The following is a 55,263-nucleotide window of genomic DNA, read 5'->3' as shown; positions in this document are numbered from 1 at the left end:
GAACTCTCATGTCCCAGATTCCGCTCATCGTGGCAGGGCTGGACGGCTCGCCGTCCAGCATGGCCGCCGCCGCGGACGCGGCCCGGGACTTCGCGGCCACCGAAGCCGACCAGCGGCAGGTGCCGCTGATCATCGCGCATGTCTACTGGCCCGGCCCGTGGGAGCGCTTCGCCGGCAACGATGTCGACGCGCAGGCCGCCGCCGAGCAGGAAGCACAGCAGATCCTCGCCGACACGGCCGCGACCGTGCGGGCCAGCCACCCGCATGTGGACGTGCAGTCCCGGCCGATCCGCAGCCTCAAACCCGAGCACAGCATGGTCGACGCGTCCCGTGACGTGGCATTGACCGTCGTCGGCTGCCGTGGACACGGTGGCTTCGCCGGGCTGCTGCTCGGCTCGGTCAGCGGCGCGCTCGTCCACCACGCCCACGGGCCGGTGGCGGTCATCCACGCCGGCAAGCACTGATCACCAGCTCGTCCCTGCACGCAGACGGCTCCGGGTGCCCGGCGCCAGCAAGGGGAAACGCATCATGACCACCACCATCTGGATCATCGTCGCGACGCTGGCAGTGCTGCTGCTGGGGCTGTCCCTCAAGGTCGTCAAGCAGTACGAGCTCGGCGTCGACAAGAACTCCACTGTCGTCTTCCCCGCCCCGCTGATGTCCACCATCGGCGAGCTGGGTTCGTTCCTGGCCCGAGAGAACGCGGCGGCCGGCGCAACCCCGTCGAACGTGACAGCCACGCCAGCTCATGACCAGCCGCTGCCTGCTCAGCCCTTACGCAACGGCAAGGCCACGCTCGCCGGCGCCACCCCATAGAGGATCGAGCGTCTGGTCGCCGTCTGTTGTCAGGACCGACGGCGGCCGGCCCGGTCAGCCGACCCATCGGGCGCTCGCCCGCCGGGACACCGCACCAAAGCCCAAGAAGGATCGTGAGTGCGATGGTCGACATCGCCCGGAACCACAACGCCGCCACCGCCGCCGGCCGCACGTTGCCACCGACGGCGCCCCTGGCCGTCGCGGTACCTGACATGACGGCCCGCCGGCCCGCCGCTGGCCGGCACTCCGAAGAAGCCGACGCCAGGCCCACCGGTCGGGAGTCATCAGCGGCATTACCCGCCGCCGAGAGCCGCTCCGCCGTCGCGGCCCGTTACCTGCTCGCGGGCATCCGGATCGCGCTGGGCTGGGTCTTCCTCTGGGCCTTCCTGGACAAGCTTTTCGGGTGGGGATTCGCCACCCCGTCGGCGCGGTCCTGGCTCAACGGCGGTAGCCCCACCGCGGGCTTCCTCGGCGGCTCCGAGGGCCCGTTCAGTGGCTTCTTCACTGCCATCGCCGGCAACGCCGTCACCAACGTGCTGTTCATGGGTGCGCTGCTAGCCGTCGGCACGGCGTTGCTCCTCGGCATCGGGATGCGGCTCGCCGCCATCGGCGGGGCGATCCTGGTCGTCATGATGTGGGCAGCGGTGCTGCCGCCGTCGAGCAACCCGTTCATGGACGACCACCTCATCTACGCGGCCATCCTGATCGTCCTGGCCCTGCTCGGCGCCGGGAACACCCTGGGCTTCGGCAAGGCGTGGTCGGCCACCCCGCTGGTCCGCAACGCCACCTGGCTGAAGTAGTCAGATCCGCTGCGGGTCACCGATGATGTCGCGGTGGCCCGCAGCGCCCGGCCTCCGGCGCCTGGCGGCAGCGCTACGGGCAGAAGCTCCGAGTGTGGCTCCGGACCGTGCCTCTGATCAGGCCCGGCGCGCCGCCTCGACGGCAGCAGGCAGATCCGGACCGGCCGTGCGTCGGCCGGGAGGTGGGCGAGTGCCGCACTCGCCGGGCTGGCCGTGCTGGGACTGATCGCGCTGTCCGTCGCCGTCCTCCGCCCGGCGCAGACCGACGCCATCGTCAGCGCGGATGGCGAGCCGATGCCCGGCAGCGTCGCGGAGCCGACTCGGGTGCCGGCCGGCGGCCACGACCTCGCCGTCATGATCCGCGGAAACAGCGTTGACCGTCCGGTGCTTCTCCACCTGGTGTGCGGTCCGGGTGGTAGCGACATCGGTGTGACGCGCAAGCACGGTCAGGACCCAGCTTCGGTGCCTCTCTACCGTCAAGGGAAGGGTTGTCAGCCATGAGGGTTCTTGTCGCCGCCGCAAGCAAGCATGGATCCACTGCGGAGATCGCGGCTCACATCGCGACCGCCCTACGGGGCGGATTGCCGTCCGGATCCGTCGTCGATGTCGCCGCCGCGGCAGAGGTCACGGACGCGGCTTCCTACGACGCGCTGGTGCTGGGGAGCGCTGTCTACATGGGACGTTGGTTGGAAGCGGCCCGCAGCGCGGCAGAGCGGATCACGTCGAATCCACCGCGTTCGGTGTGGTCGTTCTTTAGCGGCCCGATCGGTGATCCGCCCAAGCCCGCTGGGGCGCCGGCCGAGGTCGGTGGCATCGTCGCGTCCGTGCACGCAACGGAACGTCATGGCTGACGGCTTCGGGATCCGAACCACACCAACTCCGGTGGTGGTGATTGACCGGATATGTTCGAGCGCAAATAGGCACGCATCTTTCGGCCCTTCTCGCGCCTGGGAGCCGGCCTCGTCCCGCGGCCTTGACGGGTCTGCACGCCCGCATCCTCCCGACCTCGGCGAGGAGGTGCTCGGTCATCTGGAGGGGTACCGGGGCTCATGGCCGGTACGGGTGGGGAACAGCGCGGCGGGACAACTACAACTCGACATCTACGGCGAGGCGCTCAAATCGCTGGATCTCGCCGACCGGCACGAATCGCGGCTGGTTGATCGAGGATGCGATCGGCCCTGGCCTGCGACAGTGCGAGGCCGCAGGTCAGGGCCGTTGCGGTTGATACGCCGTCAGGCCGGCACGTGACCTGCCGTCCAGCACGCCGAGTGGCTGTGGCAGGCCACGTACGCCGCGAGCGCGTCGTGCAGCGCGGCCAGTCGGGTAGCCGAGAGCCCGGCGGCGATGTTGTCGAGCTGGTGGGGGTCGACGGTCCGGTCGTAGTACTCCCGTTCGCCGTTGGAGTATTCGACGTAGGTGTAGGTCGCGGTCCGCAGCGCCTCGTAGGTGACCGGGCTGCCCTTGCGCCGGTCCTGGGCGTCCGGGTCGTCGGCCGCCTGGTTGGGGCCGTGATGCTCGATCAGCGCCCCGGTACGCCAGTTGGGTGCCGCTTCGCCCTGGGCGAGGGGAAGCAGGTTGCGCCCGTCGACGTGCGTGCCGACGTCCGCCGCGCCGATGCGCTGGAAGGTCGGCGCCAGGTCGATGTTCTGCACGATCTCGGCACGCTGCGAGCCGGGAACGACGCCCGGTCCGGCGACGACCAACGGGACCCGCACGTCGGTGTCGAACGCTGTCTGTTTGCCGCCGGTCAACCGGTACTCACCCATGTGGAAGCCGTTGTCGGAGCTGAACACCACGTACGTGTTGTCGGCGATGCCGCTGGCGGTGAGCTGGGAGCGCAGGTTGCCGATCAGTCGATCGACCGCCTGCACGGACTGGGCGCGCTTGCGGAAGTTCGTGTCCAGGGTGTTCTTCTCCTGCGTGGTCAGCGGGGCGTTGCCGGCCAGCCAGGACGGCGGGTTGGTGGGCAGCCGGTCGTACGCCGGGGTGCGCGGGGCGGTGAGCCCGGGGAAGTCGTCCAGGTCCTGGTTGGCCGGGGTGAACGGGCTGTGCGGGGCGAAGGTCGAGACCTCCAGCAGGAAGGGCGTGTTGGCGGCCGCCGAACGCTGGATGAAGTCCTTGCCCTTGCGGGACAGCACGTTCGTCAGATAGTCGGCCGGCTGGCTTCCGTAGTGGACGACTGTGTGGTTCTCGTTGAGGTCGTAGTTGTACTCGGAGTAGCCGTTGCCCGCCACGTACCACTCCGACCACCCGGGCGGGACGTACGGCAGCGCGCCTCCCTGGGTGTCCGCCGGCAGATAGCCGTTGAGGTATTTGCCCAGGAATCCGGTCCGGTAGCCCTTGCCCTGCAACGCGGTGGCGAAGGTGCGGTTCTCGTTGCCCCGGCCCTTGAAGACCGCGAAACCTCCGTCGGCTCCACCATTGGTGAAGACTCCGGTGTCGTGGGGGAACTGGCCGGTGAGAATCGACGAGCGCGACGGGCAGCACAACGAGTCGGTCACCGTGTAGTTGGTGAAGGTGGCCCCCTCGCTCTGTAGTTGTCGCACCTGCGGCAGGTATTGCACCAGGTTCCAGGCGAGATCGTCGACGAGAACGAAGATGATGTTGGGTGTGGTGGCGGTGGGCGCCGGAGCGATCTCGGCGCCGCGTGCCGGTGTCCAGGCGGCGAGCAGGGTCAGCCCGGCCACGAGGGTGGCGGCGAGGAGGCGCCGGTAGGTGATAGCCATGCTGCCAAGCCTGGTTGAGATTTGTCAGCATCTATTCAACAGGTGGTGATGATCCGATCAACACGCCGGTAGCCGCACCGGCCCGGCACGTGCCCCGGTTGGACGTCGAGGCGAGTGTGCTCTGGCCGACGCCGATGAGCACCTCCCGAGGTGACAGGCAGCCCGACGGGCGGCGGTCCGGAAGACGACGGATACTCGCCTGATGACTGGACCAGATCTCGACCCCGAACAGTATCCGCCCATCGACCCGCGTGAACCGGTGCCCGACGACCCGGGCGTCCTACTGCCCGGCGCGCCGGACGAACTGCCCGAAGCCCCGGCCGAGCCGATGCCGGACGATGGTGGCAACGCCGGCGGCGTGCGCGAGCCGGCATAGTTCCGCCGACGATCGAGCGACCCCAGCCCGACCGCCGATGCCGGCGCCTGCCTTGGCACTCGGCGCGTCGCCGATCGAGGGTGAATATGTCAGTGTGCGGATTCGCCGGACCGTAGTCCGTTGACGAGGAGCGCGACCATGCGCCGGCCGTAGTCGGGTTCCTCGTTCGGCATGGGCGCACACAGTTTCGCAACGGCGTACAGCAGGTCCTGGGCGCTGGTCCGGGCCTGGACCTCGCCGCTGGCTGTCGCGGGTTCGAGCAAGGACTCGAGGGCAGGTCCCAGCTTCTGCATGAGATATCCGGGCAGGCCGTCGAACGCCGGATCGCCGGAGTGCAGGGCCGCGGCGAATCCGCGTTTGGTCGCGACGAACGCGGTGAACCGGTCGAGCCACGTCGCGAGGGCGACCCCCGGCTCGTGCGCGGCGGCCAGCGCTGGGGCCGCGTCGGCGCAGGCGTCGATCTCGCGCTCGATGACGGCCTTGATCAGGTCCGAGCGCTGCGGAAAGTGCCGGTAGAGCGTGCCGACGCCGACGCCGGCCAGATCGGTGATCTCTTTGGCGGGGGCATCGACGCCGGTGGTGCTGAAGACCGTCTTCGCCGCTTCGAGCAGGGACTCGATGTTGCGGCGCGCGTCGGTGCGCATCCGGCGCGGGGCGCGTTCGCGGCGATTGAAATCCGCTGTGTTGTCGGACACGGCTGTGCCTCCCCTGCTGTTCCGGAAAAGCTTTCCGTATAGTTCCGGAAAGAGTTTCCGGATAACCACGATACCGCAGGGAGGCGCTCATGCAGTACCGCACCCTGGGCCGGACGGGCATCAAGGTCAGCCCGTACGCCCTCGGCACGCTGATGTTCGCCACCGTGATCGGGAACTCCGATCCTGACGACTCGATCAAGGTCATTCACACGGCGCTGGACGCGGGGATCAACGGTGTCGACACCGCCGATGCCTACGGCGACTCGGAGGAGATCGTGGGCAGGGCCCTCAAGGGGCGCCGGGACAACGTCATCCTCGCGACCAAGGTGGGCCTTCCCAGACTGGACGCGCTGCCCCGGACGCCGGGCGAGGCCACCGACCCCAACCAGCGAGGCGCCTCCCGCCGCTGGATCATGACCGCGGTCGAGGGCTCGCTGCGCCGCCTACAGACCGACTACATCGACCTCTACCAGATCCAGCGCCCGGACCCCGACACCGACATCGAGGAGACGCTCTCCGCGCTCTCCGACCTGATCCGCAGTGGCAAGGTCCGGGCGATCGGGTCATCCACGACGCCCGCATCCGACATCATCGAGGCCCAGTGGGTCGCCGAGCGGCGCGGGCTGGAACGCTTCCACACCGAGCAGCCGCCCTACTCGATCCTCAACCGCGGCATCGAGAGCGAGGTGCTGCCGGCCGCGCAGCGCCACGGGATGGGCACGCTGGTGTGGGGCCCGCTCGGGCAGGGAATGCTCACCGGCCGGGTCCGCAAGGGCGAGCAGAACGACCTGCGCCGTGCCCGCTTCTCGGCGCAGCAGCGCGCGATCGCCGGCAGGACCGGGCCCTGAAGAAGGAACATCCAGGCCGCGTAGACCGGTACCGCACTGACCGCTGCCGCGTCGATCACGGTGTACCCGGCGATGGCGAGACCGGTGGCCCCGGCGACCGCCAGCGCGGGCCACGTCGCCCGGCCGCCGCCCAGGGCCAGGGCCAGCAACCCGCCATCGCGTTCCAGGTCGCGTGCAGCACCGCGGCGACCAGTGTGAGCACGACCGTCCCGGCCGGCAGCCCACCCGCCCCGAACGCAATGGATGACACCTCGCGTCCTCCCCGCGTCAGGCCCGACCCCGCCAGGCATCGAGCAACAGACAGTACCTACCGGCGGTCGCCGCTCCGGCTGGTCGTGCTCCGCGGCGGGGGAGAGGCGCAGCTGCTCGCTGTGCTAGGAATCCACGGCGTCACGGTGGCGGCGGGGGCCTGGTAAGCCCGGGGACCGCGACATCGACCGCAGTCCCAGGTAGAGGAACGGCAACAGCAGGAACAGGTCCGCCAGGTGCGCGACGGACGCCTCCCGGGTGATGCGGCTCAGCGGGAACACGACAGCGCCCAGGCTGACCATGATGCCGACCGGAAGTGGCGCCGCGCGCACCCTGGCCAGCACGAGGCCCAGGACGAACAGGCTGATGGGAAACAGCGGTCCGCACGTCCAGTACACGGCGAACGCGGCGAACGGGTGCTCGCCGAGTCGGTCGACCGCATCGGCGTGGGAGACGGCGAACAGTCCCTCATGGATGCTCTGTACGCCGTAGGCCACCCCGCCGATCGCGCCGAACACCGTCACCGGCAACGCGACCGCGACGTACCTCGGCGTGGTGGGTCGCAGCCGCTCGAACAACCCGATCAGCCCGATGAGCCAGCACGCGCTCGACAACACGATGATCGTGCCGGCGGTGACGCCTTGAGTGTCGTTCTGCCAGAAGAAGCCGGCGAGCAGATTCAACGCCGGGCCCAGGATGAGAAACATGACCGGAACGCTACGAGCGGCGTACCCGTGCCGGATCCGCCGTCGGTGGGCGTCGGCCTACCGCGGTCGCGGTAGGCCGGCGAGCCCGCTGCGGTACGCGAACACGACAAGCTGTGCCCGATCGCGAGCCCCGAGCTTCGTCATCGCCCGGTTGGTGTGGGTCTTCGCCGTGGCCGGGCTCATTCCCAGCCGGCCCGCCACCTCCACTGTCGACAGTCCGTCGGCGACGAGGCCGACCACCTCACGCTCCCGCGAGGTCAGGCTGTCCAGGCCCGGTACTTCTGGTCCGCTGGCGAAGGCGGCGATGAGCCGTCTGGTCACGGCGGGCGCCAGCAACGCGTCACCGGCGGCGACCACGCGTACCGCCCGGCGCAGCTCGTCCGGCTCCAGATCCTTGAGCAGGAACCCGCTCGCGCCGGCCTGGAGCGCCGCGAAGACGTACTCGTCCAACTCGAAGGTGGTCAGCACGACAACGCGTACACCGGGCAACCTGACGTCGGCGAGGATGCGCCGGGCGGCCGTCAAACCGTCGGTGCCCGGCATCCGGATGTCCATCAACACGACATCCGGCCGGTGTGCTCGGGTGAGAGCGATCGCCTCCTCCCCGTCAACTGCCTCCGCGACAACCTCGATGTCCGGCGCCCGCTCCAGCAGGACCCGGAAGCCCGCGCGTACGAGCGTCTGGTCGTCGGCCAGCAGGACTCGAACCGTCATACCGGCAGCCACCCCCGTACCTCGAAGCCTCCGCCGTCGGCCGGCCCCGCTCGAAGCCACCCGCCCAGCCCGCCGGCGCGCTCGGCCATGCCACGCAGCCCGTTGCCGGCTACCGGGACGCCGCCCCGCCCGTTGTCGCGCACCGTCACCGACAGTCCGTCGGGACGGTATCCGACACGCACCTCGACCTGGGCCGCGCCGGCGTGCCGCAACGCGTTCGTCACTGCCTCCTGGACGATGCGGTAGGCGGTGGCTTCCACGGCCCGCGGCAACGCTCGCGGCTCGCCGTCGCAGGTCACGACCGCACCTGTCGACTCGGCAAGCGCGGGCAGCCGATCGAGCGTGGGCGTCGGCGGCTCCGGCCCGGTCGCCGAGGTGCCGTCGCGCAGCACGCCCACCGCCGCGCGTAACTCCACCATCGCCTCGCGGCTGGCCCGGCGCACCTCGCGCAGCGCGGTGCGGGCCTGGGCGGGATCCTCGTCCAGCACGTCGGCCGCGACGCCCGCCTGCACCGACACCACGGCCAACGTGTGCGCCGTGACATCGTGGAGCTCCCGGGCGATGCGGATCCGCTCCTCGACGACCCGCTGCTCGGCGGCCCGGCTCTGGTCGGCCGCCAGCAACGCCAGTTGGGTCCGGCGCCCGCGCACCACCTCGCCGAGCAGCAACGCCGCCACGAACACAACCGTCGAGCTGTCCAGTGACGCGTCGAACGGCCTCGCGCCGGCCACCGCCATCCGCCCCTGGGCATCCAGGAGCACGAACAGGGCCGCGACGATGAGACCCACGCGCTGCCGCGACGCCGCACCGACGGAGTACAGCGCGACCCACGCGGGCACCGACGGCGCGCCACCCGGGTAGTGGTAGATGTGGTAGGCCAGGTAAAGCCCGCCCACGAGGACCAGCACACCGACCGGCCACCGCCGTCGAGCGGGCAGCACGAACACCATCACGGCGGCGGCAGCGTACGCCCACAGGTCCGGGACTCGGTCACCCAGCGCCACCGGCGTCGTCGCGAGCCGATACGCGGTCAGGACGCCCACGGCCGCCACGAGCATCGTCTCCACGACCCAACGCCGCATACCGCCAGACTGTACGGACTGCCGGACCCGTCGACGTACCACGAACGTCGTATCCGCCTCGGGTGAGCCGGTTACCCGTAGCGCTAGGCGGGACGTCCTGGTTGATCGACTCGGGTTTCACGAAGTCGGGGCGTCCCTGCGACCCGGATGCCCCGACTTTCAGAGAGGCGAGTCGATCAACCACGATCGGAGCCGGCAGGTGGCGGGCCCAGGTGGGTGAGATCGATCTTTGAGCGTGATGAGCCAGGATGTCTTCGCGGCCGCACGCCACGCCGCTTACCCGAAGGGGCCCCCGGTGACCGATCGCCAGACGCTGGACATGTGGTTCGACCCGCTCTGCCCGTGGGCGTGGATAACGTCGCGCTGGTTGCTCCAGGTTGAGCAGGTCCGGCCGGTACGGACCAGGTTCAACGTGATGAGCCTGGCCGTGCTGAACGACGGCAACGACAGCGTGCCGCAGGAGTATGCCGATCGCCCGGAGGCGTACTTCGCTCTGCGCCGAGAGGCGTGGGGCCCGGTGCGGATCTGTGTCGCTGCGGCCCGGGCCACCGGTCCCGAGGTGTTGCGCGACCTCTACACAGCACTGGGCACCCGGATCCATCCCGGTGGGCAGCAGCTCGGTGACGAGCTGTACCGGGCGGCCCTGGTCGATGTCGGTCTCGATCCGAACCTGGCCGCGGCGGCCGGCAGCGAAGAGTACGACGAGGAGTTGTTGGCGAGCCACCACGCCGGGCTCGAGCCGGCCGGATCCGACGTTGGCACGCCGATCATTCACGCACCCGGACCGGACGGTACGACAGTTGCCTTCTTCGGCCCGGTGGTGTCACCCGTCCCACAGGGCGAGGCCGCGGGCCGGTTGTGGGACGGCGTCCTGCTGGTCGCGGGCACCTCCGGGTTCTTCGAGCTGAAACGGTCCCGCGACACTCCGCCGTTCGTCGGTTGACACGCGATGGGAGCCATCGGCCGGTGGCTCCCATCGATCTTCCAGTCGGGTTCGAGCCGTTCACCGCACGCTGGGTTCACCGCCGCGGATCCCGCCGGGCGGTTGCCAAGATGAGCAGTGAGGACCCTGTCGATGCTCACCTCGAAGACTTGCGAACGTCCGGACGGTGCCCGGTGACGCGGCGTGTCGTCATCACCGGGCTCGGTGTGCGTGCGTCCGGTGGCAACGGTGTCAAGGAATTTTGGGATCTGCTCTGCTCGGGCCGTACGGCGACCCGGCGGATCTCGTTCTTCGATCCCTCGCCGTACCGGTCCCAGGTTGCCGCCGAGGTCGACTTCGACCCGGTCCTGGAGGGCCTGAGCCCTCGCGAGATCCGCCGGATGGACCGGGCGACCCAGTTCGCCGTGGTTTGTTCGCGAGAAGCCGTCGCGGACAGCGGGCTGGACGTCGACACTCTCGACCCGTACCGGGTCGGGGTCAGCCTGGGCAGCGCGGTCGCCGCGGCGACCAGCCTGGAACGCGAATACCTCGTGCTCTCGGACAGCGGCCGCAAGTGGGTCGTCGACCCCGAGCTGGTGTCGCCGCACATGTTCGACTACCTGGTGCCCAGCGTCATGCCGGCCGAGGTGGCCTGGACTGTGGCGGCCGAGGGCCCGGTCACGATGGTCTCCAACGGCTGCACCTCGGGCCTGGACTCGGTCGGACATGCCGGGCAGCTGATCCGGGAGGGCAGCGCCGATGTGATGCTGGCCGGTGCATCGGACACGCCGATCACCCCGATCGTCGTCGCCTGCTTCGACGCGATCAAGGCGACGACCACGCTCAACGACGACCCGGAGCACGCGTCCCGGCCGTTCGACGCGACCCGCAACGGGTTTGTGCTCGCCGAGGGCGCCGCCATGTTCGTCCTCGAGGAGTACGAGCACGCGCGCAACCGTGGCGCACACATCTACGCCGAGTTGGCCGGCTACGCCACACGCTGCAACGCCTACCACATGACCGGCCTGAAGACGGACGGCCGGGAGATGGCCGAGGCGATCCGGGTGGCGCTGGACGAGGCCCGGCTGGATCGCGGCGACGTCAGCTACGTCAATGCGCACGGATCCGGCACGAAGCAGAACGACAGGCACGAGACAGCCGCGTTCAAACGCAGCCTGGGACCGCACGCGTACAAGGTGCCAATCAGCTCGATCAAGTCGATGGTCGGGCACTCGCTCGGCGCGATCGGCTCGGTGGAGATTGCCGCCTCGCTGCTGGCCATCGAGCACGGCGTGGTCCCGCCGACGGCCAATCTGCACCACCGCGATCCCGAATGCGACCTGGACTACGTCCCTCTGACCGCCCGTGAGCAGGCAGTGCCGAGCGTGCTCACTGTGGGCAGCGGTTTCGGTGGCTTCCAGAGCGCGATGGTTCTGCGACGTCCGGAGGAGACCCGATGACCACCCCGGTGTACGTGACCGGCATGAGCGTAGCCGCGCCCAACGGGCTGGGTCTCGAGCGGTTCTGGGACGGCCTGCTGGCCGGGCGCAGCGGCATCGCCACGCTGACCGGCTTCGACGTCCAGCGCTTCCCGGCCACTCTGGCCGGCCAGATCGCCGATTTCGATGCGCGTGAGCACCTGCCCGGCCGATTGCTGCCGCAGACCGACGTGTCCACCCGGCTCGCTCTGGTGACCGCCGACTGGGCGCTCGCTGACGCCAAGGTCGACCCCACCGAGTTGACCGATTACGACATGGGCGTGGTCACCTCGAACGCCGCCGGCGGTTTCGAGTTCACCCACCGGGAGTTCCAGAAGCTCTGGTCGGTCGGTTCGCAGGCGGTCAGCGTCTACGAGTCGTTCGCCTGGTTCTACGCGGTGAACACCGGCCAGATCTCGATCCGCCACGGCATGCGGGGTCCGAGCAGTGCGCTCGTCGCCGAGCAGGCTGGTGGCCTGGACGCGGTCGGCCACGCTCGCCGAACCGTCCGGCGAGGCACCGCGCTGATGGTCACCGGCGGTGTGGACTCCGCTTTCGATCCGTGGGGCTGGGTCTCGCAGATCGCCAGTGGGAGGGTCAGCCGGGCCGTCGATCCCGCCCGGGCCTACCTTCCCTTCGACGTCTCGGCCAACGGTTACGTGCCCGGCGAGGGCGGCGCTGTGCTGGTCCTGGAGGACGCCGCCGCGGCCCGTGCCCGTGGGGTCCAGCGGGTGCACGGTGAGATCGCCGGCTATGCGTCCACCTTCGATCCGCCGGCCGACTCGGGCCGCCCGCCCGGCCTGCGCCGCGCCGCCGAGCTGGCCCTGGCCGACGCCGGGATCGAGGCCGGTGAGGTGGACGTGGTGTTCGCCGACGCGCTGGGTGTCGCCGCATCCGACGCCGCCGAGGCCGAGGCGATCCGTGGATTGTTCGGCCCGAACCAGGTGCCGGTCACCGCGCCGAAGTCGCTCTACGGCCGGCTCTACTCCGGCGGCGGCCCGACCGACCTGGTCACCGCCCTGCTGTCCATCCGCGACGGCGTCATCCCCGCCACTGCCGGGACCGCCGACGTACCCGCCGACTACGGCATCGATCTCGTGCGCGGCGCCCCGCGCTCCGCCTCGGTCCGTACCGCTCTGGTGCTGGCCCGCGGTCTGTGGGGCTTCAACGCCGCCGTCGTGGTCCGTGGGGTCAACGATTCGCTCGAGAAGGAGACCTACCGATGAGCAACTTCGCCGTCGACGACCTGCGCCGCATCCTGATCGCGTGCGCCGGCGAGAGTGAGGCCGACCTGAGCGGCGACATCTCCGACCGCCAGTTCGACGACCTCGGGTACGACTCGCTCGCTCTGATGGAGACCGCCGCACGGATCGAGCAGGACTACGGCGTCCGCATTCCCGACGAGCAGATCGTGGAGCTGGACACGCCGCGCGCCGTGGTCAACGTGGTGAACGCCGTCCTCGTCGAGGCGTCATGACGCACCGGCGCGTGCACTCGCGGGTGGTGGCGGCGCCCGCCGCCACCGTCTACGGCCTGGTGGCCGACGTGAGCCGCTGGCCTGTCATCTTCGAGCCCAGCATCCACGTCCACCACCTCGAACGCGGCGACGGTCACGAGCGTTTCCAGTTGTGGGCGACGGTCAACGGCGAGGTGAAGACCTGGACCTCGCGGCGCACCCTGGACCCGCGGGCACTGCGGATCACGTTCCGCCAGGAGCACAGCCAGCCACCGGTCACCTCGATGAGCGGTGAATGGATCTTCCGTCCGCAGCCGGACGGCGGCACCGAGATCGTGCTCGTGCACGAGTTTTCGGTCGCCGGCGGCGAGCGACAGGTGGCGTTGCTCGAGCAGGCACTGGACGCCAACAGCGAGCGTGAGCTGGCCGCCCTCGGCCGCATCGGCGAACTCGGACATCCCGTCGACGACCTGGTCTTCACCTTCTCGGACGAGGTGGAGCTGCCGGGCGCCGCCGCCGACGTGTACGACTTCGTCTACCGCAGCGACCGCTGGCCGGACGCGCTGCCGCACGTGCGGCGGGTGGTGCTGCGCGAGGAGGAGCCCGGCATCCAGGACATGGAGATGAAGACCGTCACCGGCGACGGCAGCACGCACACGACACGTTCGGTGCGGGTTTGCCTGCCGGGGGAGCGGATCGTCTACAAGCAACTGGTCCCGCCTGCGCTGCTGACCGGGCACAGCGGTTCGTGGCTGTTCAGCGAGCGGCCCGGCGGGTCGCTCGTCGTTGCGGAGCACACCGTCGCGATCAACCCGGCCGCGATCACCAGCGTGCTCGGTGCGGGGAAGACCGTGGCGGACGCGCGGAGCTTCCTGCGTGAGGCACTCGGCCGCAACAGCCGGGCCACCTTGACGTACGCCGGCGCCTACGCGAGCGAGCGGGCGGCGCTCTCGCCGGACGAGGGCGTTCCGCGATGAGCCTGATGGCCGGCGCGAGCCGTACCGACGGCCCTTCGGGCAGTCAGCAGTTGGTCGAGATCGCCGACGGCGTCTTCGCCTACCTGCAACTGCCCGGCGGGTGGTGCGTCAGCAACGCCGGTGCGGTCTCCGGGCCCGAGACGCTGATGGTCGTCGACACGCTCGCCACCGAGCAGCGGGCTCGCCGGCTGCACACGGCCCTCAGCGGCATCGGCGGGCCGCGCCGCCTGGTCGTCAACACCCACCACCACGGCGACCACAACTTCGGCAACCACGTCTTCGACACCGCGACAGTGGTCGCGCACGAGCAGGCCCGGGTGGAGATGGCCGAGACCGGCCTGGCGCTCACCGGGCTCTGGCCGGACGTGTCGTGGGGTGACGTACGTGTCACTCTGCCGACGCTGACCTTCCGCGATCGGGCCACCGTGCACCTCGGGGACCGGGTCGCCGAACTCGTTCACGTCGGCCCGGCGCACACCACCAACGACGTCCTGGTGTGGCTGCCTGACACGCGGGTGTTGTTCGCCGGGGACGTGCTGCTCAGCGGCGCGGCCCCGTTCAACCTGATGGGCTCGGTCAGCGGCGCGGTGACGGCGTTGCAGCGAATCCGGGAACTCGACCCGCGCGTCATCGTGTGCGGGCACGGGCCTCTCGCCGGGCCTGAGGTGATCGACGAGAACCTCGCCTATCTGCGCTGGATCCAACAACTCGCCGAGGAAGGCGCGGCGCTGGGGATGAGCCCGCTGGAAACCGCGCTGTCGGCGGACCGTTCCGCCTTCGACCACCTGCTGGACCCGGAACGGATCGTCGGCAACCTGCACCGCGCGTACGCGGAACTCACCGACGGACCGCTCGGACGGCCGCTCGACGTCGTCAGCGTCTTCGGCGAGATGGTCGCCTTCAACGACGGACGCCTGCCTGCCTGTTTCGCCTGACCCGCTTACTCGAAGGACATTCGATGACTTCACCGCGTACCTGGCCGTTGCGCCGGGTCCTCGCCGTAGCGGTCGCCGCCGCCGCGGTCCTCACTCTTGCCTATCAGCCGCTGCGCAGCGAGGGGAAGCCGGCGGCCCAAACGGCGGCCGGCCAGACCGCTCACTCCCCGCACCTCGCCGCGGCCGGACACACCACGTCCTCCCAACACTCGGCTGCGTCGGATGACACCGCGCCGCAGCGCGCCGACGCCACGGGCAAGGCCGTCGACGTCTGCCTGGTGCTGGGCAGGCCGGAGATCGAACAGGACCTGCGGTTGCCGGCGAGCGTGGCGGAGCGCCTCTATCAGGGCACCCGCTCCTACCCGGGCCCGTGCGCCGACTACGGCCCGGCCCAGCGGGTCGGCACGGGTGGCAGCGTGCGGATCGCCACCCAGAGCCTCGGCAAGCGCCCGATCAGCATGTCGTTCGTCTTCGACAAGGGCATGCTCACCGGCTTGCCGGCCGAACTGTCCGACGGCAAGCACTGCTACGACGTCAACGGCGACGGCGCCATCACCCGCGACGCGGAGTGCATTCATGAGCACGAGTACATGCTTGAGCTGCCGCAACGCTTCCGGCAGCGCGTCGGCGGCCCGTTCAAGTGGGCCATGCTCAACTGGGACCCGCGCGGCCACGCACCCGATCCGATCTACGGCGTGCCCCACTTCGACCTGCACTTCTACCTGCAGAAGGAAGCCGAGGCGATGGCGATCGGCACCGGGCCGTGCGGCGGGATGAACCTGGTCGACTGCGACGACTACGCGCGGGGCCGCGAACCGGTGCCGCCGGCCTACCTGCCGGCCGGCTACGTGGACATCGACGCCGTGGTGCCCGGCATGGGCAACCACCTCGGCGATCCGGCCTCTCCCGAGTTCAACGGCGCACCGTTCACCCACACCTTCCTGTACGGCGCCTTCGACGGCGACATCACGTTCTACGAGCCCATGATCAACAAGGCCTGGTTCGACGAATTGGGCGCCGGGCGGGCCGCCAACTCCTGCACTCCCATCAAGCTGCCGGCCAAGTGGGAGGTGGCGGGTTGGTACCCGACGCAGTACTGCGTCGCCTACCGGCCGAACCGGCAGGACTTCACAGTCTCGATGACCGGTTTCGTTCAGCGGTCCGCGTCCTGAGTGTGAGGGCGACCCCACCCGACAGGAGGAACTGATGCTTTCCACCGACTCCGCGGTCGACGGCGCCTCCACCTTCGACCTGGCCGACTATCGCGACGCGATGGCCCGGTTCCCGACCGGGGTCGCGATCGTGACCACTCACGACGAGAGTGGTACGCCCTACGGGTTCACCGCCAACTCGCTCTGTTCCGTCTCGCTGCACCCGCCGATGCTGCTGGTCTGTCTGGCTCACGCGGCGAACTCCTACCCGGTGTTCGCCAGCAGCGGGACCTTCGCCGTCAGCATCCTCGGCGCGCACCACACCCAGCTGGCCCGGCGCTTCGCCGGCAAAGGCGTCGACAAGTTCGCCGCCGGCGGATTCGAACGAACCGCCGGCGGCGCGACGGTGCTGGGTGACGCGGCTTCAGTGCTGGAATGCGAGGTGCACAGCCGGCACACCGCCGGCGACCACATGATCCTCGTCGGCGCGGTCCGCGACGTGCGGGTCACCGGAGACACCGAGCCGGCCGTCTACTTCGACCGCGGCTTTCACCACCTGCGCGGTCCGGCTGACGGCGGACCGGCCGGCCCATGACGACGACACCGGGGGAAGCCATGCCGGCACTCAAGCCGATCACCGCCGACGACGACACGCTGCGGGCCCACCTGAGCGACGCGGAGGCACCGGCCCTGCTGATGACCGTCGCCCACCTCACCGGCGACCTGTCGATCCTGCGCGACGATCTGCGACCCAACGGCTGGCTCTTCCTGCCACAGGGTGGCCTGACGGACGAACAGCAGGACCATGCCCGCGAACTCGCCCTCAACGCGCTGCGGCGGCTGCGCGACGGAGCCGCGGTGCCCCGGCTCGATCGCAGCACGCTGCGGCGGGTCACCAGTTGGGCGATGGGCGGCGACACCGAGGACCTCCTGCCGTTGCTCGAGCAGGAGGTGATCCTGCCCGGCGAGGACCCGAAGCAGCCCGGCTGGCGGCTCGACCAGGAGGCCCCGGGCCGCGACGCCCGGGTGGTAGTCATCGGCGCCGGCCTCAGCGGCCTGCTCGCAGCGCACCGCCTCACCCAGGCGGGCGTGCCGGTCGTGGTCCATGAGAAAAACCCCGACCTCGGCGGCACCTGGTTCGAGAACCACTACCCGGGCTGCCGGGTCGACGTGGCCAGCCACCTGTACAGCTATTCGTTCGCCACCCGCAGCGACTGGCCCGACCACTTCTGCAAACACGACGAGTTGCTGTCCTACCTGCGGGATTTCGCCAAACAGCACGGCCTGCTGGACCTGATCCGCTTCAACAGCGAGATCCGCGCGGCGCACTGGGACGAGGCGGCCGGTCAGTGGCGGCTGACCGCGGACACACCCGACGGGCCACGCACCGAGCAGTGCACGGTTCTGGTCAGCGCCGTCGGTCAGCTCAATCGCCCGCACGTGCCGCAGTTCCCGGGCACCGAGGAGTTCGCCGGCCCGGCGTTCCACTCGGCCCGGTGGGATCACCGCGTGGACCTCACGGGCAAGCGGGTCGCGGTGATCGGCACCGGCGCCAGCGCCTTCCAGTTCATTCCGGAGGTGGCCAAGCAGGCGAGCCAACTGACAGTCCTGCAACGCACCCCGCCCTGGCTGCGACCCACCCCGCACTACCACGACGCGGTCCCGGGCGGCGTCCAATGGCTCTACGAGCACCTGCCGTACTACGCGGCGTGGCAGCGGTTCTGGTTGTTGGCGCCAGGGCTGCGCGGCGTACTGGAGGGCTGGGTCGTCGACCCGGACTATCCGCCCAGCGAGCGTGCCGTGTCGGCGCTCAACGACCAGTTGCGCGCCACACTGACGGCATATCTGGAGAGCCAGCTGACCGATCGCCCCGACCTGCTGCCACTCGTCCTGCCGCGCTACCCGGTCGGAGCCAAGCGGGTCCTGCGCGACAACGGCAAATGGCTGGCCACCTTGAAGAGCGACCACGTCCGCCTGGTGACCGCGGCCGTCGACCGGCTCACCCCGGACGGCGTACGCGACGCGAACGGCGAGCTGCACCCGGCCGATGTGATCATCTATGGCACCGGATTCCGCGCCTCGCAGTTCCTTACCCCGATGACAGTGACCGGGCGCGACGGCGTCGACCTGCACGAGTACTGGAACGGCGACGCACGTGCGTACCTGGGACTGACAGTGCCCGGCTTCCCCAACTTCTTTTGTCTGTACGGGCCGAACACCAACCTGTCCGGGCAGGGCGGCAGCATCATCTACTTCTCCGAGTGCGGGGTGACCTACCTCGTCGACGCGGTGCGCCGACTGGTACAGGGTGGGCACCGAGCCATGGAGGTACGCCCGGAGGTGTTCCAGGAGTTCAACACCTGGGTGGACGAGGCGAACTCCCAGCGGGCCTGGGGCTTCTCCAAAGTCAGCAGCTGGTTCGTCAACGCCGCCGGGCGGACCGCTCAGAACTGGCCGTTTCCGGCCCAGGACTACTGGCGGCGCACCCGGGCCGTCGATCCGGCCGACTACGAGCTGCGCTGACCACAAAAGTCGGCCGGGTACGGGTGATGCCCCCGTACCCGGCCGACTTTCGTGGTCAGCGGCGCGCCAGCGGCGGCTGCTCCGGGTAGCGGCCGCCGGCCGCGGCGCCGGGCGGCGTGGCCGCGTCGATCGCGTTCAGCTCGGCCTCGGTCAGCTCGACGTCGAGTGCCTGGACATTTTCCGCAAGGTAGCGACGTCGCTTGGTGCCGGGGATCGGCACCACGTCAGGGCCGCGGCTGAGCACCCAAGCGAGTGCCAGCTGGGCGGCGGTGACGCCCTTGGCGGTGGCCAGTTCGCGCACCCGCGCCACCAGCTCCATGTTGTGCCGCAGATTGTCGCCCTGGAACCGGGGCGTACCGCGCCGGTAGTCGTCGGCCTCCAGCTGGGTGAGGTCGGTGATCGCGCCGGTCAGCAGCCCCCGCCCGAGCGGGCAGTACGCCACCAGCGCGATGCCCAGCTCGCGCAGGGTGGGCAGCAGTTCGGTCTCCGGCTCCCTGCTGAACAGCGAGTACTCATACTGCCCAGCGGTCACCGGGTGTACGGCGTGCGCCCGGCGCACCAGATCCGCCGAGGCCTCGGAAATACCGAGGTGGCGCACCTTGCCGGCCGCGACGAGCTCGGCCAGCGCGCCCCAGGTCTCCTCAATCGGCACCTGTGGGTCGACGCGGTGCTGGTAGTACAGGTCGATGTGGTCCACCCCGAGCCGGCGCAGCGACGCGTCGCAGGCCCGGTGCACGTAGTCAGGGCGGCCGTTGATGCCGAAATAGCCATCCTCGGGGCGGCGTTCCACGCCGAACTTCGTGGCGATCACCGCCTGGTCGCGGCGACCGGCGACGGCCTTGCCGACCAGTTCCTCGTTGGTGAACGGGCCGTACATGTCGGCGGTGTCGAGCAGGGTGACGCCCAGCTCCAGCGCCCGGTGGATCGTGGCGACCGACTCGACGTCGTCGCGGTCACCGTAGAACTCGCTCATGCCCATGCAGCCGAGGCCGAGAGCGGAGGTGGTCAGGTTCTGGCCGAGCACGCGGTTATGCATCCGCGATTCCTTCCAAGTAAGGAGATGACAACGGACTGCGGCCCTCGGGACGCGCCGGTGTCACCGGCGATGTCGTCCCGGGGGCCCGTCCCGACCATAAGGGGGTCGAGTTCAGGAACGCCGCTGGGCGCTCAGGCGGACGGCGTCTGTGACACGAGATAGCGGCGGGCACGCATCTCGGCGCCCTGGCCGAAAAGGCGGCTCTCCGGCCGACTCTGCTCGTCGGTGAAGCGCTGCGCGCCGCCGCCGACCGGGTCGAGGTAGTGCCCGGCGGCGGGCGTGAGCCGGACCAGGCCGGCCGCGTCGTGCCCGGGCAGCGCGCCGTCGAGGATGGTGAACAGCCCCAGGCCCCCGGCGAGCTGCCGAGGCTCGGTGCGAGTCTCCTTGCCTCCGTGATCGAGCATCAGGTGCTCGCGCGAGGGCAGGTGGTAGCCGAGACGGTCGACGGCGAAGACCTCGCTGCCGTCGAGCTGCCACCGGACCGTGCCGGCCGCCCGGTCATAGGAGATGACCAGATGATGTTCGTCGTCCGGCTGGCGTGACGCCACCGGCACCGTGTAGAGGAACGCGGCGTAGTCACCGAGCTCGTGCCGGGCGTGCGGCAGGCGTTCGTAGAAGACGTACACCCGCTTGTTGGTCAGGAAGAAGTCGAAGACCATGGCGGTCTCGGTGTCCAGGACCGGCATCGCCACCGAGGCCAGGCGCAGATCGTCGTCCGGGTCGGCGACCGCCGCGCCGAACGGGTGACCCGCGGTGCCGTAGGTGCGCCCGGACAGCCACGTCTCGAAGGAGAGCACAGCGCCAGGATCGGCGTCGAAGCCGAGGTGGCCGCTGGACGCCAGATGGTTGGGGTAGGCGAGCCACTTCACGTGATCGAGGGCGCCCGGCACCGCCTCCGGTCCCCCTTCTTGCGGAAGAGTCCGGGTGAACGCCGGTTCGCCGGTGCTCGGGTGCCGACCGGGCGACACCGCCCGCAGACCTTCCGCCGAGGTGGACACCTCGGCGTCGTCACCGACGTAGTCGCCGAGGCGGTAGTAGGCCCAGCGCGCGTCGGCACCCTCGGTCTTGAAGCCGTCGTTGAAGTCGTCCCACACGGTCATCGGTCATGCCTTTCCGCCGGGCACGCCGCCCGGTCGCGGGTGCGGAACCAGTCGGGAGTGCAGGCCGTCGCGCAGCCACGATTCCTGCTCGGTGAGGATCTGCTGAGCGGTGGCGGTGTCGCCGAGCGCGATGCACGCGTGAAAGGTGCCCGGGTGGTAGCCGATCCGGGACTTCACGCCCGCCTGGATGAGCCGATGTGCGTACGTCAGCGCCTCGTCGCGGAGCGGATCGTACTCACACGCCAACACGTACGCCGGGGGTAGCCCGCCGAGGTCGTCGGCGCGAGCGGGCGCCGCCAGCGGGTCGACCGCGTCGCCCCCGGCTGCGTCGCCCAGGTAGTACCGCCAGCTCACCTGCGCGTTGTGCCGATCCCACATCGGGGTGTCGGTGAACGCGCGTGCGGACACCGTTTCCAGCCGGTCATCCAGCGCGGGGAAGAGCAGGCACTGTAGCCGCAGCGCCGGGCCGCCTCGATCGCGTACGGCGAGGGCGAGCGCCGCGGCGAGGCCACCACCGGCGCTCTCCCCGCCGACCGCGATACGCCCGGTGTCGACGCCGAGGTCCGCGCCTTCCTTGGCGAGCCATTCCAGCGCCGCGTAGCAGTCCTCGAGCCCCGCCGGAAACGGATGCTCGGGGGCCAGGCGGTAACCGACGTTGACCACCACGGCGTCGATCCGGTCGGCCAGCCGTAGGCACGTCTGGTGCACGGTCTCCAGGTCTCCGGTGACGAAGCCGCCCCAGTGCAGATAGATCAGCGCGGGCTGCGGCCGGTCGGCGTCCGGCCGGTAGACCCGGACGGCGACCGGCGGGGCGCCCGGCGGGCCGGGAACCAGCCGGTCGCCGACCTCGATCGGGCGAGCCGGCTGGTACGGCCGGTGATGGGCCACCGCCGCACGCAACGCCGCCCGGGTGGCGGGCAGATCGGCATAGTCAACTCGGGGCAGCGCGGTCAGCCGGTCGGCCAGGTCGGCGGCGAAGTCGTACACCGTGGGTCTCCTCGCCTCTCGGGCGCTGTGGTGGGGAACGGTCAGAAGGTGATGACGACCTTGCCGCGGGTGTGCTTGCCAGCGAACTCGGCGACCGCGCGCTGCGCCTCGGCGAACGGGAACCGGGCACTCACCTCGACCCGCAACCGACCCGACGCTGTCGCCTCGACGATCTGCTGGAGCCGGCCCTCGGTGGCCTCGATGTGCGCGTACGAGGCGCGCACCTCACGGTCGAAGACCGGCGGACCCCCGGCCGGAGAGATGAGCAGCCCACCGGGCTTGACGGCGGCCGCGGTTCCGGCCAGCCCGGGGCCGGCATTGATCAGGTCGACGGCGACGTCGACGCCACCGGGAACGTGGCGCAGCGCCTCCTCGGTCGTGTCGCCGGAGGTGTAGTCGACGGTCGCCGCGGCACCAAGACCACGCACGTAGTCGGCATCCGACGGCGGCGCGGTCGCCACCACGCGGGCACCGGCCTGGGCGGCGAGCTGAACCACGAACGAGCCGACACCACCTGTCGCGCCGACCACCAGTAGCGAGTCGCCGCTGTTCAGTCCGGCCTGCTCGACAATGCCGGCCGCGGTCATCGCGGCCACCGGCAGAGCAGCGGCGTCCACCGGGTCCAGCGTCTCCGGCCGGGCCACCACCTCGGGGCCGTCCAGTGCCAACGTGTACTCCGCGACCGCGCCGGCGACCGGGTGGGTGAACGCCACCACCTCGTCACCGGGGGAGAAGCGGGTGACGCCCTCGCCGACCGCTTCGACAGTGCCGGCCGCGTCCAGACCCAGCACGAAGGGATGCGACACCGGCATCATCTCGCGCATCACTCCGGTGGCGAGCTTGACGTCGAGCGGGTTGAGCGCTGCCGCCCGCAGCTTGATCAGGATCTGGCCCGGCCCGGGTGCCGGCTTGTCCAGCTCGGCGAGGGTGAGTTGGTCGATCGGGCCGTACGAGGGTGCGACGAGTGCCTTCATGGTGACGTGCCTTTCTGCGGTATGGGAAAGAGTCGGTGTGGTGCGGCGCCAGACGAGCCGGCGGCGGCGGGGCCGGCCATTGACCGGTGAGGTGCCGTGCAGGGTGAGGACGTCGCCGTCGAGCGCGGCGTGCCGGACGAGTTCCGAGCCGACCATCCGGGAATGGGCGCTGACCAGAACCGCGTGGCGGATCTCCGAGCCGCTGGCGCGCCAGGTGCCGGCGTAGCCCATGAACGTCTCGACCTGGTCGTCCGGCCCGGCGCTCTCGGGCGCCGGGCCGGTGCGCATCATGCTGACCGACATGTGGCCGTCGGCGGTGTAGACCAGCAGCCCGCGGGGACGCTCACCGAGCGGCCCCGGCCGGACGTCGTCGCCCTCGACGTCGACGTAGGAGAGCAGCTCCCAGGTGCCGAGCACGTCCCGTGAGTTCACCGGGGCGCCGCCTCGGTGATGGCGAACCGCCGCACCCGCAGCTCGGCCCCCTGGCCGAAGAGGCGGCTCTCGGCGTTGCTGTGCTCGTCGGCGAACTTCTGTGGCCCGCCCGAGATCGGGTCGAGGTAGAAGCCGGGCACCCCGGAGAGCCGGGCCAGCCCGTGCGGAGAGTGGCCGGGTGCTGTGCCGTCGAGCAGACTCAGCAGCCCCATGCCGAAGTTCAGTTGACGCGGTTGAGCGATCGTCTCGGTGCCACCGTGGTCCAGCACCAGGTGCCGGCGGCCGGGCAGGTGGTGCCCGATCCGGTCGACTCGGAACACCTCCTGCCCGTCGAGCAGCCAGTGGGCAGTGCCGGCCAACCGGTCGTAGCCGATCTCGACACGGTGCTCGTCGTCCGGCGTCCGATCGGCGACCGGGACGCCGTAGGAGAACGCCGCGTAGTCGCCGAGTGTGTCCCGGGCGAACGGCAGCCGCTCGTAGAACGCGTACACCCGCTTGTTGGTCAGGAAGAAGTCGAGGACCAGGTAGGTCTCCGCGTCGAACGCGTTGATCGCCGCGGTGGCCAGACGCAGATCGTCGTCCGGGTCGGCCACCTCGGCGCCGAACGGGTGACCGCCGGTGCCGTAGGTGCGTCCGCCGAACGTCGCCGAGCAGGAGAGCACCCGCCCCGGCGTCGCGTCGAAGCCGGGAAGCCCCGTGCTCGCCTGGTGCTGGGCGTAGACCAGCCACTTCACGTGGTCCAGGACGCCGGGCAGACCGGCGCCGTCGGCGGGCTCGGGCGGCACCGTACGGGTGAAGGCGGGCTCCCCGGTGCCCGGGTGCCGCCCACCGGAAACCACATGCAGTCCGTCGGCGGAGGTGGTGACCACCCCGTCGTCGGCGACGTGCGGGCCGGCCGTGGTGTGGAACCACCGGCTGCCGGGCCCGGTGCTGTCGAAACCGTTGCGGAAGTCGTCCCACACCTGTTCGTGCTGAGTCACGTCGGTCATCGCCGGGTCTCCTCCCCGATGGGACGGTCAGGCGGGGACGGCGCCGCGCAGCAGTTGCGCGCTGATCGTCGCGAGCCGGTTGCCCTGGTAGTTGGCGGCGGCCAGGACCTGCTCGCTGGGGCCGTCGTCGGACGCGGCGTTGCCGGTGCCGTACGGGTTGCCGTGTGCGGCGTAGACACTCGGGTCGGTGTAGCCGGGTGGAACGATGATGCACCCCCAGTGGTGCATCGTGTTGTAGAGCGCGAGGAGTGTGGACTCGTTGCCGCCCTGGATGTTGCCGGCGCTGGTGAAGCCGGTGGCCGCCTTGCCGGAGAGCTTGCCGGTCGCCCACAGCGGCCCGGTGCTGTCCAGGAACTGCTTGAGCTGAGCGGACACGTTGCCGTAACGGGTCGGCGTGCCGAACGCGTACGCGTCGGCCCACTCCAGGTCGTCGAGGGTGGCGACGGGCACGTCGGCCGTGGCCTCCAGGTGGGCGCGCCAGGCGGGGTTGTGGTCGATGGCCGCCTCGGGGGCGAGCTCGGTGACCCGGCGCAGGCGCACCTCGGCGCCGGCCTTGGCGGCGCCCTCGGCGGCGGCCTCGGCGAGCGCGTGGACGTTGCCGGTCGAGGAGTAGTAGATGACGGCGACCTTGGCAGTCATGGGTAATGGGACCCTTCGCGAAAGGTGAGCTAAGCGGAAGCCTTTCCGCTTAGGCAGGAGGCTATCCGGAAAGGTTTCCGATTGCAACGACCGCAGCACCGCTGGGCTCCACCCGCGAAAGGGCTGCGTACACTGCCGCGACAGCGCTGTCACGGCAGAATGGGCGGACGGGCGCAACCGGCTGCCGGGGTGTGGCCGCGGGAGAGAGGACGTCGGGTGGCTGGAGAGCCGGAGGCGGCATCGACGCCGGTTCCCTCGACACTGTCGATCGCGGGACAACCGGGAATCGAACGCGCCGACGCCGCCCGCAACCGCCGCAAGATGCTCGACGCCGCCGCGCGCATCGTCGCCACCGAGGGCGTCAAGGCGCTGGCCCTCGACGAGGTGGCGCGGGCCGCGGGAGTGGGCACCGGCACCGCGTACCGCCGCTTCGGCGACCGGGCCGGACTGATCTTCGCGTTGCTCGACGAGGAGGAGGCCAGTTTCCAGGCCGCCTTCCTACAGGGCCCGCCGCCGCTGGGCCCCGGCGCGCCGGCGGCGGAGCGGATCCACGCCTTCCTGCACGCCCTGGTGGACCGGGTGGAGGCGCAGCTGGAAATGCTGCTGGTCACCGAGACCAGCTCGCCGGTGGCGCGATATCGCAGCGGACCGTACATGGTCTACCACACCCACCTGGCCAGTCTGCTCGGCGAGGCTCGCCCCGACGTCGACCCGCACTACGTCGCGGCCGCGCTGCTCGCGCCGGTCTCGGCCACCCTGATCAGTTACCAGCTGCGCGAGCGGGGCCTCGGCACCGACGTGCTCAAGAGCGGTCTCGACGACCTGCTGCGCCTCAATCTCTGAGCGTCCCCGCCGGCCGTTCCCGCTTCCGCGTCGAGCCACCCTCCAGCCTTGGTCGAGCGGTCTTCGACTGCGCCGCGCCATGGTCGTCGGGCGGGCGCGGGCCCGGTGGGCCACGTCGCCGCATCCACCTGCCGACCGCGGTCGCACCGACGAGGAGGCCAACAGGATGCTCGTTCCATCGCCCAGCCCCACCGATCTCATCGCCGACGCCGAGGATCTCGCCGTGGTCGCGGCTCGCTGCGCGCCGCAGTCCGAGGCGGAGCGCCGGCTGTCCGGCGACGTCGTGGAGGCGTTGCGCGCCACCGGCTTCGCGGCGCACTTCGTGCCCGCCGCGCACGGCGGCAAGGAAGGAACCTTCACCGAGCTGAGCGAGGCCGTCGCCCGGGTCGGGCAGTCGTGCGCGGCGACCGCCTGGTGTGCGTCACTGGTGGCCAACCTCGGCCGGATGGCCGGCCTGCTGCCCGCCGAAGGGCAGGCCGAGGTCTGGGCTACCGGTCCCGGCACGGTGGTCGTCGGATCGCTGGCGCCGACCGGTACGGCGGAGCGGGTGACGGGCGGCTGGCAGGTCTCCGGCGCCTGGCCGTACATCAGCGCCGTCGACTTCTCCGACTGGGCCCTGCTGTGCGCCCGGGTGCCAGCCGACGGGCCGGCGGCGGCTCGGATGTTCGCGGTCCCGCGCTCGGCCTACCAGATCGCCGACACCTGGTCCAACGTCGGAATGAGCGGTACCGGTAGCAACACCGTGACCCTCGAGGCGACAGTGGTGCCCGAGGCGCGCTCCTTCGACAGGCAGAACCTCTTCACCGGTACGCCCGCGGTCTCCACCGCCGCGTGCCACGTGGTTCCGCTGCAGGCGGTCAACGGACTGTCGTTCGTGACACCCGTGCTGGGCGCCGCCCGCGGCGCCCAGCGGGCGTGGACCGCATATGTGGGCGACAAGATCCGCGGCGCGGCCGCCCGGCCCGGCGCGCCGGCCATCGAGCGCGGCCCGTACGACCTGGTCCTGGCGCGGGCCAGCGGCGAGATCGATGCCGCGGAGCTGCTGATACGGCGGGCCGCGCAGGTCGCCGACCAGGGCGCCGGCATCACGCCGTTCGAGGTCAGCCGCAACCTGCGGGACTGCTCGCTGGCGATGGAAACCGTGGTCACGGCGGTGAACCGGTTGTTCCGCGCGGCGGGCACCTCCGGACACACCACCGGTAGCCCCGTGCAGCGGGTGTGGCGCGACGTCAACAGCGCCGCCAGCCACATCGCTGTGCAGTTCGAGCCCGCCGCCGCGGCGTACGCGACCCAGGTCTTCAAGATCTGACGCCTGACGAAGCAGAGGGGACGACGATGACCCGAACCATCGCGCGTGAGAGCAGTGCGGACTGGGTGCTCTGTCCTGGCTGCCACGTGCCGGTCTATGGCAAGCGCCTGCACCGCAACGCCCGGGTGTGCCCCGAGTGCCAGGTGCACCTGCCACTCACCGCCGAGCAACGACTCACCCAGTTGGCCGACGACGGCCGTTACGAACTGCTGCCGCTCGAAGTGGCAGGCAACGATCCACTGCGCTTCACCGACACCGTGCCCTACTCGGTGCGGCTGGACCAGGCGCGCCAGCGGACCGGTCTCAACGAGGCGGTGCTCTGCGCGAGGGCGTTCATCGGCGGCAGCCCGGTGGTCATGGCGGTGATGGACTTCCGGTTCCTCGGCGGCAGTCTGGGCACCGCGGTGGGCGAATTGATCACCGTGGCGGCCGAGACCGCGCTGGCGGAGCGTACGCCGCTGCTGATCGTCACCGCCTCGGGCGGGGCACGGATGCAGGAGGGCGCGCTGTCGCTGATGCAGATGGCCAAGACCAGCGCGGCGCTCGGTGAGCTGGACCGGGCCGGAATCCTCACCATCGCGCTCATCACCGACCCGACCTTCGGCGGCGTCGCCGCGTCGTTCGCCACGCTGACCGACGTGATCGTCGCCGAGCCTCGCGCGCGGCTGGGATTCGCCGGTCGTCGGGTGATCGAGCAGACCATCCACCAACAGCTGCCGCCGGAGTTCCAGACGGCCGAGTTCCTGCTCGACCGGGGCTTCATCGACATGATCGTCGAGCGTCGTCGGTTGCGGCTGGCACTCGGCCGCCTGTTACGGGTCGGTGCCGGCACGCGGCAGCCGACCGCCCCCGAGGTGGCCGATCCGGTGATCCGATCCCACCAGCAGCTGTCGGAGCAGGACCCGTGGCGCAGCGTCGGCGAGGCGCGCGACATCCAACGGCCGACCACCCTGGACTACGTCTCGATGATCTTCGAGGATTTCCTGGAGCTGCACGGCGACCGGGTCTCCGGCGAGTGCCCGGCGGTCGTCGGTGGGCTCGCCTGGCTAGACGACCGGCCGGTCATGGTGATCGGTCAGCAGAAGGGCCACGATTCCACCGAACTGATTCGGCGCAACTTCGGGATGCCCCGGCCGGCCGGATACCGCAAGGCGGCGCGGTTGATGCGCCTCGCCGAGAAGCTCGGCGTGCCGGTGGTGACGCTCGTGGACACGCCCGGTGCCTACCCCGGCGCGGATGCCGAGGAGCAGGGGCAGGCGGTGGCGATCGCGGAAAACCTGCGCCTGATGGCCGCGCTGACCGTTCCGGTGGTCAGCGTCGTCATCGGTGAGGGTGGCAGCGGCGGCGCCCTCGGGCTGGCGGTGGCGAACCGGGTGCTGATCTTCGCCAGCGGCGTCTACTCCGTGATCAGCCCGGAGGGGTGTGCGGCGATCGTCTGGAAGGACCCGGCCAGGGCGCCGGAGGCGGCTCGCGCGCTGGGCCTCGACGCCCGAACGTTGCTGCGGCTGGGCGTCGTCGACGGCGTGATCCCGGAACCCGCCGGCGGCACCGGGGCCGATCGGCTGCTCGCCGCCGACCGGCTGGGCGCCGCGCTGCGGCACAGCCTGTACGGACTCAGCCGACTGAGCCGTGGGGAGCTGGGCGTCGACCGCCGGGCCCGGTTCCGACAGTTCGGTTCGGCCGTGACGATCGAGGCCGAGCTGCGGACGATGAGCGAAGAGGCGCACTGACATGTTCCGCAAAATCTTGATCGCGAATCGGGGCGAGATCGCCGTTCGGGTGGCTCGGACCTGCCGGGAGATGGGCATTCCCACGGTGGCGGTGCACTCCACCGCCGACCGCGAGTCGGCAGTGGTCCGGTTGGCCGACGAAGCCGTGCAAATCGGCCCGCCGCCACCGACGCAGAGCTATCTCAACGCGGCTGCCGTGCTCCAGGCGGCGGACCAGACCGGGGCCGACGCCATCCATCCCGGCTACGGGTTCCTGTCCGAATCACCGGATTTCGCCGACGCGTGCGAGGCGCTCGGCATCACCCTTATCGGGCCGCCGGCGTCGGTCATGGCGGTTCTCGGTGACAAGACCTCGGCGCGAGCCCTGATGTCCCGCGCCGGTCTGCCGCTGCTGCCGGGAAGCCTCGACCCGCTCGACGCGGAGGCCGCGCGGGAGCTGGCCTCGACGATCGGCTTTCCGGTCATCATCAAGGCGGCGGCGGGCGGCGGCGGGCGCGGCATGCAGGTGGTGCACGGTGCGGCCGAGTTCGTCGACGCCTTCCGGCGCACCCAGGCCACCGCACAGATGTTGTTCGGAGACGGTCGGGTCTACGTGGAGCGCTATCTCGCCAAGGCACGTCATGTCGAGATACAGGTCCTCTGCGACGGCCACGGCAACGCCGTACACCTGGGGGAGCGGGACTGCACGGTGCAGCGACGTCACCAGAAGCTGATCGAGGAGACGCCGGCGCCCAACCTGCCGGACGGCCTGGCCGAGCGGATGGGGCAGGCTGCGGTGCAGGGTGCCCTGGCCGCCGGCTACGTCGGCGCGGGGACCTTCGAGTTCCTTGTCGACCCGGACGGCTCCTTCTATTTCATGGAGGTCAACTGCCGGATCCAGGTCGAGCATCCGGTGACCGAGATGGTCACCGGCGTGGATCTGGTCCGTGAGCAGATCCTGATCGCGGCGGGCGAGCGGCTGAGGATGGCCCAGGACGACGTGCACCGCCGCGGCGTGTCGATCGAGTGCCGGGTCAACGCCGAGGATCCGGCGCAGAACTTCGCGCCCACCCCGGGAACGGTCGACGAGTTCGTGCCGGCCGGTGGCGCCTTCGTCCGGGTCGACACCCACGTGTACCCGGGTTACCGGATTCCGCCCAACTACGATTCACTCCTGGCCAAGCTGGTGATCTGGGCGCCGCACCGGGATGAGGCCATCGAGCGGATGCGTCGTGCGCTCGCCGAGTTCCGGGTACGCGGCACGCGAGTCAGCACCACCCAGGATTTCCTCGCCGCCGTCCTGAACGACGATCGGTTCCGTTCCGCGGGGCACACCACCTCTCTGGTCGACGAACTGCTCAGGGAAGAGCACCGGTAGCCACCGCGTCGGCCGGCCGGCGCCTCGGTGCGCCGGCCGGCCGTTGCTCACGGCAGCTCGATCGACTGCGAGTGACGGAAGGTGTTCAGCGGGTCCCAGCGAGCCTTCGCCCGCTGTAGGCCCGCGTAGTTGCCCTTGTAATACAGCGTGGACCAGGGCACCCCGGAGCGGTTGATGGCCGGATCACGGATGTCCATGTCCGGTGAGTTGATGTAACAACCGTCGGTCTGAAGATTCGGCACCGGGTAACCACCGGTGTCCGCGAAAGTTTGGTGATAGATGTCGCGCAGCCAGCCGACGTGCGCGGCATCCTGCGACGGATCCATCCAGAAGTTCTCGAACAGCGTCAGGAAGCTCGCGTTGCGGTGCGGGTAGGCCGTGGCCGACTCGGACAGCGAGTTCACCTTGCCGCCGGCCACACCGGTCAGTTGCACTGTGGCGTTGGGGTTGGCGTAGTCCGTGCGGGTCAGGCCGCGCCACAGCGCCGCGATCTGCGAGTCGGTGAAGCCCTTTCTCATGTATGCCGACTTCACAGTGCTGCGCATCGTGGGATCCAGCATGGTCGCCGGGTTGCTGGTGCCGATCAGGCGGGTGGCAGCCAGCCAGCGCAGCCTGCGGGGTGGGTACGGCGCGACGATGCCGGTGCCCTGGGTGATGGCGGCGAGGTATTCGTCGAGCATCCGGGCGGCGTCCGGCACCGCCGCGTCGATCTGCGTCACCAGGCCGAAGCCGCCGGCCGACCGGTGGGTGATGAACGCTGCCCCGGACAGTGCCGTGTACGGCGAGGACGGGTCGGCATTGCGCTCGTACCAGGTGCCGAAGTTGCGGACCAGTGTGGTGAAGGCCTCCTGGGTCAGCGTGGGCCAGCCGACCGGCAGCGAGCTGACCAGCACCTCGGCCGGGGGTTGCGGCAGTTGCTGGCCGGGAGTGGTCCCGGTTGCGCCAATCGAGCGGAACCAGTACTTGGTCACGATGCCGAAGTTGCCGCCGCCCCCGCCTGCGGCAGCCCACCAGAGGTCCCTGTTGACGTCGGCCGAGTTGCGCGAGGCAACCACGACCCGGGCAACACCGTACTTGTCGACCACCACCATCTCGACGGCTTCGAGATGGTCCGCGACCACTCCGTAGCGCCGGGAGAGAAGGCCGTAGCCGCCGCCGGCGACATGCCCCCCGATGCCCACGGTCGGGCACACCCCGCCGGGGAGAGTGACGTTCCAACCCTTCTTGAGCGTCTCGTAGACCTGGCCCAGCAGGGCGCCCGGCTGGATGGCGAAGGCGTTACGGGTGTTGTCGTAGCCGATGGAGTTCATCGCCGACATGTCGATGATGACCTTGGCGGCCGAGTGGTAGACGAAATCGGCGTAGCAGTGTCCTCCGCTGCGTACGGAGATCCGCTTCCCGGCCCGCACCGCCTTCTGGACGGCGTCGAGCACCTGCTGCGTGGAGCCGGCGAAAAACACCGCCTCCGGTGTGGCGACGAAGCGCTGGTTGTTACCGACCACCACGTCGGGGTAGCGAGCGTCGCCCGGGGTCACGATGCGGGCGGCTGGGACTGTGGGATCGGTTTGCTCATCCGCCAGGGCGGGCGCGGCACCCACCCCGGCCGTCACGGCGCCTGTCGCCGCGGCTGCGCCGACAAGGAGCCCTCTTCTGCTGATCGTCGTCATTCCAGTCCTTCCTGGACAGCTGTGCCGACGCCGCACTGCGCCGGCTGATGTGCGGAGCGCCGAGGGCGCTGTTACGCACGGGAAGCAGTCCGATCCGCACCGCAATGGAAACGAATCAGAAAGGTTTCAATACAAAAGAGCCCCGCGGCCGGAACGAGCGCACTCCACGGCCGCGGACGAATCCCCCCGTGCATTCGCCAGTCTAATAAATTCGATCAAGGCCGGGCATCGTCACTCAGGTGTCGAAGGGTCGGCCGAATGGCGGATTCGTGCGGGGATCGGCGTTGGTCCGGGCGGATCCTGAGGGATCTCGTCGGTGGACTGTTGGATATGTGACTTTCGTGCCGGGCTTCCGCCCCGGTCTGCACGGCTCGGCAGTTATTCCACCTGTCGAATATCCGCATTAGAAGAGCCTGGGGTCGATGTGCAGTTCATCACAGTGCTGAGTAAGCAAGGGTGAATTGACCGGTCTGTCCAGCGGGGCTGCGCCGTTGAAACAATCCGTTAACCGGAAATTTCCGACCCCCGCTGGGTCGGCTGCTGAAGTCCCATTGCGATGACGGAGCGGCTGTGTAAAATTACCCGTCGTAGCTGTAAGTGGAATGATTTCCGCTACGTGACCAGGGCGGATCGCCAGGCGCGGGCAGGGGGCATGGCCCGACGCGGGCGGGGTGCGAGAGCTTTGATCAGCGACGCCGGCTTTGGTGGAGGACCGTCAGGGCCCATCCAGGGAATAGGGATACATCGATGTATCTGTCCGTAGCGGCTTTGTGGCAGCTCGCTTGCCTGCGGCCCCCCGCACAGTCGCCCACATGACACACACGGGGAGTGTGACGTGCAGTTCAAGATTCTGGGACCGATGGAGATCGTGACCGGCGAAAGACCGTCTTTCCCGGTCAATGCTTCGAAGACCAGCCAGGTGCTCGCGCTGTTGCTGGTGCAGTGTCCGGAGAATGTTGGCGTGGACACGATCATCGCCGAACTATGGGGCGAGAAGCCGCCACGCAGCGCCGTGACGACCTTGCAGACCTACATCTATCACGCGCGCCGCATGCTCACCCGGGAAATGGTCGACGGAAATAGGAACATCGTCGTCACCCGGCCGCCGGGATATGGCGTTCAGGTGCACCCTGACGACATTGACGTCAACGTCTTCATCCAGTCCGTGCGCCGTGGGCGTGAGCTGCTCGAAAAAGGTCACCCCCAGCAGGCGGTCGACTATCTGAACGCCGGATTGGCGCTGTGGCGGGGGCCGGCGTTCGCCGGCCTCGATGTTGGCGAGGTGCTGGGCGCGCGGGTGGCTCACCTCGACGAGTTGCGGATCCAGGCGGTCGGCCTGCGGATTACGGCCGAGCGGAGCCTCGGGCGCCACCTCGAGCTCGTGCCGCAACTGCGCTCCCTGGTCTCCGCACACCCCCTGAACGAGTCGTTCCACGCTCATCTGATCGAGGTCCTTTTCGAGTCCGGCCGGCGGGCCGAGGCCCTCCAGGCCTACCAGAACCTACGCCGGATCCTGGATCGGGAGCTCGGTGTCGAGCCGACCATCGAGATGCAGCGGTTGCAACTCGCGGTCTTGCAGGGGGAGAGCAGCAGCGCCCGCCGCTACCCCGCCGTCGTCTGAACCGCGCGGGCGGCCGCCGGCGCGCTGCCGTGACGGTCGCCCGCGTCACCGGATTCAGGACCCGCTCGGGTCGATGCGGAACAGTGGCTCGTCGAACTCCACGGCGTCACCGTCGCCCCGGAGAACCGCTGTCACGGTGCCGGCGCAGCCCGAGTGCACCGGGATCATCAGCTTCATCACCTCGACGATCCCGATCTGTTGGCCAGCCTCCACCCGGTCACCGACCTTGACGAACGGCGCGGCACCCGGCGACGGGCAATGAAACAGCACGCCGACCGCGGGCGCGCGCACCTCGACCCCCGCCGGCACCACCGGACTGTCCAGCGTCGGTACGGACGGGGCCGGGGCGGTCGACAGAGTGATCGGATCGGCCGGCAGCGGTTGGCCGGTTGGCCACTCCGCCTCGACGGTTACCCCGCCGGCCCGGATGCGCAACACGCTGGGCGCGTGGCTGAAGCCCTTCAGTAGCTGTAGGGCGTTGGTCCGGACCAGTTCCAACGAAGCCTCGATGTCCGAGACGGCCGGGGACTCCGGGACGTTGGCGTTCTCGCCGGCGGGCATCCGGGTCGGGTCCTCGGTGTCCTGGGACATGGCTGTGCCTCCCTCGAGCTTCTGATCAGTTGCGGATGGACGATGCTGTCGGCAAACCGGCGATGGCTTGCGCAGACCTGCGAGAGTCGCCCAGGGCATGCGTCGAAGTCCTCGGACTCCGCGGCAGGCCGGCCAGGGGCTTTGACGGGCCTAGTAGTTGCCGAGCCCACCGCAGACGTTGAGAGCCTGCGCGGTGACCGCCCCCGCCCCATCGCTGACCAAATAGTTGACCATCGCGGCGACCTCCTGGACCTCGACGTAGCGACCGATCGGCACCCGGGCGGTGATGCGTGCGTGTGTCTCGGCCTCGTCCACGCCCCAGATCGCGGCGTAGTGCTCCCGAACGCGCTCGGCCATCGGTGTCTCCACGAAGCCCGGGCAGACGGCGTTGACGGTGATCCCCGTCTTGGCCAACTCCAGGCCGAGCGCCTTGCTGAAGCCGACCACGCCGTGCTTGGACGCCGAGTACGGCGCGGCATGCACCACGCCCTGCTTACCGCCGGTGGACGCGATGTTGACGATCCGACCCCACCCCTTGCCGAGCATGCCGCCCGTGTTGAGCACCCGCTTGGTCATCAGGAAGACGCTGTTGAGGTTGGTGTTGATGACGTCCAGCCAAAGCTCGTCGTCGATCTCCGCTGTCGCTCCGCCGCCAGGCCGGCCGGCGTTGTTGACCAGGATGTCGACCGGTCCGTACCGATCGACCGCCGCGCGGACGAACCGGTCCACGTCCTCGGCGGAGCGCACGTCGCAGCTGCGACCGTCCACGTCGTACCCCTGGTCCTGCAAGTCCTTGACCGTGGCGGCGACCGCCGCGTCACGTCGCGAGCAGAGATAGACCTGGGTGCCCTGCTCGGCGAGCGAGCGTGCGATCTCCAGGCCCATCCCGCTGGTGGCTCCCGAGACGATGGCCACCCGCCGGTTCTCCGTCATGGTCTCCCCATTCATGCTGACGTGTCGGACGTCGCCCAGGGTCGGCCGTGCGGCTCGAACGGCGATCGAGGTTGTCTTGGACCGGACGCCGGGCGCCGGACGTCGTTCGAGCGACCTTCGAGCCGGATGCCGCACGGTGAAGCGGACGCAGTTCCTGAGCCGAACGCACCGGAGGACCGCATGGCGCCGACCCGCACATTCACCGACCTCTACGTGGAGGTGCAGCAGTTCTACGCCCGCCAGATGCGCCAACTCGACGACCGCAAGCTGGAGGCGTACGCGGAGACATTTACCGAAGACGCGGAGTTCGGGCACACTCCCGGTCGGGAACCGGCACGGACCCGCGCCGGAATCGTCGCGGACCTGTTCGAGTTCCACAAGAAGTTCGAGAACGACCCGGTGCAGCGCAGGCACTGGTTCAACATGATCGACGTGGAGCCGCAGGACGACGGGTCGATCCGCTCGACCTGCTATGCGCTGGTGGTCACCACCCGGCCGAACGGCACGCCGACGATCGCGCCCAGCTGCGTGGTGAACGACATCCTGGTGCGCGGCGCCGACGACGAGTTGCTTACCAAGTACCGCAGGGTGGATCACGACCAGCTGTTCTGACGAGGGCTGCCGAGCGCGAGGGCCTGTGTCAAAGTCCCTGGCTGGCCTGCGGCGGGCCCGGACGTCGATCGGCCGCGTTGGATATTCGTTCGGATACCGCTGTTGTATCCGAACGAATATCCGCCTTGCCGGACCGCCGCCCGGACTCCGCCTCGGCTCGACCGAGGACTTCGACGCGGGCCCTATGCCGGGCCGCCGGAAACAGTGACGGCCCTAGCGTTCGACAGACACCGACTACGCGCCGGGTGACGGGATCAGGGCAGCCTCGCTCACCGGCGAGCTCCACGACGGCAGGATGGCGAGCCGGGAGATCCGCCAGCCGACAGTGGTGCGTACGATCCCGAAGCGGTAGTGGCCGACCAGCACCCGAGTGTCGGCCTGCGCTCCTTCGGAGATGAAGACGGCCACCAGATGCGCCCGCGCGCTGGCCTGGTCGCCGTCGAGGTCCACCAGCACGTTCGAGACGAAGTGTTGCAGCCGTGCATAGTCGGCGTGCGCACGCCGGGCGCCGTCGACGACCACGTCGAAGCCCTCCTGCCGGCCGCCCGGAGTTTCCGCCACGACATCGGCGGCGAACAGTTCACCGGGATCCTCCAAGCAGTGCCCGTCCAGCCACACACCCAGGCGGGTGATCAGGTCGGTGATCTCGGACCGATCGCTCAGCTCGCCCAGCTGGCGACGCAGGCCGCCGATTTCGCTCTCGTCGAGCGCCATGCTCATCACTCCTCGGCCGTCTCGTGACACGGCAATCCCTTAAACGCCGACGCGCCGGTGGTCCGGGCACGGGACGAAACCGATGCTGCCACGCCGCGCTCGAAGGCCGCTCGAACGAGCTGAAATGGCGAAGTGGCTCCGGTCTCGGCTGACCCGCCGGCCATGCCTCCTTGTCCGACCGGGTCGATGGACACCGAAACGCGCCAGTTGCGCGTTCTCCGAGCGTCCGCCCACCGGCGTCGCGCTGACAGAGGGTGCGACGTACGCGGCCGGGAGCGGGGATCCACCGGCACCTCTGGTGCGCGAGGTTCAGGTCTCGGGCAGCCGCAGCCGCGCGATGCGGCGCTCGCCGTCGAGGGCGCGGATCGCCCGGGCCAGTGTCGCGGGGTGCAACTCGTCCTCGCCGCGTTCGAGCATGGTCTCGGCTGCCATGCCGATCGCTCTGGCCTCCGCAGCCAGCGCCTGCGCGGCCAGGACGCAACCCCGTGCGTCGAAGTGGCCGCTGTCGCGAGCCGGGTTGAGCCGGGCCACCAGGTCGATGACGCGCAGGTAGCGGTCCACGAGGTCCTGCTCGGCGCGGGTCAGCGCGGGGAGCTCTCGTTCCGTCATCGAATTCCCTCCGTGGGCATCCCGTCCCGGGCTCGGGGGAGGCACAACCCGTACGCGGCAGGACAGGACGAGCCTATCGCCGCTGACCGGGCATCCGGGTGCCCGTCCGCCGCCGTGCGGACGTACCGGGTGGTCGGCCTCCGTGGGTGGATGGCAGGTCGAACGCCCGGCGTCCGCTGCACGCGTCGCGTCCGGCGAGCCCGCGACGTCCTGCCGATCGGACACCGGCGTGGCCCCCGCCGCTGGAGGGAAGCGGGGACCACGCCGGGGATCTGGGACGGCCGACAGGGCGCCTGCCCGCTGGTGCGCTGTCGAAACGACACGTGCCGGCCGTGGCGATCGGGTCCTGCCCGTCGCGTGCCGGCAGGATCCGACGAAGACGTTGGCGTCACGCAGTGGAAGGACTCTTCCCTACCAGGGAACGCGCCGGCTCCACCCGTCCCGACTGTCGGTGCGGCGTCAGACCGCGTCGTCGATGATCGCGTGAAAGCGATTCGCCAGGCGGATGGCCCGATCGTTGCCCGACCTGATTCGTGCCTGTTGCACGGGGTGGCCGTGCGCGGCGGCGAGGCCGGCCAGGTGCCGGGCCACCGCGGTGCCGACTCCACGGCCCTGCCATTTGTCAGCGATCAACAGGGCGATCTCCGGCGGTCCGCAGTGCTGCCACAACAGGTGCGCGAGACCGATCGGCCCCGGCCACTGCGGGCAGGCGATGAGGAACGTGTAGCCGCGATCAGGGTCGATCAGATGCCGCCACTCGGCGTGGCGGATCCGGTCTCGCGACGCGTGGTAGCGGGCCCTGCGGCTCTCCGCGGAGCACTCCCAGCGGTGCAGGTGGTTGGCCGCCTCAAGATCGGTGAGAGTGGCTCGGCGAAGGTGCAGTCGTAGCCCGGCGGCCGTCGACACGGCCACGGTGTCGCGCTGACTCTCAACGAGGAAACCCTGCGGCACGAATCTGCTCCATGGCTGGTAACGAAGGCCGTTTCGAGAACGGCAGCGTCAACGTCGAGCGCACTGCACGCCGAGTGACCGAGACTGGTCTCCGGACGAGCGGAGGACCTCCGCGCCGAAGAGTGTGAGAAGAATGCGAGAAGAATGTGAGAGTTCTCGTCGTGGGTGCCACCCAGGGCATCGGTCGCGAGTTGGCCGCCGAGTACGCCCGGCGGGGCAACGAGGTGACCATCACCGGACGGACGGTGCAGCGGGCCGAGGCCGAGGCGGCGCGGCTTGCAGCCGAGACCGAAGGCTCGGTGTCCGGGTCGGGGCTCGACCTGTCCCGGCCGGAGTCGGTGGCGGACGCGCTCCGAGAGGTGGGACCCGTTGATCGTCTTGCTGTCGCGGGAATGATTCGGGACAGCAACACAGTGGCGTCCTTCGCGATCCCGGCGGCGGTGACGCTGGCGACCACCAAGATCGTCGGCTATGCGGCGGTGGTGGCGGCCCTGTACGGGCGACTCGCACCCGATGCCGCCGTGTTGCTGTTCGGCGGAATGGCGAAGGACCGGCCCTATCCGGGTTCCACTGTGTTGTCCACTGTCAACGCCGGCATTGTTGGCCTGGTGCGCACCCTGAGCGTGGAGCTCGCGCCGGTGCGGGTCAACTCGATCCACCCGGGTGCCGTCGCCGACAGCCCCGCCTGGGTGGACAACCAGGCCATCCTCGAGCCCCTGCGCAAGGTCTCCCTGACCGGGGAGCTGCCCACCATGCGGCACATCGTCGACGGATGCCTGTTCCTGCTCGAGAACCCGGCGGCCAACGGCGTCAACCTCACCCTCGATGCCGGACGGGCATAGCGCCGCCGCGAGTGTGCGCGCCGCCGGACCGGGAGGGTTGGCACGCCTTCCCGGTCCGGCTCTGCGCGGCGATCGTCGACGTGGCCGGTCAGCGGGTCGACGATCCGGTGGAGTCACCGACTCTCTGGTGTCGGGCGGTCGGGGAGGGCGACAGGATGCCGATCGTGCCGGCCGGAACGGTGTCCGACTCCCTCGTGGCGAAGTCGTAGGCGTTCTCGGTGTGCAGGATCTGGTCGACCCCGGTGACCTCGTCCGAACGCGTCACCCGGAAACCGACGGTCACATCAATGACCTTGACCAGCAGCCACGTCAGCGCCAGGGAGTACGCCGCGACGGCGACGGCAGCGAGCGCCTGCTTCAGCAACTGGCCCGCGCCAGCACCGGCAACGAGGCCGTCCGTCACGTCGAAGACCCCGATGAGGAGGGTGCCGACGACACCGCCGACCGCGTGCACAGCCACGACATCCAGCGAGTCGTCGTAGCCGAACCGGTCCTTCAGACCGACGGCCCAGGCGCAGCCGACGCCGGCGATGACGCCGATGGCGATCGCGCCCCAGACGTTCACGACCGCGCAGGCCGGGGTGATGGCCACCAGGCCGGCGACCGCTCCCGAGGCGGCGCCCAACGAGGTGAAACCGCCCTTGCGGACCCGCTCCCACACAAGCCAGCCGATCAGACCTGCGCCGGCCGCCACCTGCGTGTTCATGAAGGCGACACTGGCGGTGCCGTTCGCGGCGAGGGCCGATCCGGCGTTGAATCCGAACCAGCCGAACCAGAGCAGGCCCGAGCCGAGCATCACGAGGGGCAGACTGTGCGCCCGCATCGACTCCCGCCGGAAGCCGACCCGGTTGCCGAGCACCAGTAGCGCGCCGAGGGCGGCCATGCCCGCGTTGATGTGGACCGCCGTGCCTCCGGCGAAGTCCTTGACGCCGAGCTTGTAGATCCAACCGCCGGACTGCCAGACCCAGTGGGCCACCGGGAAGTAGACAACTGTCACCCAGAGGGCGACGAACAACATCCACGCGCCGAACCTGGCGCGGTCGGCGATCGCACCGCTGATCAGCGCCGGCGTGATGACGGCGAACATCATCTGGAAGACGGCGAAGGCAAGCACCGGAACGCTGCCGGTCAACGTGGTGTCCGAGATTCCGCTCATGCCCACGTTGGACAGGTCACCGACAAGTCCGCGCCCACCCACGTCCTCGCCGAAGGCGAGCGAGTATCCGTAGACAACCCAGAGAACGCTGACGATACCCAGGCTGACGAAGCTCATCAGCAGCATGTTGACAACGCTCTTCGCGCGAACCATGCCGCCGTAGAAGAACGCCAGTCCCGGGGTCATCAGCATGACCAGCGCGGCGCTGGTCAGGACGAATGCGGTGTCACCCGCGTCGAAGCCTTCGGGCATCGAGGTGCACTCCACGTGTTGAGAGCCTCCGCGTCACAGCGGCGGCGATTGGGTTTCGTACAGGAGGAGGGGCCGGTGCCTCAGGCGAGGTCGGCGGCCTCCAGTGCGGTGCAGCAGGTGTCGACGATGAGCCGGGTGACGGTGTACGGGTCGACGTTGGCGTTGGGCCGGCGGTCTTCGATGTAGCCCTTCTTGTCGATCTCCACCTGCCACGGGATGCGGACGGAGGCGCCACGGTCGGAGACGCCGTAGCTGTACTCGCTCCAGGGCGCCGTCTCGTGGGCACCGGTGAGGCGGGCCTCGACGCCGGCGCCGTAGCTGCGGATGTGCTTGAGGGGCTTGTCGCCCCGGCCGAGGGACTCGCAGGCCTCGATGATCGCCGCGTAGTTCTCGCGCATCGCGCCGGTGGAGAAGTTGGTGTGGGCGCCGGCGCCGTTCCAGTCACCCCGCGCGGGCTTGGGCTCCAGGGTGGCGGAGATGCCGAAGTCCTCGGCCGTGCGGTGCAGCAGCCAACGGGCGATCCAGAGCTGGTCGGCGACCTCCAGCGGCGACAGGGGGCCGACCTGGAACTCCCACTGGCCGGGCATGACCTCGGCGTTGATGCCGGAGATGGTCAGGCCGGCGGCCAGGCAGTTGTCCAGGTGCTTCTCGACCACGCCACGGCCATAGATCTCGTCCGCGCCGACACCGCAGTAGTAGCCGCCCTGCGGGGCCGGGTAGCCGCCGTCGGGAAAGCCCAGCGGGCGGGAGCCCTGGAAGAACGTGTACTCCTGCTCGATGCCGAACAGGGGCTGCTGGGCCGCGAACCGGTCGGCCACCGGGCGCAACAGGGCCCGGGCGTTCGACTCGTGCGGGGTGCCGTCGATGTTGAACACCTCGCACAGCACCAGCAGGTGCGCCCCACCGCGGATCGGGTCGGGGTAGGTGGCGACCGGCTCCAGGACCCGGTCAGAGCTGCGGCCCTCGGCCTGGTTGGTGCTGGAGCCGTCGAAGCCCCAGGTACCCGGCTCGACGCCGTCGGCGATGATCTTCGTCTTCGACCGCAGCTTCGCGGTCGGCTCGGTGCCGTCGATCCAGATGTATTCAGCCTTGTACGCCATGTGTCTCTTACTCCTGTGCTCGGGCCGGATGGCCAGTCGAAATCGTGATCGGGCGAGTGCGTGGCTCAGACCGCCGCGAGCGGCGCGTCCGGTCGCACGAGGTGGGTGTCCGCTGCCGGACCCGCGGCGCGCAGCGCCGACGTGAGCACCGCGACGACCCGGTCGTGTGCGCCTCGCTCTGCGTCGTAGAGCGGGGTGCCTCCCCAGCGGTCCCGCAGAGTTGGATCGGCCCCACGGTCCAGGAGGTACTGGACCACGTCGAGGTTTCCCTCGGAGGCGGCCAGGTGCAGCGCCGTACGTCTGTCGTAGTCGGCGGAGTTGGGGTCCTTTCCCGCCGCCAGCGCGAGCCGGACGTACTCCAGGTCACCGTGGCTGGCAGCCCACAGCAACCGCGTGGTCGACGCCACCTCCTCCTCGTTGCGCCCGCGCCGCGGGTCGCGTTTGCCGGAGTCCTCGCCGGTGGCCAGGGAGTCGTAGACGTGGAAGTTGAACCGGTTGACGAGGGCCTCGCAGAAGGCGACCCCTCGGACGGAGTTGCCCAGCGCGTCGAGGCGCGGCGACCAGACGCAGATGCCCAGCACGCCGGGAACCACGATCATGAGTCCGCCGGAGACCCCGCTCTTCGCCGGCAGTCCGATCGTGAAGGCGAACTCCCCGGAGTAGTCGTACATCCCGCACGACGACATCAGGGACAGGCACTTGCGTACGGTGTCGGCGGAGAAGATCCGTTCCCTGGTGAGGGGATTGACGCCGCCGTTGGCCAGCGAGGCGGCCACGACCGACAGCGACCGCGCGTCGACCTCGATCGAGCAGCACTGGAAGTAGAACTCCAGCGTCTCGGTCAGGTCCGTCCCGTCCGGGAAGGCCCGGTGCTCGCGCATGAAGTAGCCGAGGGCGAAGTTCCGGTCGGCCGTGCGGCGTTCCGAGAGGTAGACGGCGTTGTTGAATCCGACCGCCCCGCCACCGGCCAACCTGCGCCACGTCTCGGCGACGTGGTCGAAGCGGTCGGCCATCTCCCAACCGGGACGCAGCAGCGAGCAGCACATGATGGCCCCGGAATTGATCATCGGATTGTGCGGGAGGCCTTCGCTGTTCAGCGTCAGCTCGTTGAACCCGCGACCGCTGGGCTCCCGCCCCACATGCCGGTGGACCTGCTCGGCGCCGTGCTGTTCCAGCGCGAGACAGTAGTTGATGGGTTTGCAGACCGACTGGACGCAGAAGACACTCTCGGCGTCTCCCAGTGCCAGGCGCTGCCCATCGGTGGTGCACAACGCGATCCCGAACTTCTCCGGATCGACGCGGCCCAGTTGTGGGATGTAGTCGGCGACCTGGCCCTCGTCGACATCCCGGAGCCCCTCGTAGATCGCGAAGATCTCCGTACGGAGCGCGGCGAAGTCCGGAATGACGAGATCCCCGCGAAGCGACTTCTCGATGACACCGCCGCCCGCCCTGCACAGTGCGACGAAGCGGGTCAGGTCGACGCGTGTCGGCCCGTCGGCGCCCACTGCGGTACGCAGCTCGCCCCAGACCGGGGCCAGACGCGGATCAGCCTCCGAGATCCCCGACGCGCGCAGCCGGTTGGCAAGGTCGGTCAACGAGACGGTGCCCTGCGGGTCGACGGTGAAGGAGGCGAACAGCTTCCCGTACTCGCCAGTTCCCGAATCGTCGGTGGATGACGTTTTGCCGGGGCTGCCCGGCCACGCCTGCTCGATGCGACGCGCCGTGGTTCGGGGTTTCTTTATCGTGGGCATGACGTGGCTCGACCACTCCGTAGAAGGTTTGTGTCAGTGCGGCCACCGGCGTAGTTGCTCGCGCCTCCGGGCATTCGACCGGCCAGCCTCGCACATCCCGAAGGCTACGGGCGGCCAGTGCACATTCGCTTGATTCCGACTGACCAACGGCAGGTCAGAGGCTATGCATCGACGCCGGTGCCGAGCCTCGCCTCTCGTCAACTATTCGTAAAGTGGGGCCACCTATAACTCGCAGTGCAGCGTCCATCGCCTGAGCACCGGGAGTTTCCATGACCACCATCACTCCACCGTCGTTCAGCGGCGTGCACCACGTCGCGTTCACCGTCCGGAACCTGGAGGCCAGCGTGGCCTGGTACCAGAAGGTCTTCCAGGCCACGCTCGCGGACGGGCGGCTTCCGCATTACGGGCGGGATTGGACCGGGTACGCCGAGCTGGTCATCGAGCCGCGCACCGGTTTCAGCATCGGTCTGCACCACAATGAGGGCAACCAGGGCGAGGAGTTCGACGAGGCTCGCACCGGCCTCGACCACTTCTCCCTCAACGTCGAGACGCGCGAGGGGCTTGAGGCCTGGTCGGCCTGGCTGGACAGCCTGGGAATCGCACACTCCGGCATCCAGACCGCGCGGGATCCGTTCCGCTACTCGACTGTCGTTTTCCGGGACATCGACAACATTCAGCTGGAGGTCGTCGCGTTCGGCGTCTGAGCCGCCGGACCGACGGAGGCGGCGGGGCTCATCCTCGGCCAGGAATGTTCACCCGCCAACCAGGGCACGTACGAGCGGACTGATGATTCGAGGAGTGGACATGACAAAGGTTCTGATGGTGTTGACCTCGCACGACCAGTTGGGCGACACCGGGCACAAGACCGGCTTCTGGCTTGAGGAACTTGCCGCGCCCTACTACCGGTTCCGCGACGCGGGGTGGGACGTGGCGCTCGCCTCGCCCCGGGGCGGCCGGGCACCCCTGGACCCGAAGAGCGACGAGCCGGACTTCCAGACCGACCAGACCCGCCGGTTCACGGCGGACGCCGAGGCGCAACGCCAGCTCGCGACGACGGTACGGCTCGACTCGGTGTCCGTCGACGACTTCGACACCGTCTTCTACCCGGGCGGCCACGGCCCTCTCTGGGACCTCGCCGAGGACAACGACTCGATCAGGCTGATCGAGCAGGTCGTCGCGGCGGGCAAGCCGATCGCGCTGGTGTGCCACGCTCCGGGCGCGTTGCGGCACTGCGCGACGTCCGACGGCAAGCCCCTGGTCGCCGGCAAGCGGGTCACCGGGTTCACCGACAGCGAGGAGGAGTACATGGGCCTGACCAAGGTCGTGCCCTTCCTCGTCGAGGACGAGCTGGTCGCCAAGGGTGCCGAGTTCTCCAAGGCGGGCAACTTCGAGTCCTACGTGGTGAGCGACGGGCTGCTCATCACCGGCCAGAACCCGGCTTCCTCGGGCCCGGCGGCGGATCAGCTGATCTCGCTGGTGAGCCGGGCCGGCGAATAGCCTCGATCGTCTCCGTCCGGCGGGACCACTGTGCGGGCCCGCCGGACGGCCGCCACCGAGCGGAGGCCAAGCTCAGTCGGCCCGTACGGCGTGCACCGCGGCGACCGCGGCAGCGCCCTCACCGACGGCGGTGGCCACCCGCTTGGTGGAGCCGGAGCGGATGTCGCCGACCGCGAAGACACGGGGAGCGCTGGTCTGGAACGGCAACGGCGCCTGGTGCGTGTCGGGAGGCAGCCGGCTGTCGGTCAGCACGAAACCGCTGTCGTCAGTGGCGATGCCCTTCATCCACTCCGACGCCGGGTCGGCGCCGATGAAGCAGAACAGCCCTCGGCAGACCAGCCTCTCGCGCTCGCTCTCCGACGCCACGACGATCGCCGTCAGTGTGTCGTCGCCCTGAAGCTCTCGCAGGGTGCCGCGGGTGTGGACGCGGATCTGCGGATGGGCGTGAATCCGGTCGGCCAGGTACGTCGACATCTTCGCCCCGAGGTCGGCTGAGCGCACCACCAGATGCACTGTGCAGCCGCGTGCGGCCAGGGAGAGGGCCGCCTGTCCGGCCGAGTTGGCTCCGCCCACGACCGCCACCGGCTGCGACTCGTAGCCGCGCAGGTCCAGCTCGGTGGCGGCGTACCTGATGCATCCGCTCTGCTCGAACTCCGCCCAGCGCTCGATGTCCAGGCGTCGGTAGCGCGCTCCGGTGGCGGCGACGACCGCGGACGTCTCGATCCGGGTCCCGTCCGCCAGCTCCACGACGGGCCGCGACTCGTCCGAGACGTCGAGGCCGACCACCGCGCAGGGCGCGTAGATCTGGACACCGAACTTCAGCGCCTGGATCATCGCCAGCCGGGCCAGGTGCTCACCGCTGACACCCCCGGGGAAGCCGAGGTAGTTCTCGATCCGCGCGCTCTTGGCCGCCTGGCCGCCCAGGCCGGTGCCGTCCAGCAACACTGTGACGAGGCCCTCGGACGCGCCGTAGACCGCAGCGGCCAGCCCCGCCGGCCCGGCACCGACCACGATCAGGTCAGGGTTGCGCGCGGTGGCGACATAGGTCAGGCCGAGGGCCTCCGCGATGGTGCCCGGGGTGGCGCGATGCAGTACCCGGCCGGCCGTGACCGCCACCGGAAGGTCGTCCTCGCCGACGCCTGTCGTCCGCATGAGCTCCCGCCCGGCCGGCGAGGCCGCGTCGAGCCAGGCGTGCGGGAGGAGCATCTGGGTCACGTACGTGCGCAGCTCCAGCGATTCCGCCGCGTGCGGCCGACCGACGATCTCCAGGGCGTTGCCGGCGGCCCCGCGCATCAGTTCACGTCGAGCGCGGAACGTCTCGATCAGGACGTCGGCGATGTCGACCTGCTCGGCGAGCACACGGCGCAGTTCCGGGGCCGAGATCCGGACGACAGTCCCGGCGGTGACGACACGGACCGTGAGGAAGACCTGCTGCCCGGTGAGGAGACTCAGTTCGCCGAGGAACTCGCCTGGTCCGCGCCGGTAGATGAGGCGCTCAGGCTCCAGTGCCGTCGCGTCACGGACGGCCTCCGCGGTGGCCGTGCGCAACAGGAAGAAGTCGTAGGAGCTGTCGCCGGCGGCGTACAGATCCTGTCCCGGCTGGACCTCTTCCTCGGTGCCGTAGCTGGCGAGGCGGTCGAACTGCTCCGTGTCGAGGACAGGGCCGTCGGCGTCTCCGGTGCTCATGCCAGAACGATAGGTTTCGCGTGTTGACGACAAGTGGATCCTCGGCCGGCGGGCGCGGAAGCCCTCCACTCGCTGTCCACCACGTCACGTCAAACTTGTCGAACTGCTGGCGGCGGCGCGCGCGGCCCGAGACGAAGGACCGGGAATCTGATGTCCAGCCTCGCATTGGTGGTGGCGGTCGGGGTCGCCATCCTGACGGGTACGGGCGCGGCCCGTCGTCTCCGGATCGCCCCACCGGTGCTGCTCCTGGTCGCCGGCGTCCTGCTCGGGTTCGTGCCCGTACTGCGCGTGGTGCACCTGCCACCCGAGGCCGTCCTGCTGGTGTTCCTTCCGGTGTTGCTCTACTGGGAGGCGTTCACCTCCTCGCTGCGCGAGATCCGCCGGAACCTCCGGGTCATCGTGCTGCTGAGCACCTTCCTCGTGGTCGCGACCGCGGCGGGTGTGGCCACCGCCGCGCACGCGCTCGGGCTCGACTGGGGACCGGCGTGGGTGCTGGGCGCCGCGGTGGCTCCGACAGATGCCACGGCGGTCGGCGTCCTGGGCCGGATGCTGCCACGCCGCATCGCGACAATGCTGCGTGCGGAGAGCCTGGTCAACGATGGTACGGCGTTGGTGATCTACACGCTCGCGGTCGGGATCACGCTCGGCGAGGAACACCTCAGCGTGAGTCGGGTGGCCGGCCTGTTCGCCCTGTCGTACCTCGGCGGCATCGCGGCCGGCGTGGCTGTCACGTTCCTCGCCCTGCAGATCCGCCGCCGGTTGAGCGACCCGTTCCAGCACAACCTCCTGGCGCTGATGACGCCGCTGACCGCCTACCTGATCGCCGAGGCGGCCGAGGTGTCCGGCGTCCTCGCGGCCGTGGTCAGCGGACTCTGGGTGGGCCGCGTCTCGCCACGCCTGTTCCCCGGAAACGCCCGCCGGCACGTCCAGACCGTCATGGGCTTCGTGACCGCGCTGGCCAACGCGGCGCTGTTCGTCCTGGTTGGGCTGGAGGCGCAGTCGGCCGTCCGCGGGCTGGACAGCACCGGGCTGGCCCACGGCCTGCTGGTCGCGGTCGTGGTCTGCGCGGTCATCGTCGCGGTGCGGTTCGGCTGGCTGTTCACCAGCCCGTACCTGATCCGGGCGATCGACCGCCGGCCGCAGCAACGCGAGAGACGGCTGAGTGGTCGGCCGCGGGCGCTCATGTCGGCGGCCGGTTTCCGCGGGGCCGTGTCGATGGCGGCGGCGCTTGCCGTACCCCATGCCCTGCCGTCCGGGGCGGAGTTCCCGGACCGGGACCTGATCGTCTTCGTCACGGCCGTCGTGATCGCCGTGACCCTGCTGCTCCAGGCGCCGTTGATGCCGCGGGTGACGCGGTGGGCCGGGCTGGGCGCCGACGGGGAGGCCGAGCGGGAGCGCCGTCAGGCCGAGATCGGGTCGATGGCGCACGCCCTCGCGTCGCTGCCCGAGATGGCCGAGAAGTTGGGCACGAGCGAGGACGTGCACGAGCAGTTGCGAACGGAGTACGACCGCCGCCTGCGCGTGCTGCGCGACGGCGACGGCGACTCCGGTCCCGACGAGGCCGCCGCCACCTACGAGCAGCAGTACGCCGACCTGCAGTTGGCGGCCATCGATCACCGCCACGACACCGTCGTCCGCATGCGCGACCGGGGCGAGATCGACGACGAGGTGCTTCGCCACGTGCAGGACGGCCTCGACCTCGAACAGGTCCACATGACCCAGCGCCGCGACAACGCCTAGGGCCTGGGTCAAAGCCCCTGGCCGACCCGCGTGGCGATCTCCTGTAGGGCCGCGATGTGGGCGCTCAGAGCGGCGCGACCGGTCGTGGAGAGGTTGATCCAGGTCCGCGGGCGCTTGCCCACGTAACCCTTGCGCACCTCGACGTAGCCGCCGTCGCTCAGGGTCGAGATCCGTTTGGACAGGGCCGAGTCGCTCAGCTCCACCGAATCGCGGACGAAGGCGAACTCGGCCCATTCCGTTCCCGCCAGCAGGGCCAGGATGGCCAGTCGGGTGGGATCGAGCAGTGCGGGATCCAGCTTCGGGTCGGTCAACGTCCGGTCCCTCTGGTGAGGATCCTGCGCTGCCACCACGGACCCGCCACGGCCACCAGGACACCGCTGACAAGTCCGCTCCACAGCGCGACGTGCGGGACCTCCATGGCCGCGGCGATCGTCGTGCCGACGACCAGGACGGCCAGCACCAGCAGCAGCCCGATCAGGTTCGCCGGGTCAGGCGTGACGCGCGGACGCACGGGCCGGCGGAGCAGCGAGCCGCCCAGCCGGGTGTTGCCCACCAGCGCGACGAACAGCAGCAGGAGGATGATGACGCTGCCCCAGGTGCGGACGAACTGTGGTTCACGGTCGGCGAGAACTCCGTACGCCGCGAGCAGGACCCCGCCCACGATCCAGCCCCACAGTGGCTGGCCTGCCGCCGCTGCCGTCTGGGTCCGTCGCCGCTCGACGTCCTGTAGTGCCGCTCGGGCTTCGTCGGGTGTGGGGGTGTTCATCATGCGGCTCCCTCATCTCGGAAAGTACTTGCTCGCGTGGAAAGCTAGCACTTACTTTCCGCATCGGCAAGTACTTGCCGATGCGTCCGTCGCCGGAAGTAACTCCTTACTCACTAGAAATCGTGTGCCGCGGCGTTGACTTGCCTTACTGGTTGGGATCACGAGACGGGGGCGACCATGACGGGCCAGGCGGACTGGGGTCGGGACGGGTGGGCTGTGCAGCCCGGCGCGGGAAGGCTTGTCGAACTCGGCGGCCCGCATCGGCCGGAGATCCTCGTGCGAGGCGCCGAGGTTGGTGGGGCACTCGGGGCATTCGTGTTCCATCACGACGTGATCGTCGAGAACCCGCCCCACGCCCACCACGACTTTATGAAGATCGCTTACGTCCTGGCGGGGGAGTACCACTTCCGGGTGGGCGATGCCGAGTTCTCCGGCGGCCCGGGAACCACTGTCATCGTGCCCCGGGGCGCTTATCACACGTTCGTCACCCCGACCGGCGGAAAGCTGTTGTTCGTCAGCGCGCCGGCCGGCAACGAACAACTCTTCGAGGAACTCGGCAGCTTCGGCCCGAATCCCACCCCGGAACAGCTCGCCGAGGTCGACGAACGCTTCGGCACCACGCGCCTCCCGGGCGACGAGGGCCGCCCCTGGAGTCAACTGCGCGACGCCGGGCGTTAGGCGACGCTCGCCCGCTCCTCCATCACTCGGGCGACGGCTTTTCCGACCCACATCGAACGTGCACGGAATCAAGAAGAGAGAACCATGGCAGACAGCCGCGACATGTACCTCGTCCACAGCGCCTTCCGACGCGAGTTTCCCGCTGCCGCGGCACTCGTGCGGACCGTTGCCGCCAACGACAGCGCCACCGCCGCACGGGTCGCCGACCACGTGCTCATCCTCACCGGTCTGTTGAACCTGCACCACGCCGGCGAGGACGAGAAGGTCTGGCCGAAACTGCTGCAACGGGGCCCGAAGGAGATCGCGCCGCTGGTCGAGACCATGGAACGTCAGCACGAGGGCCTGCATGAGGCACTTGCCGAGGTGGAGAGGCGGGCCACCGCCTGGCGCCGGACCGCGACAGCGGTCGACCGCGACGCTCTCGCCTCGGCCGTCGACGCCATGATTGCGCCGATGCTGGAGCACCTGGTCACCGAGGAGACGCACCTGCTGGCGTTGATCGACAAATACCTGACGGACAAGGAGTGGGCCGAGGTGGGCGCGGCCGCGATGGCCACCGTGCCGAAGAACCTGTTGCCCATGGCCTTCGGGATGGTGCTGCGCGACGGCACCCCCGAGCACGTCGCGGGTCTCAAGGCGGTCATCCCGGGTCCGGCCTGGTTCGTGCTCTCCCGGTTCGGGCCGGGCGCGTACACCCGGTACGCCCGTCGTCTGGGCCTGGACAGGGTGCGTGGCGCCGTCTGACCGCGCACTGACAGTGGAGCCGACGAAGGGCAGCCGGGAACCCGGCTGCCCTTCGTCGTGCACTCGGACCGTGGCGGAAATGGTCAGTGGAAATCAACTGCGATCCGACATGCTCGACCTGGGGGTTGCCGGGGGGCTGCCGATGTCATTCGTGGTCACCGAGGAGCTGCAATGAATACTGGTTCGGAAAAGACACACACGATTCGGGTCGGCGACCTCTCCCTGATCTGTCACATTCGCGGACGCGGCCCGCTCTGCTTCGTACATCCGGGTGGTCCAGGGCTTTCCGGGGACTATCTGCGCATGCCACTGCTTGAGCGTCGCCTGACGATGGTCTATCTCGAGCCGGTGGGCACTGGCGATTCGAGCCGGTTGCCGGCGGGGGCGACGTACGACCTTGAGACCTACGCCGACCATCTCGACGCGGTGATCGCCGACCTCTCCGATGTCCCGGCGCTGGTCCTGGGGCACGGGCACGGTGGATTCGTCGCGCAGAGTCTGGCGTTGCGCCACCCGGACCGGACCGCCGGGCTGATCCTGTACGCGACCGCACCGGTGGCCGACGCGCACACCCGGGCGGCGGCGCGGGAGAAGCTCCGGCGGTACGCGCTGGCCCACGCGGACCGCACCGATGCCGAAGCGATGATCGCCGCGTTCGACCGGCCCGCCGGTCGGTGGGTGCACGAGAGCACCGCACGGCTCTGGCAGATCCTCCCCGCCTACTTCGCCGACTACTGGCGGCGGCGCACGGAGTTCGCCCATCTCCTCGGTGCGCTGCCGTGCTGGCCGAGGTCGACCACCGACTTCGACTTCCGTGGCGCGCTGCCCTCGATCAGCGCACCGACGATTGTCGTGGCGGGTGTGCACGACTTCGCCTTCGGCCCGGAGCCGGCCGAGATGCTGCGGTCGGCCATTCCCGATGCGGTTCTGGCCGAATTCTCCGACAGCGGGCACTTCGCGCACCTGGAAGAGGCCGAGCGCTTCAGCCATGTGGTGCTCGAGTTCGCCCTACGGGTCAGCGGCGGCGTTCCCGGCCGGCCTCGTCGGGCTGACGAGATGGCCTTGACCGGACGGCACGACGCGCGTTGGTGGTGACGGACGCGGCGGCGCCGCCCGGCCGGGCGGCACCGCCGGAAGCTCACTCCGGGAGTTGGTAGAGGCGATAGCGGGCGACGGTGTCGAAGCCGATCCGCCCGTACACCGGCTCGCCCTCGGCGCTCGACTGGAGCGTGGCGATCCGCCGCCCCGACTCGCGGGTGATGCGCAACGCCTCGCGGGTGAGGGCTGTCGCGATGCCGCGCCGACGGAAGTCGGGGTCGGTGGCGATGCAGTACAGCGCTCCGATGTCGGTGCCCAGCGACAGGGTGCACGTGCCGACGGTCCGGCCGTCGACGGTGCCCGCGAGCCGGAGCACGTCGGGGTAGGCGAAGTTCAGCTCCCGGTCGACGACGCTCCCCAGGTCACCGGAGATGCCGAGCGGCCCGGCGTAGGCCTCGACGTACTCCCGCATCCCGACCGGGCCGACGACGGTCCGGATCAACAGACCGGCGGGAGCGTCGGCCTCGGCCACGGTGGTCACGTCCACCGCCATGATCGGCATGTCAGCGATCTGCTCCGCGCCGCGATCGAGCAGGCCCTCGGCGGTGCCCTCGTCGCTGTCCGCGCCCACCCACCAGCCCCACCGCGAGCCGGTCAGGTGCTTCTTCGCCTCCGCGATCGCGTCGTCGAGCCGTCGGCCGCGGACGCGGAGGACCCCGTTGAGCAGCGGGTGGGGGATGTCGGTGCGGTAGGTCGGCAGGTCGGTGTCGGGGCGCGTACCGGCCCAGCCACACCAGTAGCGGCGGTTTGCGGCGAGTTGCGGGCCCAGGTCATGGATGGAATGGGTGGTCATACCCTCAGGACCCGGTCCGGCGGACAGAAGTTCGATTCGCCGGGGGAGCGATCTCCGGGTGGGTCGGTCGCGGGGTGTGCATGAGGCGTACCTCACATACCAGGCCCTTCTTCTCGCGGAGCAGCCAGGTCCCGCCGGGCGGGCAGTGGAACGGATCCTCCGGCGGGTTGATGAAGGCGTTCTCCCAGATCGTGATGCCCGCACCAGCCACCACCCCGGTGATTTGGTGAGCCACGCCGGAGTCGTAGTCCCGTCGCATGGCCGCGAAGACCGCCTCGCGGCCGGTCGTCCGTTTGCCACTCGGCCAGCAGAAGGTCATGTCCTCGGCCCAGCGCGCGGCCACCCTGCTCATCGGGGCGCCGTTGGCCACCGCGGAGAGCACCGTCGTCGCCTCCTCGCGTCGTTCGGCCCGCAGCGCCGCGGTCTCGTGGTGCCGCTCGTCGTGTACGCGGGGCAGGACCTCGGCCAGCTGACGGCGCGCTTCGCTCAGGCGGCTGCGGACGGTGCCGATCGGGACCCCGCAGAGGTCCGCGATCTGCTCGTACGAGTTGTTCTCGGTGAAGTAGCGCAGCATCGCCACTGTCTGGGCGGCCGGCGACAACTGGTGCAGCCCGTGCCAGATCCAGTCCCGCAGCGCGCTGCGGTCGATCCGGGCGACCGGGTCGTCCAGCTCCGAGGCGTGCAGGGTCTCGCCGGCCACGCCCACCGGGACGGGCCTTCGTGAGCGCAGGAGCTTGCGGCAGTTGTTGCGCACGATGGCGTGCAGCCAGGGCCGGACCGCGGCGGGGTCACGCAGCTCGCCGATCCGGCCGAACGCGGTGATCGCCGCATCCTGGCAGGCGTCCTCGGCGTCGGGCACCGCGCCCAGAATCTGGTGTGCCGCCGCGAGCATGCCGGCGTAGTGCAGCTCGTACAGCAGCGTGAAGCTTCGCGGGTCGCCCTGTTGGGCGGCCCGGACCACCTGCTCCACGTCGCCGGCCGAGGCGGGGCCCGAGATTGGTAGCAGCATGCCGGAAAGCTAGCTCCGGCCAGTGGAAAACTTCTTCAGCGAACCGAACTTTCGTCCTGCCACCTGGATCTCCAGGACATGCCCATCGACACAAGCCAGGACCACACCGTCGGCGGAGCGGCCCGCGTCGTGCCGTTTTCCGCCGCGAAGTCCGTCTTGCCGCTCGCGGCACCCTGTGGTCCCGCGAGCCGCAGGGGCGGACGCTCGGTTCAGTCACCGTCAAGTGAATCCGCACAGGGGCCGGTTCGCTCCGGCCGGCCACCGGAGCCGGCGCCGACGGGTGCACTGCGTTTGCAGATCATGGGCCCGCTGCGGCTCTGGCGCGGTGCGGTCGAGCTGGACGCGGGCCCGCGTCAGCAACGCGGCCTGTTGGCGCTCCTCCTGGCTCGTGCCGGGCGACCGGTCAGCACCATCGATCTGACGGGTCTGATCTGGGGCCCGGACTCGCCGCCCAGCGCGGTGAACGTCGTCCACAAGTACGTGGGCGCGCTGCGCCGCCTGCTCGAACCCGCTCTGCCCACCCGCTCGGCCGGGTCCTACCTGCTGCGGCACGGCAACGGATACCGCTTCGTCGCGGGGCCGGAGACGCTCGACCTTCTCGCGTTCCGCCGCCACGTCTCCGCCGCGAAGTCCTGCCTGGGGCAGGACCGTCCCACCGAGGCGCTCGACAGCTACCTCAGCGCTCTCGAGCTGTGCCACGGCTCGGCCGGCACCGGCTTGATCGACAACGCGACGGCAACCTTCGCCGGCATCGACAGCGAGTTCTTCGACGCCGCGGTCGCCGCCGCCGCGGTGGCCGTGCGAGTACGTCAGCCCGCTCGGGTGCTGGCCCCGCTGCGGCTCGCCGCGGAGATGGGCCGGCTCAACGAGCCGGTCCACGCGTGCCTGGTGACGACGCTCGCTGCGGCCGGCCATCAGGCCGAGGCGTTGGCGGTGTACGGCGCGATTCGCGCACGCCTGGACGACGAGTTGGGCATCGACCCCGGGCACAAGCTCCAGGACGCCCAGCGGCGGGCCCTCAGCCAGGCGGGGATGTCGCCCTCCGGCGACCCGGGTCCGGTCCCCGGGGCGTCGCGGCCGATTCCCCTGGTGCGTCCGGCGCAGCTCCCGCCCGACCTGCCCCTCTTCGTGGGCCGCGACCCCGAGCTGGCGACCCTGGGCGACCTGACGAACGGGATGAGGGCCGTCGGACGGACCAGCCCCCTGGTGGTCGCGATGAACGGCATGGGCGGCGTCGGCAAGTCGACGCTCGCTGTGCACTTCGCGCACCGGGTGGCCGGCGAGTTCGGCGACGGGCAGCTCTACCTCGATCTTCAGGGCCACCTCGGCGAGGGTGAGAGCCGGCCGGCCGGCGATGCCGTGCGCCTCCTTCTGCACGCGGTGGGTGTGCCCGCCGCCGACGTTCCGGACCGGTTCGACGCGCGGGTCGGGATGTACCGGAGCATGACCGCCGGCAAGCGGATCCTGGTCCTGCTGGACAATGTCCGCGACGCCTCCCAGGTACGTCCGTTGCTGCCGAACTCGGCGGACAGTCTCGTGCTCGTCACCAGCCGGCGGGCGCTGGTCGGCCTGGCCGCGTTCGACGGGGCCCATCCGCTCCACATCGACCTGCCCGACCTGCCGACGGCCCGTCGGCTGCTCGAACGCCGTCTCGCCGACCTGCCGGTTGGCAACGCGGCGGGCGGGGAGATCGTCGAAGAGATCATCGAACTGTGCGGCCGGCTTCCGCTGGCGCTGGCCATCCTGGCGGCCCGGATCGCCGTCCGCCCGCGACTGTCGCTGGCCTCCGTCGCCGCCGAGCTACGCGACGGCGCTCGCCGGCTCGCGGCGTTCCCCGCCGGGGGCGGCCTCAGTGATCCGCGTACCGCGTTCTCGTGGTCCTACCGGCAACTTGGTCCCGGTGCCGCCCGGCTGTTCCGGCTTCTGTCGGTGGCCCCGGTGCTGGGCGTCACGGCAACGGCCTGCGTGAGTCTCGGCGACCGCGACACCGACGACACCCGGGCCGACCTGGCCGAGCTGATCGAGGCGGACCTGGTGACCGAGCACGAGGACGGCCGGCTCACGTCGCACGTGCTGGTCCGGACGTACGCGCAGGAGCTCCTCCACGCCGAGGAGCCGGCGGCGGAGCGACAGGCGGCGATCAGCCGCCTGCTCCAGTACTACCTGCACAGCAGTTTTCGCGCGCAGGTGGTGCTGGAGCCGAGCCGGACGCCGATCGGGCCGCCGCCGCCCCTGCCCGGTGTCGTCGCGGAGCGGCCGGAGACGTACGACGAGGCCATCGCCTGGTTCGCGAGCCAGCGGGAGGTGCTCATGGAGGCGGTCCAGCGGGCGGCCGCCGTCGGGTACGGCATCGCGCCCTGGCAGCTCGCCCTCACGATGCAGCAGTACCTGCAGTGGGCCGGCTACTTCCAGGACTGGGAGGACGTCATGCGGGTGGCGCTGTCCGCGGCACGGGAGAGCCACGATGCCCTCGGGCAGGCGCACGTCCTGCGTAGCCTGGCCGGCGCCCGGCACATGTTCGGCGCCAACGACGAGTCGCTGCACCTGCTCGGCGAAGCGCTGCGCATCTTCGAGGACCGGGACATGCGGCTGGAACAGGCGC

The 55,263-nt window shown here is 69.9% G+C and carries 55 protein-coding genes and 1 pseudogene (1 of these 56 cut by a window edge); 31 read left to right on the top strand and 25 right to left on the bottom strand.

The window, feature by feature from the left end:
- The first annotated feature begins 8 nt into the window (after positions 1-8).
- The 6 genes and pseudogenes from AB0A95_RS16260 to AB0A95_RS16235 form a co-directional block, all read left to right on the top strand.
- A complete protein-coding gene (locus tag AB0A95_RS16260; RefSeq protein WP_357556526.1) occupies positions 9-464 on the top strand; it encodes a universal stress protein in 456 nt (151 codons plus the stop codon).
- 64 nt (positions 465-528) lie between these two features.
- Entirely contained in the window at positions 529-816 is a 288-nt protein-coding gene (locus AB0A95_RS16255) for a hypothetical protein (protein ID WP_357556525.1), read from the top strand.
- Positions 817-929: 113 nt separating this feature from the next.
- On the top strand, positions 930-1,616 hold the full coding sequence (locus AB0A95_RS16250; protein WP_357556524.1) for a DoxX family protein: 687 nt from the start codon (positions 930-932) through the stop codon (positions 1,614-1,616).
- Between the two features lie 213 nt (positions 1,617-1,829).
- Positions 1,830-2,117 (top strand): hypothetical protein, encoded by a 288-nt coding sequence (locus tag AB0A95_RS16245; RefSeq protein ID WP_357556523.1) that lies wholly within the window; start codon positions 1,830-1,832, stop codon positions 2,115-2,117.
- Positions 2,114-2,467, top strand: coding sequence for a flavodoxin domain-containing protein (locus AB0A95_RS16240; RefSeq protein WP_357556522.1), 354 nt, complete (start codon positions 2,114-2,116; stop codon positions 2,465-2,467). The genes AB0A95_RS16245 and AB0A95_RS16240 overlap by 4 nt, the downstream gene beginning before the upstream one ends.
- Before the next feature lie 121 nt (positions 2,468-2,588).
- A pseudogene (locus AB0A95_RS16235) lies at positions 2,589-2,756 on the top strand (glycoside hydrolase family 15 protein); the annotation flags it as partial.
- A gap of 92 nt (positions 2,757-2,848) precedes the next feature.
- Here the strand turns inward: AB0A95_RS16235 and AB0A95_RS16230 are convergent.
- Positions 2,849-4,342 carry a sulfatase gene (locus tag AB0A95_RS16230; RefSeq protein WP_357556521.1) on the bottom strand — a complete coding sequence of 498 codons (1,494 nt, stop codon included), beginning with the start codon at positions 4,340-4,342 and terminating at the stop codon, positions 2,849-2,851.
- Between the two features lie 202 nt (positions 4,343-4,544).
- On the opposite strand from AB0A95_RS16230, the gene AB0A95_RS16225 reads away from it, so the two are divergent.
- The gene (locus AB0A95_RS16225; RefSeq protein ID WP_357259457.1) at positions 4,545-4,718 is read left to right on the top strand and encodes a hypothetical protein; all 174 of its coding nucleotides are present in this window, start codon (positions 4,545-4,547) and stop codon (positions 4,716-4,718) included.
- 89 nt (positions 4,719-4,807) lie between these two features.
- On the opposite strand, the gene AB0A95_RS16220 is transcribed toward AB0A95_RS16225, so the two are convergent.
- Complete coding sequence (locus AB0A95_RS16220) at positions 4,808-5,413, bottom strand: TetR/AcrR family transcriptional regulator (RefSeq protein WP_357556520.1); 606 nt, start codon at positions 5,411-5,413, stop codon at positions 4,808-4,810.
- A gap of 89 nt (positions 5,414-5,502) precedes the next feature.
- Here AB0A95_RS16220 and AB0A95_RS16215 point away from each other — a divergent pair, with 89 nt between their 5' ends.
- Positions 5,503-6,261, top strand: a complete 759-nt coding sequence (locus AB0A95_RS16215) for an aldo/keto reductase (RefSeq protein ID WP_357556519.1) — start codon at positions 5,503-5,505, stop codon at positions 6,259-6,261.
- A gap of 374 nt (positions 6,262-6,635) precedes the next feature.
- On the opposite strand, the gene AB0A95_RS16210 is transcribed toward AB0A95_RS16215, so the two are convergent.
- From AB0A95_RS16210 to AB0A95_RS16200, 3 genes are read right to left on the bottom strand one after another with little or no spacing between them, the layout of a single operon-like run.
- Complete coding sequence (locus AB0A95_RS16210; RefSeq protein WP_357556518.1) at positions 6,636-7,217, bottom strand: hypothetical protein; 582 nt, start codon at positions 7,215-7,217, stop codon at positions 6,636-6,638.
- A 57-nt stretch (positions 7,218-7,274) separates the two neighbouring features.
- Complete coding sequence (locus tag AB0A95_RS16205) at positions 7,275-7,931, bottom strand: response regulator transcription factor (protein WP_357556517.1); 657 nt, start codon at positions 7,929-7,931, stop codon at positions 7,275-7,277.
- Positions 7,928-9,013: a sensor histidine kinase gene (locus AB0A95_RS16200; protein ID WP_357556516.1), complete on the bottom strand. Its 1,086-nt coding sequence runs from the start codon at positions 9,011-9,013 to the stop codon at positions 7,928-7,930. The genes AB0A95_RS16205 and AB0A95_RS16200 overlap by 4 nt, the downstream gene beginning before the upstream one ends.
- A 295-nt stretch (positions 9,014-9,308) precedes the next feature.
- Between AB0A95_RS16200 and AB0A95_RS16195 the strand changes: the two genes are divergently transcribed.
- From AB0A95_RS16195 to AB0A95_RS16155, 9 genes are all read left to right on the top strand, one after another.
- Entirely contained in the window at positions 9,309-9,956 is a 648-nt protein-coding gene (locus AB0A95_RS16195) for a disulfide bond formation protein DsbA (RefSeq protein ID WP_357556515.1), read from the top strand.
- Positions 9,957-10,129: 173 nt separating this feature from the next.
- Entirely contained in the window at positions 10,130-11,395 is a 1,266-nt protein-coding gene (locus tag AB0A95_RS16190; RefSeq protein WP_357556514.1) for a beta-ketoacyl-[acyl-carrier-protein] synthase family protein, read from the top strand.
- Positions 11,392-12,639 carry a ketosynthase chain-length factor gene (locus AB0A95_RS16185; RefSeq protein ID WP_357556513.1) on the top strand — a complete coding sequence of 416 codons (1,248 nt, stop codon included), beginning with the start codon at positions 11,392-11,394 and terminating at the stop codon, positions 12,637-12,639. Before AB0A95_RS16190 ends, AB0A95_RS16185 begins: the two co-directional genes overlap by 4 nt.
- The gene (locus AB0A95_RS16180; RefSeq protein ID WP_357556512.1) at positions 12,636-12,890 is read left to right on the top strand and encodes an acyl carrier protein; all 255 of its coding nucleotides are present in this window, start codon (positions 12,636-12,638) and stop codon (positions 12,888-12,890) included. The genes AB0A95_RS16185 and AB0A95_RS16180 overlap by 4 nt, the downstream gene beginning before the upstream one ends.
- Positions 12,887-13,846 (top strand): aromatase/cyclase, encoded by a 960-nt coding sequence (locus AB0A95_RS16175; RefSeq protein ID WP_357556511.1) that lies wholly within the window; start codon positions 12,887-12,889, stop codon positions 13,844-13,846. The genes AB0A95_RS16180 and AB0A95_RS16175 overlap by 4 nt, the downstream gene beginning before the upstream one ends.
- The gene (locus AB0A95_RS16170; RefSeq protein ID WP_357556510.1) at positions 13,843-14,781 is read left to right on the top strand and encodes an MBL fold metallo-hydrolase; all 939 of its coding nucleotides are present in this window, start codon (positions 13,843-13,845) and stop codon (positions 14,779-14,781) included. Before AB0A95_RS16175 ends, AB0A95_RS16170 begins: the two co-directional genes overlap by 4 nt.
- A gap of 23 nt (positions 14,782-14,804) precedes the next feature.
- Positions 14,805-15,953 (top strand): hypothetical protein, encoded by a 1,149-nt coding sequence (locus tag AB0A95_RS16165; protein ID WP_357556509.1) that lies wholly within the window; start codon positions 14,805-14,807, stop codon positions 15,951-15,953.
- 34 nt (positions 15,954-15,987) lie between these two features.
- Positions 15,988-16,527 carry a flavin reductase family protein gene (locus AB0A95_RS16160; RefSeq protein WP_357556508.1) on the top strand — a complete coding sequence of 180 codons (540 nt, stop codon included), beginning with the start codon at positions 15,988-15,990 and terminating at the stop codon, positions 16,525-16,527.
- Positions 16,524-18,455, top strand: a complete 1,932-nt coding sequence (locus AB0A95_RS16155) for an FAD-dependent oxidoreductase (RefSeq protein ID WP_357556507.1) — start codon at positions 16,524-16,526, stop codon at positions 18,453-18,455. The genes AB0A95_RS16160 and AB0A95_RS16155 overlap by 4 nt, the downstream gene beginning before the upstream one ends.
- Before the next feature lie 55 nt (positions 18,456-18,510).
- Here the strand turns inward: AB0A95_RS16155 and AB0A95_RS16150 are convergent, their stop codons facing one another.
- The 6 genes from AB0A95_RS16150 to wrbA all read right to left on the bottom strand — a co-directional run bounded on the left by AB0A95_RS16150 (position 18,511) and on the right by wrbA (position 24,612).
- A complete protein-coding gene (locus AB0A95_RS16150; protein WP_357556506.1) occupies positions 18,511-19,491 on the bottom strand; it encodes an aldo/keto reductase in 981 nt (326 codons plus the stop codon).
- 131 nt (positions 19,492-19,622) lie between these two features.
- On the bottom strand, positions 19,623-20,591 hold the full coding sequence (locus AB0A95_RS16145; protein ID WP_357556505.1) for a DUF6081 family protein: 969 nt from the start codon (positions 20,589-20,591) through the stop codon (positions 19,623-19,625).
- A gap of 3 nt (positions 20,592-20,594) precedes the next feature.
- On the bottom strand, positions 20,595-21,578 hold the full coding sequence (locus tag AB0A95_RS16140; protein ID WP_357556504.1) for an alpha/beta hydrolase: 984 nt from the start codon (positions 21,576-21,578) through the stop codon (positions 20,595-20,597).
- Between the two features lie 41 nt (positions 21,579-21,619).
- The gene (locus AB0A95_RS16135) at positions 21,620-22,984 is read right to left on the bottom strand and encodes a lipocalin-like domain-containing protein (RefSeq protein WP_357556503.1); all 1,365 of its coding nucleotides are present in this window, start codon (positions 22,982-22,984) and stop codon (positions 21,620-21,622) included.
- Positions 22,981-23,973, bottom strand: a complete 993-nt coding sequence (locus AB0A95_RS16130) for a DUF6081 family protein (protein WP_357556502.1) — start codon at positions 23,971-23,973, stop codon at positions 22,981-22,983. Before AB0A95_RS16130 ends, AB0A95_RS16135 begins: the two co-directional genes overlap by 4 nt.
- A 27-nt stretch (positions 23,974-24,000) precedes the next feature.
- On the bottom strand, positions 24,001-24,612 hold the full coding sequence (wrbA, locus tag AB0A95_RS16125; RefSeq protein ID WP_357556501.1) for an NAD(P)H:quinone oxidoreductase: 612 nt from the start codon (positions 24,610-24,612) through the stop codon (positions 24,001-24,003).
- Between the two features lie 216 nt (positions 24,613-24,828).
- On the opposite strand from wrbA, the gene AB0A95_RS16120 reads away from it, so the two are divergent.
- From AB0A95_RS16120 to accC, 4 genes are all read left to right on the top strand, one after another.
- Positions 24,829-25,455, top strand: a complete 627-nt coding sequence (locus AB0A95_RS16120) for a TetR/AcrR family transcriptional regulator (protein ID WP_357556500.1) — start codon at positions 24,829-24,831, stop codon at positions 25,453-25,455.
- Positions 25,456-25,621: 166 nt separating this feature from the next.
- Positions 25,622-26,764 (top strand): hydrolase, encoded by a 1,143-nt coding sequence (locus tag AB0A95_RS16115; protein ID WP_357556499.1) that lies wholly within the window; start codon positions 25,622-25,624, stop codon positions 26,762-26,764.
- 26 nt (positions 26,765-26,790) lie between these two features.
- A complete protein-coding gene (locus AB0A95_RS16110; protein WP_357556498.1) occupies positions 26,791-28,494 on the top strand; it encodes an acetyl-CoA carboxylase carboxyltransferase subunit alpha in 1,704 nt (567 codons plus the stop codon).
- A gap of 1 nt (position 28,495) precedes the next feature.
- Positions 28,496-29,851 (top strand): acetyl-CoA carboxylase biotin carboxylase subunit, encoded by a 1,356-nt coding sequence (gene accC / locus AB0A95_RS16105; protein ID WP_357556497.1) that lies wholly within the window; start codon positions 28,496-28,498, stop codon positions 29,849-29,851.
- A 47-nt stretch (positions 29,852-29,898) separates the two neighbouring features.
- Here accC and AB0A95_RS16100 read toward each other — a convergent pair whose 3' ends face one another.
- Positions 29,899-31,518: an FAD-binding protein gene (locus tag AB0A95_RS16100; RefSeq protein WP_357556496.1), complete on the bottom strand. Its 1,620-nt coding sequence runs from the start codon at positions 31,516-31,518 to the stop codon at positions 29,899-29,901.
- 835 nt (positions 31,519-32,353) lie between these two features.
- On the opposite strand from AB0A95_RS16100, the gene AB0A95_RS16095 reads away from it, so the two are divergent.
- The gene (locus AB0A95_RS16095; protein WP_357556495.1) at positions 32,354-33,139 is read left to right on the top strand and encodes an AfsR/SARP family transcriptional regulator; all 786 of its coding nucleotides are present in this window, start codon (positions 32,354-32,356) and stop codon (positions 33,137-33,139) included.
- A gap of 54 nt (positions 33,140-33,193) precedes the next feature.
- Here the strand turns inward: AB0A95_RS16095 and AB0A95_RS16090 are convergent, their stop codons facing one another.
- Together AB0A95_RS16090 and AB0A95_RS16085 are read right to left on the bottom strand one after the other, a co-directional pair.
- Entirely contained in the window at positions 33,194-33,730 is a 537-nt protein-coding gene (locus AB0A95_RS16090; RefSeq protein ID WP_357556494.1) for an acetyl-CoA carboxylase biotin carboxyl carrier protein subunit, read from the bottom strand.
- Positions 33,731-33,880: 150 nt separating this feature from the next.
- On the bottom strand, positions 33,881-34,663 hold the full coding sequence (locus AB0A95_RS16085) for an SDR family NAD(P)-dependent oxidoreductase (protein WP_357556493.1): 783 nt from the start codon (positions 34,661-34,663) through the stop codon (positions 33,881-33,883).
- Positions 34,664-34,843: 180 nt separating this feature from the next.
- Between AB0A95_RS16085 and AB0A95_RS16080 the strand changes: the two genes are divergently transcribed.
- Positions 34,844-35,275, top strand: a complete 432-nt coding sequence (locus AB0A95_RS16080; protein ID WP_357556492.1) for a nuclear transport factor 2 family protein — start codon at positions 34,844-34,846, stop codon at positions 35,273-35,275.
- A 234-nt stretch (positions 35,276-35,509) separates the two neighbouring features.
- Here the strand turns inward: AB0A95_RS16080 and AB0A95_RS16075 are convergent, their stop codons facing one another.
- From AB0A95_RS16075 to AB0A95_RS16065, 3 genes are all read right to left on the bottom strand, one after another.
- The gene (locus AB0A95_RS16075; RefSeq protein ID WP_357556491.1) at positions 35,510-35,989 is read right to left on the bottom strand and encodes a nuclear transport factor 2 family protein; all 480 of its coding nucleotides are present in this window, start codon (positions 35,987-35,989) and stop codon (positions 35,510-35,512) included.
- A gap of 309 nt (positions 35,990-36,298) precedes the next feature.
- Positions 36,299-36,598 (bottom strand): hypothetical protein, encoded by a 300-nt coding sequence (locus AB0A95_RS16070; protein ID WP_357556490.1) that lies wholly within the window; start codon positions 36,596-36,598, stop codon positions 36,299-36,301.
- A 459-nt stretch (positions 36,599-37,057) separates the two neighbouring features.
- Positions 37,058-37,549, bottom strand: a complete 492-nt coding sequence (locus AB0A95_RS16065) for a GNAT family N-acetyltransferase (RefSeq protein WP_357556489.1) — start codon at positions 37,547-37,549, stop codon at positions 37,058-37,060.
- A gap of 161 nt (positions 37,550-37,710) precedes the next feature.
- On the opposite strand from AB0A95_RS16065, the gene AB0A95_RS16060 reads away from it, so the two are divergent.
- Positions 37,711-38,391, top strand: a complete 681-nt coding sequence (locus AB0A95_RS16060) for an SDR family oxidoreductase (protein WP_357556488.1) — start codon at positions 37,711-37,713, stop codon at positions 38,389-38,391.
- An 88-nt stretch (positions 38,392-38,479) separates the two neighbouring features.
- Here the strand turns inward: AB0A95_RS16060 and AB0A95_RS16055 are convergent, their stop codons facing one another.
- From AB0A95_RS16055 to glsA, 3 genes are all read right to left on the bottom strand, one after another.
- The gene (locus AB0A95_RS16055) at positions 38,480-39,799 is read right to left on the bottom strand and encodes an ammonium transporter (protein WP_357556487.1); all 1,320 of its coding nucleotides are present in this window, start codon (positions 39,797-39,799) and stop codon (positions 38,480-38,482) included.
- A gap of 80 nt (positions 39,800-39,879) precedes the next feature.
- Positions 39,880-40,899, bottom strand: a complete 1,020-nt coding sequence (glnII, locus tag AB0A95_RS16050; RefSeq protein WP_357556486.1) for a glutamine synthetase — start codon at positions 40,897-40,899, stop codon at positions 39,880-39,882.
- A gap of 65 nt (positions 40,900-40,964) precedes the next feature.
- The gene (gene glsA / locus AB0A95_RS16045; RefSeq protein ID WP_357556485.1) at positions 40,965-42,650 is read right to left on the bottom strand and encodes a glutaminase A; all 1,686 of its coding nucleotides are present in this window, start codon (positions 42,648-42,650) and stop codon (positions 40,965-40,967) included.
- A 269-nt stretch (positions 42,651-42,919) separates the two neighbouring features.
- Between glsA and AB0A95_RS16040 the strand changes: the two genes are divergently transcribed.
- Both AB0A95_RS16040 and AB0A95_RS16035 read left to right on the top strand, forming a co-directional pair.
- A complete protein-coding gene (locus tag AB0A95_RS16040) occupies positions 42,920-43,354 on the top strand; it encodes a VOC family protein (RefSeq protein ID WP_357556484.1) in 435 nt (144 codons plus the stop codon).
- A 100-nt stretch (positions 43,355-43,454) separates the two neighbouring features.
- Positions 43,455-44,147, top strand: a complete 693-nt coding sequence (locus AB0A95_RS16035; protein ID WP_357556483.1) for a type 1 glutamine amidotransferase domain-containing protein — start codon at positions 43,455-43,457, stop codon at positions 44,145-44,147.
- Between the two features lie 72 nt (positions 44,148-44,219).
- On the opposite strand, the gene AB0A95_RS16030 is transcribed toward AB0A95_RS16035, so the two are convergent.
- The gene (locus AB0A95_RS16030) at positions 44,220-45,833 is read right to left on the bottom strand and encodes an FAD-dependent oxidoreductase (protein WP_357556482.1); all 1,614 of its coding nucleotides are present in this window, start codon (positions 45,831-45,833) and stop codon (positions 44,220-44,222) included.
- A gap of 150 nt (positions 45,834-45,983) precedes the next feature.
- Here AB0A95_RS16030 and AB0A95_RS16025 point away from each other — a divergent pair, with 150 nt between their 5' ends.
- Positions 45,984-47,573, top strand: coding sequence for a Na+/H+ antiporter (locus tag AB0A95_RS16025; RefSeq protein WP_357556481.1), 1,590 nt, complete (start codon positions 45,984-45,986; stop codon positions 47,571-47,573).
- 8 nt (positions 47,574-47,581) lie between these two features.
- Here the strand turns inward: AB0A95_RS16025 and AB0A95_RS16020 are convergent, their stop codons facing one another.
- Complete coding sequence (locus AB0A95_RS16020) at positions 47,582-47,884, bottom strand: transcriptional regulator (protein ID WP_357556480.1); 303 nt, start codon at positions 47,882-47,884, stop codon at positions 47,582-47,584.
- Complete coding sequence (locus tag AB0A95_RS16015) at positions 47,881-48,342, bottom strand: hypothetical protein (protein WP_357556479.1); 462 nt, start codon at positions 48,340-48,342, stop codon at positions 47,881-47,883. The genes AB0A95_RS16020 and AB0A95_RS16015 overlap by 4 nt, the downstream gene beginning before the upstream one ends.
- 174 nt (positions 48,343-48,516) lie before the next feature.
- On the opposite strand from AB0A95_RS16015, the gene AB0A95_RS16010 reads away from it, so the two are divergent.
- The 3 genes from AB0A95_RS16010 to AB0A95_RS16000 all read left to right on the top strand — a co-directional run bounded on the left by AB0A95_RS16010 (position 48,517) and on the right by AB0A95_RS16000 (position 50,856).
- Positions 48,517-49,017: a cupin domain-containing protein gene (locus AB0A95_RS16010; RefSeq protein WP_357556478.1), complete on the top strand. Its 501-nt coding sequence runs from the start codon at positions 48,517-48,519 to the stop codon at positions 49,015-49,017.
- Between the two features lie 84 nt (positions 49,018-49,101).
- Complete coding sequence (locus AB0A95_RS16005) at positions 49,102-49,761, top strand: hemerythrin domain-containing protein (RefSeq protein WP_357556477.1); 660 nt, start codon at positions 49,102-49,104, stop codon at positions 49,759-49,761.
- Between the two features lie 171 nt (positions 49,762-49,932).
- The gene (locus AB0A95_RS16000; protein ID WP_357556476.1) at positions 49,933-50,856 is read left to right on the top strand and encodes an alpha/beta hydrolase; all 924 of its coding nucleotides are present in this window, start codon (positions 49,933-49,935) and stop codon (positions 50,854-50,856) included.
- 43 nt (positions 50,857-50,899) lie between these two features.
- On the opposite strand, the gene AB0A95_RS15995 is transcribed toward AB0A95_RS16000, so the two are convergent.
- Positions 50,900-51,652: a GNAT family N-acetyltransferase gene (locus AB0A95_RS15995; RefSeq protein ID WP_357556475.1), complete on the bottom strand. Its 753-nt coding sequence runs from the start codon at positions 51,650-51,652 to the stop codon at positions 50,900-50,902.
- A 4-nt stretch (positions 51,653-51,656) separates the two neighbouring features.
- Positions 51,657-52,661 (bottom strand): sigma-70 family RNA polymerase sigma factor, encoded by a 1,005-nt coding sequence (locus AB0A95_RS15990; RefSeq protein ID WP_357556474.1) that lies wholly within the window; start codon positions 52,659-52,661, stop codon positions 51,657-51,659.
- A gap of 300 nt (positions 52,662-52,961) precedes the next feature.
- On the opposite strand from AB0A95_RS15990, the gene AB0A95_RS15985 reads away from it, so the two are divergent.
- A protein-coding gene (locus tag AB0A95_RS15985) for a BTAD domain-containing putative transcriptional regulator (protein ID WP_357556550.1) crosses the window boundary here: on the top strand, positions 52,962-55,263 show its 5' portion. The gene runs 527 nt beyond the window's last position; 2,302 of the gene's 2,829 nt are visible here — the first part of the coding sequence; it begins with the start codon at positions 52,962-52,964; the stop codon falls past the right edge of the window.

It is taken from the genome of Micromonospora sp. NPDC049230 (assembly GCF_040647875.1).
GTDB lineage: Bacteria > Actinomycetota > Actinomycetes > Mycobacteriales > Micromonosporaceae > Micromonospora.
Note: the sequence above shows the minus strand (reverse complement) of the source record. Positions and strands in the feature narration are given on the sequence as shown.

Excerpts from the sequence above, each read along its gene's own strand:
- AB0A95_RS16260 (WP_357556526.1), top strand. The coding sequence starts at position 9 with ATGTCCCAGATTCCGCTCATCGTGGCAGGGCTGGACGGCTCGCCGTCC.
- AB0A95_RS16255 (WP_357556525.1), top strand. The coding sequence starts at position 529 with ATGACCACCACCATCTGGATCATCGTCGCGACGCTGGCAGTGCTGCTG.
- AB0A95_RS16240 (WP_357556522.1), top strand. The coding sequence starts at position 2,114 with ATGAGGGTTCTTGTCGCCGCCGCAAGCAAGCATGGATCCACTGCGGAG.
- AB0A95_RS16230 (WP_357556521.1), bottom strand. The coding sequence starts at position 4,342 with ATGGCTATCACCTACCGGCGCCTCCTCGCCGCCACCCTCGTGGCCGGG.
- AB0A95_RS16225 (WP_357259457.1), top strand. The coding sequence starts at position 4,545 with ATGACTGGACCAGATCTCGACCCCGAACAGTATCCGCCCATCGACCCG.
- AB0A95_RS16215 (WP_357556519.1), top strand. The coding sequence starts at position 5,503 with ATGCAGTACCGCACCCTGGGCCGGACGGGCATCAAGGTCAGCCCGTAC.
- AB0A95_RS16210 (WP_357556518.1), bottom strand. The coding sequence starts at position 7,217 with ATGTTTCTCATCCTGGGCCCGGCGTTGAATCTGCTCGCCGGCTTCTTC.
- AB0A95_RS16205 (WP_357556517.1), bottom strand. The coding sequence starts at position 7,931 with ATGACGGTTCGAGTCCTGCTGGCCGACGACCAGACGCTCGTACGCGCG.
- AB0A95_RS16200 (WP_357556516.1), bottom strand. The coding sequence starts at position 9,013 with ATGCGGCGTTGGGTCGTGGAGACGATGCTCGTGGCGGCCGTGGGCGTC.
- AB0A95_RS16185 (WP_357556513.1), top strand. The coding sequence starts at position 11,392 with ATGACCACCCCGGTGTACGTGACCGGCATGAGCGTAGCCGCGCCCAAC.
- AB0A95_RS16180 (WP_357556512.1), top strand. The coding sequence starts at position 12,636 with ATGAGCAACTTCGCCGTCGACGACCTGCGCCGCATCCTGATCGCGTGC.
- AB0A95_RS16175 (WP_357556511.1), top strand. The coding sequence starts at position 12,887 with ATGACGCACCGGCGCGTGCACTCGCGGGTGGTGGCGGCGCCCGCCGCC.
- AB0A95_RS16170 (WP_357556510.1), top strand. The coding sequence starts at position 13,843 with ATGAGCCTGATGGCCGGCGCGAGCCGTACCGACGGCCCTTCGGGCAGT.
- AB0A95_RS16165 (WP_357556509.1), top strand. The coding sequence starts at position 14,805 with ATGACTTCACCGCGTACCTGGCCGTTGCGCCGGGTCCTCGCCGTAGCG.
- AB0A95_RS16160 (WP_357556508.1), top strand. The coding sequence starts at position 15,988 with ATGCTTTCCACCGACTCCGCGGTCGACGGCGCCTCCACCTTCGACCTG.
- AB0A95_RS16155 (WP_357556507.1), top strand. The coding sequence starts at position 16,524 with ATGACGACGACACCGGGGGAAGCCATGCCGGCACTCAAGCCGATCACC.
- AB0A95_RS16150 (WP_357556506.1), bottom strand. The coding sequence starts at position 19,491 with ATGCATAACCGCGTGCTCGGCCAGAACCTGACCACCTCCGCTCTCGGC.
- AB0A95_RS16145 (WP_357556505.1), bottom strand. The coding sequence starts at position 20,591 with ATGACCGTGTGGGACGACTTCAACGACGGCTTCAAGACCGAGGGTGCC.
- AB0A95_RS16130 (WP_357556502.1), bottom strand. The coding sequence starts at position 23,973 with ATGACCGACGTGACTCAGCACGAACAGGTGTGGGACGACTTCCGCAAC.
- wrbA (WP_357556501.1), bottom strand. The coding sequence starts at position 24,612 with ATGACTGCCAAGGTCGCCGTCATCTACTACTCCTCGACCGGCAACGTC.
- AB0A95_RS16115 (WP_357556499.1), top strand. The coding sequence starts at position 25,622 with ATGCTCGTTCCATCGCCCAGCCCCACCGATCTCATCGCCGACGCCGAG.
- AB0A95_RS16110 (WP_357556498.1), top strand. The coding sequence starts at position 26,791 with ATGACCCGAACCATCGCGCGTGAGAGCAGTGCGGACTGGGTGCTCTGT.
- accC (WP_357556497.1), top strand. The coding sequence starts at position 28,496 with ATGTTCCGCAAAATCTTGATCGCGAATCGGGGCGAGATCGCCGTTCGG.
- AB0A95_RS16100 (WP_357556496.1), bottom strand. The coding sequence starts at position 31,518 with ATGACGACGATCAGCAGAAGAGGGCTCCTTGTCGGCGCAGCCGCGGCG.
- AB0A95_RS16090 (WP_357556494.1), bottom strand. The coding sequence starts at position 33,730 with ATGTCCCAGGACACCGAGGACCCGACCCGGATGCCCGCCGGCGAGAAC.
- AB0A95_RS16085 (WP_357556493.1), bottom strand. The coding sequence starts at position 34,663 with ATGACGGAGAACCGGCGGGTGGCCATCGTCTCGGGAGCCACCAGCGGG.
- AB0A95_RS16080 (WP_357556492.1), top strand. The coding sequence starts at position 34,844 with ATGGCGCCGACCCGCACATTCACCGACCTCTACGTGGAGGTGCAGCAG.
- AB0A95_RS16075 (WP_357556491.1), bottom strand. The coding sequence starts at position 35,989 with ATGGCGCTCGACGAGAGCGAAATCGGCGGCCTGCGTCGCCAGCTGGGC.
- AB0A95_RS16070 (WP_357556490.1), bottom strand. The coding sequence starts at position 36,598 with ATGACGGAACGAGAGCTCCCCGCGCTGACCCGCGCCGAGCAGGACCTC.
- AB0A95_RS16055 (WP_357556487.1), bottom strand. The coding sequence starts at position 39,799 with ATGCCCGAAGGCTTCGACGCGGGTGACACCGCATTCGTCCTGACCAGC.
- glnII (WP_357556486.1), bottom strand. The coding sequence starts at position 40,899 with ATGGCGTACAAGGCTGAATACATCTGGATCGACGGCACCGAGCCGACC.
- glsA (WP_357556485.1), bottom strand. The coding sequence starts at position 42,650 with ATGCCCACGATAAAGAAACCCCGAACCACGGCGCGTCGCATCGAGCAG.
- AB0A95_RS16040 (WP_357556484.1), top strand. The coding sequence starts at position 42,920 with ATGACCACCATCACTCCACCGTCGTTCAGCGGCGTGCACCACGTCGCG.
- AB0A95_RS16035 (WP_357556483.1), top strand. The coding sequence starts at position 43,455 with ATGACAAAGGTTCTGATGGTGTTGACCTCGCACGACCAGTTGGGCGAC.
- AB0A95_RS16030 (WP_357556482.1), bottom strand. The coding sequence starts at position 45,833 with ATGAGCACCGGAGACGCCGACGGCCCTGTCCTCGACACGGAGCAGTTC.
- AB0A95_RS16025 (WP_357556481.1), top strand. The coding sequence starts at position 45,984 with ATGTCCAGCCTCGCATTGGTGGTGGCGGTCGGGGTCGCCATCCTGACG.
- AB0A95_RS16015 (WP_357556479.1), bottom strand. The coding sequence starts at position 48,342 with ATGATGAACACCCCCACACCCGACGAAGCCCGAGCGGCACTACAGGAC.
- AB0A95_RS16010 (WP_357556478.1), top strand. The coding sequence starts at position 48,517 with ATGACGGGCCAGGCGGACTGGGGTCGGGACGGGTGGGCTGTGCAGCCC.
- AB0A95_RS16005 (WP_357556477.1), top strand. The coding sequence starts at position 49,102 with ATGGCAGACAGCCGCGACATGTACCTCGTCCACAGCGCCTTCCGACGC.
- AB0A95_RS16000 (WP_357556476.1), top strand. The coding sequence starts at position 49,933 with ATGAATACTGGTTCGGAAAAGACACACACGATTCGGGTCGGCGACCTC.
- AB0A95_RS15995 (WP_357556475.1), bottom strand. The coding sequence starts at position 51,652 with ATGACCACCCATTCCATCCATGACCTGGGCCCGCAACTCGCCGCAAAC.
- AB0A95_RS15990 (WP_357556474.1), bottom strand. The coding sequence starts at position 52,661 with ATGCTGCTACCAATCTCGGGCCCCGCCTCGGCCGGCGACGTGGAGCAG.